Annotated in this window: 31 protein-coding genes and 6 pseudogenes (1 of these 37 cut by a window edge); 13 read left to right on the top strand and 24 right to left on the bottom strand. The window is 41.1% G+C overall.

What is annotated here, in order from left to right; translation table 11 throughout:
* The first annotated feature begins 182 nt into the window (after positions 1-182).
* The 4 genes and pseudogenes from F7Y48_RS20485 to F7Y48_RS20470 all read left to right on the top strand — a co-directional run bounded on the left by F7Y48_RS20485 (position 183) and on the right by F7Y48_RS20470 (position 3,972).
* Positions 183-1,688, top strand: a complete 1,506-nt coding sequence (locus F7Y48_RS20485; RefSeq protein ID WP_316685330.1) for a relaxase/mobilization nuclease domain-containing protein — start codon at positions 183-185, stop codon at positions 1,686-1,688.
* 307 nt (positions 1,689-1,995) lie between these two features.
* Positions 1,996-2,232, top strand: coding sequence for a hypothetical protein (locus F7Y48_RS20480; protein ID WP_023584773.1), 237 nt, complete (start codon positions 1,996-1,998; stop codon positions 2,230-2,232).
* Between the two features lie 261 nt (positions 2,233-2,493).
* On the top strand, positions 2,494-2,751 hold the full coding sequence (locus F7Y48_RS20475; RefSeq protein WP_065302320.1) for a helix-turn-helix domain-containing protein: 258 nt from the start codon (positions 2,494-2,496) through the stop codon (positions 2,749-2,751).
* A gap of 173 nt (positions 2,752-2,924) precedes the next feature.
* Positions 2,925-3,972, top strand: a pseudogene (locus F7Y48_RS20470) (IS481 family transposase).
* 166 nt (positions 3,973-4,138) lie between these two features.
* On the opposite strand, the gene F7Y48_RS20465 reads toward F7Y48_RS20470, so the two are convergent.
* The 6 genes and pseudogenes from F7Y48_RS20465 to F7Y48_RS20440 form a co-directional block, all read right to left on the bottom strand.
* Positions 4,139-4,513, bottom strand: coding sequence for a hypothetical protein (locus tag F7Y48_RS20465; protein WP_023584768.1), 375 nt, complete (start codon positions 4,511-4,513; stop codon positions 4,139-4,141).
* 61 nt (positions 4,514-4,574) lie between these two features.
* A complete protein-coding gene (locus F7Y48_RS20460) occupies positions 4,575-5,015 on the bottom strand; it encodes a hypothetical protein (protein ID WP_301660855.1) in 441 nt (146 codons plus the stop codon).
* 414 nt (positions 5,016-5,429) lie between these two features.
* Positions 5,430-5,663 (bottom strand): hypothetical protein, encoded by a 234-nt coding sequence (locus F7Y48_RS20455; protein ID WP_023584766.1) that lies wholly within the window; start codon positions 5,661-5,663, stop codon positions 5,430-5,432.
* 28 nt (positions 5,664-5,691) lie between these two features.
* Complete coding sequence (locus F7Y48_RS20450; protein ID WP_316685329.1) at positions 5,692-8,310, bottom strand: hypothetical protein; 2,619 nt, start codon at positions 8,308-8,310, stop codon at positions 5,692-5,694.
* Positions 8,311-8,613: 303 nt separating this feature from the next.
* Positions 8,614-9,439 (bottom strand): annotated as a pseudogene (locus F7Y48_RS20445) (IS5 family transposase).
* 511 nt (positions 9,440-9,950) lie between these two features.
* Positions 9,951-10,235: pseudogene (locus F7Y48_RS20440) on the bottom strand (ISNCY family transposase); the annotation flags it as partial.
* A 176-nt stretch (positions 10,236-10,411) separates the two neighbouring features.
* Here F7Y48_RS20440 and F7Y48_RS23640 point away from each other — a divergent pair.
* The 3 genes and pseudogenes from F7Y48_RS23640 to F7Y48_RS20435 all read left to right on the top strand — a co-directional run.
* Positions 10,412-10,600: pseudogene (locus tag F7Y48_RS23640) on the top strand (IS66 family insertion sequence element accessory protein TnpB); the annotation flags it as partial.
* Positions 10,601-10,794: 194 nt separating this feature from the next.
* Positions 10,795-10,917, top strand: a pseudogene (locus F7Y48_RS23635) (hypothetical protein); the annotation flags it as partial.
* 133 nt (positions 10,918-11,050) lie between these two features.
* Positions 11,051-11,365 carry a hypothetical protein gene (locus F7Y48_RS20435; protein WP_301660852.1) on the top strand — a complete coding sequence of 105 codons (315 nt, stop codon included), beginning with the start codon at positions 11,051-11,053 and terminating at the stop codon, positions 11,363-11,365.
* Between the two features lie 323 nt (positions 11,366-11,688).
* Here F7Y48_RS20435 and F7Y48_RS20430 read toward each other — a convergent pair whose 3' ends face one another.
* The 3 genes from F7Y48_RS20430 to F7Y48_RS20420 all read right to left on the bottom strand — a co-directional run bounded on the left by F7Y48_RS20430 (position 11,689) and on the right by F7Y48_RS20420 (position 15,051).
* Entirely contained in the window at positions 11,689-12,849 is a 1,161-nt protein-coding gene (locus F7Y48_RS20430) for a glycoside hydrolase family 5 protein (RefSeq protein ID WP_258515268.1), read from the bottom strand.
* A 193-nt stretch (positions 12,850-13,042) separates the two neighbouring features.
* A complete protein-coding gene (locus F7Y48_RS20425) occupies positions 13,043-14,254 on the bottom strand; it encodes a putative glycoside hydrolase (protein WP_316685328.1) in 1,212 nt (403 codons plus the stop codon).
* A 98-nt stretch (positions 14,255-14,352) separates the two neighbouring features.
* The gene (locus F7Y48_RS20420; protein ID WP_080101933.1) at positions 14,353-15,051 is read right to left on the bottom strand and encodes a family 16 glycosylhydrolase; all 699 of its coding nucleotides are present in this window, start codon (positions 15,049-15,051) and stop codon (positions 14,353-14,355) included.
* 455 nt (positions 15,052-15,506) lie between these two features.
* On the opposite strand from F7Y48_RS20420, the gene F7Y48_RS20415 reads away from it, so the two are divergent.
* Complete coding sequence (locus F7Y48_RS20415; RefSeq protein ID WP_301660850.1) at positions 15,507-17,831, top strand: glycoside hydrolase family 9 protein; 2,325 nt, start codon at positions 15,507-15,509, stop codon at positions 17,829-17,831.
* Positions 17,832-17,888: 57 nt separating this feature from the next.
* Here F7Y48_RS20415 and F7Y48_RS20410 read toward each other — a convergent pair whose 3' ends face one another.
* Complete coding sequence (locus F7Y48_RS20410; RefSeq protein ID WP_301660849.1) at positions 17,889-18,908, bottom strand: LacI family DNA-binding transcriptional regulator; 1,020 nt, start codon at positions 18,906-18,908, stop codon at positions 17,889-17,891.
* A 231-nt stretch (positions 18,909-19,139) separates the two neighbouring features.
* A complete protein-coding gene (locus F7Y48_RS20405; RefSeq protein WP_301660848.1) occupies positions 19,140-20,135 on the bottom strand; it encodes a Gfo/Idh/MocA family protein in 996 nt (331 codons plus the stop codon).
* Positions 20,136-20,362: 227 nt separating this feature from the next.
* Here F7Y48_RS20405 and F7Y48_RS20400 point away from each other — a divergent pair, with 227 nt between their 5' ends.
* Entirely contained in the window at positions 20,363-21,169 is an 807-nt protein-coding gene (locus F7Y48_RS20400) for a family 16 glycosylhydrolase (RefSeq protein ID WP_316685327.1), read from the top strand.
* Positions 21,170-21,346: 177 nt separating this feature from the next.
* Here F7Y48_RS20400 and F7Y48_RS20395 read toward each other — a convergent pair whose 3' ends face one another.
* From F7Y48_RS20395 to F7Y48_RS20385, 3 genes are all read right to left on the bottom strand, one after another.
* Positions 21,347-23,632 carry a glycoside hydrolase family 9 protein gene (locus F7Y48_RS20395; RefSeq protein ID WP_301661100.1) on the bottom strand — a complete coding sequence of 762 codons (2,286 nt, stop codon included), beginning with the start codon at positions 23,630-23,632 and terminating at the stop codon, positions 21,347-21,349.
* Positions 23,633-23,797: 165 nt separating this feature from the next.
* Complete coding sequence (locus tag F7Y48_RS20390) at positions 23,798-24,814, bottom strand: LacI family DNA-binding transcriptional regulator (protein ID WP_258514884.1); 1,017 nt, start codon at positions 24,812-24,814, stop codon at positions 23,798-23,800.
* A gap of 112 nt (positions 24,815-24,926) precedes the next feature.
* On the bottom strand, positions 24,927-28,004 hold the full coding sequence (locus F7Y48_RS20385; protein WP_316685326.1) for a GH116 family glycosyl hydrolase: 3,078 nt from the start codon (positions 28,002-28,004) through the stop codon (positions 24,927-24,929).
* Positions 28,005-28,069: 65 nt separating this feature from the next.
* Here F7Y48_RS20385 and F7Y48_RS20380 point away from each other — a divergent pair, with 65 nt between their 5' ends.
* Complete coding sequence (locus tag F7Y48_RS20380; protein ID WP_301660388.1) at positions 28,070-29,011, top strand: aldose 1-epimerase; 942 nt, start codon at positions 28,070-28,072, stop codon at positions 29,009-29,011.
* A gap of 35 nt (positions 29,012-29,046) precedes the next feature.
* Here F7Y48_RS20380 and F7Y48_RS20375 read toward each other — a convergent pair whose 3' ends face one another.
* The 9 genes from F7Y48_RS20375 to F7Y48_RS20335 form a co-directional block, all read right to left on the bottom strand.
* Complete coding sequence (locus F7Y48_RS20375; protein ID WP_301660389.1) at positions 29,047-31,458, bottom strand: GH36-type glycosyl hydrolase domain-containing protein; 2,412 nt, start codon at positions 31,456-31,458, stop codon at positions 29,047-29,049.
* A 70-nt stretch (positions 31,459-31,528) separates the two neighbouring features.
* Complete coding sequence (locus F7Y48_RS20370) at positions 31,529-32,620, bottom strand: ABC transporter ATP-binding protein (protein ID WP_301660390.1); 1,092 nt, start codon at positions 32,618-32,620, stop codon at positions 31,529-31,531.
* Positions 32,620-33,969, bottom strand: a complete 1,350-nt coding sequence (locus tag F7Y48_RS20365; protein WP_301660412.1) for a GH1 family beta-glucosidase — start codon at positions 33,967-33,969, stop codon at positions 32,620-32,622. The genes F7Y48_RS20370 and F7Y48_RS20365 overlap by 1 nt, the downstream gene beginning before the upstream one ends.
* A gap of 16 nt (positions 33,970-33,985) precedes the next feature.
* Positions 33,986-34,882 carry a carbohydrate ABC transporter permease gene (locus F7Y48_RS20360; RefSeq protein ID WP_023584745.1) on the bottom strand — a complete coding sequence of 299 codons (897 nt, stop codon included), beginning with the start codon at positions 34,880-34,882 and terminating at the stop codon, positions 33,986-33,988.
* Position 34,883: 1 nt separating this feature from the next.
* The gene (locus F7Y48_RS20355) at positions 34,884-35,849 is read right to left on the bottom strand and encodes a carbohydrate ABC transporter permease (RefSeq protein ID WP_373924884.1); all 966 of its coding nucleotides are present in this window, start codon (positions 35,847-35,849) and stop codon (positions 34,884-34,886) included.
* 87 nt (positions 35,850-35,936) lie between these two features.
* On the bottom strand, positions 35,937-37,181 hold the full coding sequence (locus F7Y48_RS20350) for an ABC transporter substrate-binding protein (RefSeq protein WP_023584743.1): 1,245 nt from the start codon (positions 37,179-37,181) through the stop codon (positions 35,937-35,939).
* 18 nt (positions 37,182-37,199) lie between these two features.
* On the bottom strand, positions 37,200-38,207 hold the full coding sequence (locus tag F7Y48_RS20345) for a LacI family DNA-binding transcriptional regulator (protein WP_301660391.1): 1,008 nt from the start codon (positions 38,205-38,207) through the stop codon (positions 37,200-37,202).
* Positions 38,208-38,390: 183 nt separating this feature from the next.
* Positions 38,391-40,460: a methyl-accepting chemotaxis protein gene (locus tag F7Y48_RS20340; RefSeq protein ID WP_023584741.1), complete on the bottom strand. Its 2,070-nt coding sequence runs from the start codon at positions 40,458-40,460 to the stop codon at positions 38,391-38,393.
* Positions 40,461-40,602: 142 nt separating this feature from the next.
* The gene (locus F7Y48_RS20335) at positions 40,603-41,874 is read right to left on the bottom strand and encodes a carbohydrate porin (protein ID WP_301660392.1); all 1,272 of its coding nucleotides are present in this window, start codon (positions 41,872-41,874) and stop codon (positions 40,603-40,605) included.
* 528 nt (positions 41,875-42,402) lie between these two features.
* Here F7Y48_RS20335 and F7Y48_RS20330 point away from each other — a divergent pair.
* Positions 42,403-43,323 (top strand): IS5 family transposase, encoded by a 921-nt coding sequence (locus F7Y48_RS20330; RefSeq protein WP_301660393.1) that lies wholly within the window; start codon positions 42,403-42,405, stop codon positions 43,321-43,323.
* Between the two features lie 306 nt (positions 43,324-43,629).
* Here F7Y48_RS20330 and F7Y48_RS20325 read toward each other — a convergent pair whose 3' ends face one another.
* Positions 43,630-45,192, bottom strand: coding sequence for a sensor domain-containing diguanylate cyclase (locus F7Y48_RS20325; RefSeq protein WP_301660413.1), 1,563 nt, complete (start codon positions 45,190-45,192; stop codon positions 43,630-43,632).
* Between the two features lie 368 nt (positions 45,193-45,560).
* Between F7Y48_RS20325 and F7Y48_RS20320 the strand changes: the two genes are divergently transcribed.
* The gene (locus F7Y48_RS20320; RefSeq protein WP_301660414.1) at positions 45,561-47,096 is read left to right on the top strand and encodes a putative bifunctional diguanylate cyclase/phosphodiesterase; all 1,536 of its coding nucleotides are present in this window, start codon (positions 45,561-45,563) and stop codon (positions 47,094-47,096) included.
* A 424-nt stretch (positions 47,097-47,520) separates the two neighbouring features.
* Positions 47,521-47,793 (top strand): annotated as a pseudogene (locus F7Y48_RS20315) (IS5 family transposase) (its annotated part continues 369 nt past the right edge of the window); the annotation flags it as partial.

Here is a 47,793-nt window from a genome sequence, read left to right as displayed (position 1 = left end):
AGGCGATCTTCTATCTATAACGTACATCGCTTTTCAGTCTATATTTAGAGTTGATCGTCTCATTGTGTAGGATGGGCTTTTTTCGTTTTATCTTGAAAAAATCGGAGAATTATCTCGGCGCGCTACATTATCTACATTACTTATTACTTTCTCACTCACAATAATAATAAAGAGATAATAAAATGATATTTACAGAATTAGAATGCACAAGAAGCCAACAAACCGCAAAGGACGCTCAGAACCTCGTCGAATATGGCGCTAAACAAAAAGACGCAGATAACCTGGTGAAGTACGGCGCTGGTAAAACAAAACATGCTCCAGCCTCTGAAGGACACTCATTCTTCATCTGTGCTAACGAAATCGAATCTATACCTGTTGAAATGGGTGAGCCAGCTACTTGCGCTGACTGGCACGATGCTATAACAGAGCTTCAAAGCTCATACAGGCATAATCCGCACGTTAAGCACCCTTTCCGTCACTTCGTTATATCCATCGATAAAGGAGAGCGACTTACCGACAAGCAGTGGCGTAAAACAGTTAGAAAGACAATGAACCGCTTAGGTTACAAAAACGCACGCTACATCGCTTTCAGACATGCAGATACTGATTCTCAGCACGTACACATAACAGCATCAACACAAGACTTGGAAACAAACAAAGTAATAAGCAATTGGATGTCTGTTGAAACCGCCCAAGGGGTAATGCGCGAACAAGAAAAAGAGTTTGGATTAAGACAACTAGAAAACTCATCAGAGATACTAGCAAGGGGCGAAGCGGTCGTTTCTGACAAGTACTCTCACTCAGTCAAGCTGATGGTAAGACGCTTAGTTGAATCAAGCATCAAAGAGCTACCATCGCTAGTGCAAGCTAGGGCAAACATGCTAAAGAAACTAGGTGTAAACGATGAGCACACCACTCAAGCGAGCTTAGCTCTTTATCAAATAGCACTGCTAAGAAACGGCGTTGAGATAATACTTAAAGAAGACAGAAGCAACGAAAAATTCGTTGGTCTTGTTTACAAATACAATGACTTCATCATACCAGCTTCTAAGCTCAGGAGCGGTAACAAGTTCACCCTCGGCGGCTTGATAAAATCTGGTGTCCTGAAAAGTGATGCAAACATTATAAGTAGCTATGACGAGTCACAAGTCGAAAATTATGATCTTAGAGAAATGTTTGAATCGCAAAAAGATTTTGCAGAGCAAAGATTTGAAACAGTAAGAAAAGACGCTGAAGCACATGCTGATAAAGTAAAGAAGCAAGCTGAAGAGTGGGATAAGCACATGCTTAACTGCTTCATTATCTCATGCAAAAAGCAACATCAAAAAGCAATAGAAGATGCGATAGATTTTTGGATGTATCATGGTAAACGCATCAACAAACGCGACAAAGCTTTCGTTCACGCAATTTACGAACAAGAGAGAGGCATATACTCAGCATCTAAGACGCTAAGTAAATTCTTCTATCATCAGCTTCTAATCTTGTTTGAACTAAGCAAGCAGAACCACTGGGGATTGAAAGCAACCCCTGTTGCGACACATGAAGATCAAGAGCTAGTAATTAACCAAGCCATTGAACAAATAGAAAAAGCTTATGAAAACGAAGGTATTTTTGCTGACAACAAAAAGCGGAATAGAAGACGTAACATCAAGAAGAAATCAAAATATATCGCTGAAAATACATATTAATTAATTGATAACGTTACAGTTCCTACAAAGCAGAAAAAATCCCCTCTACCGCGATTTCAAAAAAACAAAAGTGACAAGATGCTTTACATTATTGTCCGAGACCCTGAGTTAATAAATGGTAGCGGCAACGCGACACATGTAACATTAATAAAGCTACCGAGCACTGCCCTCTCCTCTCCGCGATCTATAAAACACCTTATTGCGAAATCTGGAAATTACGAAATTACTGAGCACAACCTTGACGGGATCATGTCTCACTTTAGACCAGCTAACGAGTTATATAAGAAGTACCGCAAAGAGGAACGACATGAAAGACAATGTGTTGTTATCAATGAAAAAACATTATCTTTGCGCAATTTCTGTGAAACTGCATGAAGCTCTAGAGATGTTTGACGAACTAGAAAGTGAAGATGAAATTAATGCTGAAGAAGCTCAAGAGCTACATCAAGTACTATACAGAATAAAAACTAAACTGGATGCGGCGAAGTTCCCAGCCGTTCTATTTAATGACTACGTGTTCAGCTCAGGCAACAGCAACAATTAACAAGCTACAAGAGCGAAAAGAAAAAGCATTACATCAATCTCTGATGCATCAAGCTTAAAAAGATTTACACCTTACGCAAGCACTTTAACGCCTTTCGATTACACGCCTAAATCGAAGAAAGCTGGCGAAGATGCTCAAAATCTAATCGCATACTTAACGAAAATAGAAGCAAACAGCCCCAAGGCTGCCTTTCCTTCTTACCCTTGACTGAGGGTAAAACCATAACTACCCTCTATAGAGGGTAAAAAATGAGGAATTGTTATGTTGATAACATCGCCCAGACAATTAGCAATACATCTACGTGATGAAAGAAAACACAAGAATCTCTCGCAAGCTAAGGCTGCCGACCCTGTAGGTCTAAAACAAGACACTATTTCCAAGTTTGAGATTAATCCAGAAACGACTAGGATTCAGACATTGTTTCGCATCTTATCATCGCTAAATCTGGAAGTGCATATAGTGCCAAAAGGAGAAAGTATCGAGCTGAAAGCCGACAGTGGGAGCGAAGAGAAATGGTGAGTCAAGTCATTCCCACGCGTGGGAATGAGTACAAATAAAATAAAAATATAGAATCAACTGTATTAGCTCCGACTAGATCTGACACTTCAATTTGAAATGAAGAGAGTTACCCGCTTTGATTCTTTGATTAAAGGTGCTTAATCCGAAACCAAGGAAACTAAGGGGTAACTCTCATGCTTCATACTAGCAATCCAATCATCAAACACAAAGCTGGTCTTCTCAATCTTGCAGAAGAACTTGGCAATGTATCAAGAGCTTGTAAGGTTATGGGCGTATCAAGAGACACTTTCTACCGCTATCAAGAGTTGGTTGAAACAGGTGGTGTTGACGCATTGATTAACCAAAATCGAAAAGCACCAAACCTTAAAAATCGCGTCGACAATGAAACTGAACAAACGGTTTACAGTACGCGATTGATTTCCCCGCACATGGTCAAGTGAGAACAAGCAGTGAGCTGCGAAAGCTTGGCGTGTTTATCTTTCCAAGTGGTGTCCGCTCAATCTGGCTTAGAAACGATCTTGAGAACTTCAAAAAGCGACTTATTGCTTTAGAGAAACAGGTCAATGAGAACGGCATCATTTTAACGGATGAGCAAGTTGCAGCTCTAGAGAGTAAAAAACATGACGATGAAGCCTGCGGTGAGATAGAAACGGCTCATCCAGGCTACTTGGGCTCTCAGGATACCTTCTATGTAGGCAACTTGAAGGGAGTTGGACGCATCTACCAACAAACCTTTGTCGATACCTACAGTAAAGTCGCTTTTGCTAAGCTCTATAACACGAAAACGCCTATTACCGCAGCAGATATGCTAAATGACAAAGTGTTGCCGTTCTTCGAAGCGCACGAGCTACCAATGCTGAATGCTGCGAATACTTATTGACAGAGGTACCGAATACTGTGGCCTAGTTGAGCAACATGACTATCAGCTTTACCTCGCTATAAACGATATCGATCATACGAAAACCAAAGCAATGACAGCCGCAAACGAACGGCATTTGCGAACGCTTCCACTAGACGATATTAAATGAGTTTTACCAAGTCACCTTCAGAAAGAAACTATATAGCTCAATGGAAGAGTTACATAAAGATCTGGAGGAATGGATGGACTACTACTACAATCATCGTACTCATCAAGGAAAAATGTGCTGTGGCAGAACGCCAATAGATACATTAGAAGATGGGAAACCAATCTGGGCTGAAAAGAATCTAGCCCAGATATAATCTGACAGGCACCGAATCAAAAATGGGTAACTGTCAGATCAGGTCTGAATTAGTACAATTAAATGCTATTTTAATTACAATAAATTTATATTATTTAAAGAAATCAAGACATCAAATTTGAATAGAAATAAAAAAAGCTCCATCGTGGCTTTTGGTTCTACTTTGTCTAATCGCTTATGTGATCCCACAAATCATAACGATCTATATATCTATTGAGATCATCTTCATATACACTATTAAGCTCATGAAATAATCTAGATGTGAAGTCAAGATCGCCGTAATGCAGCCCTTCCTTGCATTCTTCAATAAACTCATCGTATTCAGCTTCATTTTCAAAAAGCTTGTAAGCCATCAGTTTTTCATCATTAGACCACGCCTCTGCTAACTCGTAACTTTCAGCTAAAATCACAATCTCTTCACTGTCGATAACTTTGTATGCATTTAGATCAGTAGCTCTGTAGTAGAACGTACCTGTGATGCCGCTATCATACGTTTCTTCTTCAAGCTTTCTGTCTATTAAAAATTCAATTAGTTTTTCCACGTTTTTAATTCTCTTTTTATTATAGCTTTAAGTTTGAGTGTTTTCTCACTTCTTATTTTTATTAGTGCATGACTTTTTCATTGTGCTTCTTTTCCAAGTACTCATCAGTTTTGTTGAGCAGGTACTTTTTAAAAGCTATGTTCATATTTTTCTCTTTCATGTACTCATTAAAATCATGCATGATTTTTGGTGCGTGCCTGCTTAACCCACCCATTAAGAGCCTGTCCGTATTTGCCGGGCAACTAAACGGTTCTCTGTAGTTATCTCTCACTGTATTCACAGAAGCAACAGCTAATGTTTCACCCGTCTTTAATGATCTTACTTTTATATCTATATTTCTGTTCGAACTGCCCCACGCATGAATCTTTCCGACTTCAATCTCTACTTTAAACTTGTCGTCAAAAGTACTAGTTAATGCCTCAACTCTATCTAGCTGAGCTTGCTGTTGCGTTTGTAATTCAGCTTGTTGTTTGTAAAGTAAATCTATTGCTTCGTAAACCATAATTCAAACCTTTTTTATTATTTTATTTCTTCATTATAAGAGTTTATTTTGTAATTGAAAATATAAATTTCCAAATAAAACATATTAATTTAATTTATAATTTTTTAAACTACACATAAAATAAATATTTCTTCAGATTTCCTGCTTTGATGATTTTCTTGTTTTCCTTAAAACAATACACAAAGAAGATAAAAAGACAAAATGGCTATTTGATGTCAATTATCTTATTTAAACTCATGCAACTAAAACAGATAATTTATTTAAGATAAAAATGCCCCGACCAGTAGTGAGAAGGTCAGGGCAGAAAAAAACCAGTGTTACTGGGGTTGATAAGATAACTATAAACAAGAAAGCTTAATTGCTTGTCTATGATTATAATATTAAAACCAAGACATTGTAAGTTTATTTTTAGAACTATTTATCCGAACATGCTATTTCCATTTGCAGATAGAATAAAGCTTGAGTTCCGCTGTCTTTAAAACCATATTTAATTATTTTCTGCGCGTTGCGCGGAGTACAATAGAGCAACTTGCTGAGCATTGTTGTAGATGCTCTGTCACGATAAACCATGCCCTCATCGATCATTAGTTTTGATACGTCCTCCCCCGTCAACAGGGAAGTTTTCATTAGTTCTTTTACTTTTCTCATTTTATTGATTCCTATTTTTATTATTATTTTATTTATATAGATCTACTAGTACTTCTTCGTATTGCTCAAGACTTTTGAACTCGCTTGACGGTTCTTTCTCAAGCACACCCAGCGCTTTCAGGGAAGGTACTGCAAGTGGATGTAAACAGTGCTTGTAACGTTTATTGTTAGTACTTCCGAAACGAGGACTGTCTATACCGAGCGCTTTAAGCAAAGCTCTCAAGCGCTTCTCAGCAATGGCTTTATCATTAGCTTTTACTTTTGATTCAGTGATTCGTATCTTGTCTTTCTGAGAAAATGCTTTATTGAACTTAGCTTTGTTGGCATGAAGATAGCTGTACACTTCAACTGCATCAGCGATTACAAACTCTGTCGTTAAATCTAGTTCGATTTCATTACCTCCAACATCAGTGATATTGCCCTTCAATGAATCTATAAAGATTTGCATTGCTTCTGCGATATTCTTTTGCTTTATAGTTTGTTTAACATCATACATCGCTTTGACAGTAACCTTGTCAGCAATGATTTCGGCAACTTTAACTGCATGGTCTTTCTTGAATTTCTCAGCGAACTTAACTGCTTTGATATCTACATCTTTGACATCAATAGCTAGCTTGTCAGCAACCTTTTTCTTTTCTACTGACATAGTAGTTTCTTCAGATTTACAGGTGCTTTGCTTTAATCTCTTAGCTGCTTCACTATCAATACATTCAGCACTAGCAATTGCTTCTTGCATGAACTTCTTGTTAGCTTTTTTAACAGAGTTCTGCTCTTTCTTAATCAGTGCTTTTTCATCTTCGCTGTAACGAGTTGGAGCTTGATGATTAAAGCCGAGGTTTTCTAGAGTTAGCGTAAGAGATAAAGCTAAATCACTTAGCAATACATCTCTTCGTTTAGCGAACTCAGCTTCCAGTCTTTCTTCAAGTGATGCTGCATATTCTAAGTAATTTGAAAATCCAAACGATGGTTTTTTGTCTGTATCAAGAGCAAAAATGATGTTGGTTGCTGTGCGTAGTCTTCTGCTAATTTGTACTAGGGGCATCGGAAGCAAGATGCCATGACATAGAACGATAACAGTGTTGCAGTAGTTAGCAGTTATGTTGAACCCTTCGCGCACACACGGGGTTACGATCACTGTTTTGTATTTCACAATTTCAGTATTTGGATTTTTAAGGAATGCTTTCTGCTCATTTTGTCCTTTATTGTCCGCATGAACCAAAAGAATTCTCGCTTTTAGCGCCGCCTTTTCATCAACGAAACCAGATTTCTTTACGTACTCAGAGTCTTTCAACATGTTGATGGCTTCCCTTTTATTATCTGAAGCAATAAACATGTTTTCGTTATCATCAATTAGCTTTTTCTCAATTAGACGTGCCTCCATCATGTCGATGTCATCGATTTGTGTTGTGATTGATGAATATGGATTTTGCTGACAAGTGCCTGATGATTTAATGAACGGTCTTGCCAGTTCTAAAAGCTGTAATGCAGATTCAGTACCTTTGCTTGTTTTTGCATGCGAAGGAGGAGTCGGCTCACTGTAGTTTAAATCATAAGCGCTGACCTTTTTACCAAATGATCTGAGAAAACTAAGCGAAATGGCATCGCTAGCATCTGCGTCCATCGCAACGACTCTAGCTTGCTTCTTTTCGAAAAGTTCAGTTAAGCGCGTACGAATAGTTTCTTTTTGCTTCTGGTTCAAAAACTCAACTTCAGCACTATTACTTTCTTCAAATAGCGCTTGAATGTTTTTCTCACACTCGTCAAAGATGAAGTAGCCGCAATTTTTAACGAATTCGAAAACATGGTCTTTTAGAAGAGAGTGCATAGTGCAGCTAAAGTGATCAGCTTGTTCGAATGCAGAGATGCTCTCTTCGCTGTGAGCGACAACTGTCTTAGCTTTTTTAGGTGCGTACTGTTCAGCAACACTTCTTAGTGTTGTTATAGAACAGCTCTTCACTTGTTTGCTGTACGCGAGGCGACACAGCTTTTGTGCGTAAGTGGTTTTGTTAGCACCAGTCTGGGCTTTGATTAACTCGATAGTATCAACGTTTTCATTCGCACGATTGAACACCTTCACGTACATCTCTTCTTTTGAAGAAAGCTTGGTTGAGTAATTAAGATTTGTTGTTGAGTTAACCACGTTACGAATCGTAGAAATTGATGCATTAAGTTTTTTTTCTGCGATTTGTAATGGAATATCAGCAATGGAAGAAAGCATAGATATTGCTTCATTAACTGAAGCATGGACAGGAACTAGAGAACGAACAGCATTAGCAAGAATGCTAAGGTTTTTGTCAGTTGAGAATTCATCGTAGAAATCTGCAAGAAGATGAACATCAGATAAAATACCATATTCTTTTCTTTTAATAATCCTGTTGCTGTTTACATCTTTGATCTCAACTTTATTATACATACATGTTTCAACAACACTATGCACATTCATCATTGAAAAATCAAAAGCAACTAAAGCAACCTTTAACTTGGCTGATTTCATCGTAGCTACTGTTGGTGATAAGCACTCTGAGCTTGTACTGACCAGCTTGTGATTTGTGTTTTTTATAATGCTGTCTATAGCATCTTGATTTGCATTATCTGTCACTATAATAGTAACGATAGTATCATCATTATTTTTTAATGGAGTGTACATATTAAGCCTTTGTATATTTATAATTATCTTTATTTTTATAATTTAGCACGAACAAAGTTCGCATTACAACAAGGTTATAATATTGTTTGATTTTTATATTTAGTGAAAACCATGTGGGTAATATTATTTCCCTCAAAGCTTTTAATATATTTATATCTAGCATCTTTTTTATATTCAGTGCAAAATGCTTTGCATGTTTGCTTGCCCTATCTGTGTTTTCTCTTTTGTTTTTATTCACGTAAACACATGAGCTATGTTGCGTAATTCACTTTTGAAGCTGAATCGTCCTATTTCAGGTGAGCATCAACCAACACACAAAGTTTTAGGCATACCAAGCCCAGTAAGCTTATTCAACACTTTGACCATTGAGTAGGTTTCACCAACTTGTGCGTTGTAATGCCGTAGGCTTAATCGTCCTCCAAGTAACTGCTTCACACGATACATCGCTGTTTCAGATAGCGAGTGTTTGTGATAGCCATATCGCTCTTTCCAATACTTGTTCGAATCGTATAACTTTTGACAGTCAACCGCTAAGTTTCTTGGATGGCCTCGTTCCCAGAATGCTGCTTCCTCTCTTGGAGGGATAAGAGCAACGACTCGCCTAATACGGATTGCCGCGTGGCAATACTTCTGCATCAGTGACCGTTGATAAACTCAGTTCGGCGGCAATAATTTCGTGACTACTTGTATCCACTACGATATGTAACTTGCGCCACACTCTGCGTTTGCCATCGGTGCCATGTTTTTTGACCTCCTACTCGCCCTCACCATAAATCTTGAGACCTTTAGCATCGGATAGCGAGGTGCTGCGGTCCTTTGCTTTTCGTTTTAAAACTCACATCAACCTCTTTGACTCGGCGGCTGATACAGCTGTAGCATGGGGAACGCAGTGGAACCAGAGCAAGTCGAAAGACGGAATCAATAAATCCTTGTGAAGCACGAAGTGGCATTGAAAAAATATGCTTTACCATCAAAGCGGTTGCGATGGCTGAATCACTGACTTGTGCTGTTTCTCTTGCTTCCACGAACTCATCGCTTCTTCGTCAATCCAAAACGTCAGAGGACCACGGTTGATTAGAGATTGGTTGTTTTGTTTCCAGTTGCTTATTTTGTAACGTGGTTTTGGCATGAAACAACAGACTTGAATGAATGTAGCCGATCAGGTCGTAAGCTGTTGGTTTCGTTCCATCGATTTACGCAACAAAACCCCTCAGCCCTTACATTACATGGCTTAAAGGCAAATTAGAACTTAAAAATGGATAAAAGCCATTTCCCAAATTCATTAAAAATAAATATAAACCATTTGTGAATAGTTACTTAAAATAAAGAAAACAAACAGAATAGGAAAAGTTAACTGCTTTACAGTTAACACTTCTATTCACTCCTCTTTTGGGTGCGACAACTTTTTCTCTTTTTCTTATATGAAATAATATTTTTCCTGTCGCACCTAAAGCCTTATAGCACAAGGGCTGAGAGCACTTCCACACTTACACTTTTTAGAACAGCTTAAAAACACAAAAAACACCAGAAGGAATCAGCACAACTAGAATTGAAATATGATGTTGGATAAAAACTATAACGACAGCAAATCGAGCTAGCCCCCCTGTGTCAGCGGGTAAACACTTGAACGCAGAGCGTTAATTCTTAGGCTGAACGATGACATTTTTCACCCAGTAATTGGGAATGAACTCTTCCTGTAAGTAGCGGTTAGCGCTGTCCATATCCGCAATGTTATTCAGCCGTAATTCCGGTATCAGGCGGTCATGGAAGGTATCGAAGGAGCGTTCAATACGCCCTTTGCCTTGAGGGGAGTTAGCGAAGATAATCTCAATTCCCAGCTCTTCACAGGCTCGCTGCATTTGTGAGAAGTTGCTGCGTTTAGGACCAGCGAAAACACCCGCCCTATCCACATACAGGGCCTTAAATTCCTAGCAAGAATGGAAAACCTGTTCAAGCAATACTAATCCATTCAACTATCCCAACGGTAAGAGCTTAATTCTCTGCGTCATTACCTATGGAGGCTTTTATGTCATCTCTACAACAAACTTGGCAGCATCATGTCGAGTCTTGGCAAACCACTAACCTCTAGCAAGCTGAATACTGCCGAACCACTACAGACCAATCTCAATTCAATTATTGGAAGCGTATATTCAACCGCACAAACTCAGTGACTAAGTCAGTCACCTCCAAGTTCGCTCTCGCACAAGTTGAAACCGTCACCGAGCATATCAGTTCATCGCTCACTGTCACACGACCAAGCGGTGCTCAAGCTGAGGACATTGATGAATGAAACGCTCATGTTGCTGTGGAACTCATAGGGTGTATGAGATAATGCATCAGCCTACGTTAAGACCCGCATTCTCGCTACCGAAAGTCTACCTCTACCATAACCCGATTGATTTTCGCAAGTAGCACCGAGGGTTAAACACTCGTTGAGCTAGAGCTAGACCACAATCCGTTTGGCGGTGAGCTAATAAACAGCGCAATAAAATTAAGTACCTCTCCTGGGAGGACAGCGGCTTTGTGCTTTATTACAAATCGCTGCCGAAGATAAATTCAAATGGCCAAAGCACACTGATGAGTTGGTCTCCCTCATTGGCAAGCTGACAAATGGGCTTACGGTATCTCCTTGATGCAAAAGCTTAAAAAGTTGGGATATGAGCAATTGTTTTAGCGAGTTAATCGACTCTTTTTGGTACAATAAACCATGTTCCCATAAGGCATTTAAAGTGATTTTACTGTGACTTTTTCAACCAACCATTTAGCTGAAATTGAGCGACTGAAAGCTCTGCTAATCAACAAAGAAACACGCCTGCAATCTCAGTCTGCTCGTATCGATGTGTTAGAAGAGGTGGTATGCCACCTTAAAATTAAACGCTTCATGCCGAGCAGTGAGAAAAGCAATGTTGACCAGCTCCTGTTGTTCGATGAAGCGGAGCTCTGTACTGACCCGAAAGTTGAGCAGCATGAAAAGGACAATCAAGATCAGAACAAGAACAAGAACAACACTTCTATACCTCGTAGCTACTATCTAGAGATTTACCTCGTAAACTGATGAGCTGCGTATCAGTAACATCATGACTGAAAATGCTTTGCGACTCTTCGTGGCGAGTCGAAAAGCATGGTTGTTCGCAGATACTTTATAAGGTGCGAAAGCGAGCGCAGTCTGCTAAGTTGAACGGACTTGAACCCTTGAGCAAATAGAGGCGCGACTACCTTGGAACTTAGTTAAAGACTAGATCGTTGTGGTTGGACTATTAGTTATGCAGAGTAATGAGCGCTTACACTTTAGTTGTATTAGTTCCCTCGTTTAAAACATCAAGGTGCCGATACAAGCAAGTTTTTAAAGATGTAGGTACATTAACTTGGTTGCCTCATTTAATCGCTATCTGCGTTTTTAGGTATAAGTCCTTCAACTAGCGCTTTTCGCCATTGTTCAGTATATGGATCGTAAGCACCAAAACCAGAGCTGTACTCCCAGTAGTTCCAGCTATACCCTTTCTTTTCAGCTTCTCTGGTAATGAATGCTGTCCAAGCGCGTTGATCTTCTCTCGCAGAGTATTGACTGTAGACACCAAACTCACCAATGTTAATTTCAAATCCATGGCCAGGTTCAGCATTCCATGTATCCACAATATTTAAGTAATCGAGCAGTACTTTCTGCTGCGACTCTGTCGCCAACCAACGTGTCCCAATCCATGCATCGGCCCCATCTACCCAAGAAGCCCCCTGATGAGTGAATTGAAACGGTTCGTAGAAATGCACCGTAATGATTGTATTATCGGGATTAGATGATTTAGGCAGTTCCAAATAAGGTAGCTTAGATACCCCACCCCAATCTGCAGGCCCAATCATGACTTTGCGTTGGCCAAGTGCATTGTTTTGAGTAACAGCATTTGCATTCCAAACGATATCGGTGAGATCTGAAATTAAACTATTCCATTCCTTAACGGTGACATTTTCATGGGGTTCATTAAGAAACTCAAAAATCAGTTGGTCTTGATTATATTGGCTTATAGGAAAACGCTTAGATAGTTGGTTCCAAAACTTCAATAGTCGTGAACGTTGATAGTCAAAATCTTTATCATCGTAAAATAGTTCGTCAAAATGGTGAGTATTGATGATTACTTTTAAGTCTTCCTGAATAGCTTGATCAACCACTTCTTGCACACGTGACAAGAAAGCGTCATCGATAGTATTAGGATCATTAATCAACGTATGTGCACTCCAGCGAACAGGGATCCGTACACTTGAAAAGCCAGTTTGGCTGATGTTTCTAAAGTCACTGGCCTGAATCGTCAGGTTATTATTCCACTCCCCTTCATAAGTGGGCGACTCAAGATAATTCCCCATATTGATACCACGGCCAAGCGCAGTAACGTTAAGCCCTTTGCTGTCATTCCAATGATACATATCTGTGTAATAACGACTATCTAGAACAACCGATTGTTCACCTTTATCGCTGCTACCCGAGCCACAGCCCATCAACGTGATGAGACTTAACATTGCCACGCTTGTTACTTTTATCTCACGAAACATAAAACACTATTCCTTTAAAACTCAATAGCTATGAAATGTCATTCCAATTGGCAACCATTAAATAAACTTTTTATATCTACAAGCAGCTCTAAACTGCTATTTATGAATTTGTGTACATTACAAAGCCACCTCACTCATAGGAATGAGATGGCAATATTGGTTTACCCTGATTCGATGCAGAACGGCTTAATCGCTATAATTTTCTGCAAGGAGACGAAGGATCATAGCTGTCACCTTTACCTTCGATTGAAACATTTGCAAAGGAGAACTCCAGATTGTTCATGCTGTCCCACGGTCCAGAAATATAGATTGCTTTTTTTACTTGAGTTAAATTGCTTTGAGGAATGATTGATGCAACAGGAATCTGGCAGCGGTACCACTCATCATCGCTTGGCACTATTACGTTATCCACGGTAAAGAACAGGCCGAAATCTTCAGTCACTCCATCCATGCGAATCTGAAGGCCATTCGTTTCTCCGTAGCTTTTTACTTTCAAATCGAGACTAACAAGATCGTCTTGGTAAGCAGAGAAATCCATATCAGAATCGTCATTTCCGAGGAATACACCGCCATTCTCTGAAGATGAGACATTCACAACTTGGTTTTCCTCTGTCACGACAAAACCGAAACTATTTAATGGGTAAGCAGACGAATAATCTTGAGCCTGGCTAATATCACCTGAGTAATATAGTGCAGCGTCTCCACTATTAAGAGCCGGAGCATTGTTCACACCAAGCTCCACATCATTATTACTGTCACCATCGCTATCACTGTTACTATCAGAAGTCGAAGCACAGCTATCAGCGTCCACGACGGTTTCTTGATCTGTAGTTAATCGATAAGTGACATCGGTAACTTCGAAGTCAAATGACTCTTTTACATCCAGATGGAAAGGGGTACCCACTTGTGTAAAATCGACCGCAGTAGCGCCATCGAAAGGTTTCAAACATGTCACTGGAACGCTAAGCGTTTCCCATTCTCCGCTTCCTATTAGCGGATTACTCAACTCGAGGCTGCTTCTGTTTGGCCACTCATTATCAATCGAAACCACCATTGATTCAGGTGAATCACTTTTCGCGCGAACTTTAAACTCTAGATAACCAGTCTGATAACCGCTTAGATCCGTTGCTGCTTCGGACTTAAGCATGAATAAGTGACTTCCAGTACCTGTAACTTGGATATCTGCGGTATCACTTTCACCATTATTATTGATCAGCACAGCATTGATATCTGCCAAGCTAGCTTGGGTCTCGCTGACTTCAACGACCTTCCATCCATCGTTCTCAGACTGAATCCACGGAGATATGCCAGCCATTGCATCTACGCCAAATAGTTTGAGATCATCACCGCCCGAAACATCTGCTTGATTATCGTCATTATCAGAATGACATCCAGAAATAGCCATAGCCATCGGTATTAATGGTAAAAGGATAAATTTTTTACTTATTTTTTTCATGATAACTCTACACTCTCGTTAATTGGTCCATATAAACCTTTAATAAATTACTCATAAGGAGAAAATCTAACTGTTCGATATTTTGCATAAACGGGATAGCCGTTATAATAACTAGGTGGAAACTGTGGATTAGCACTTATCCAATTATTAATAAATATTTGCATATAACCTGAGACTGTTTTATTGGCTCTTCGTACTTGAACCCACTGATTATGATATCGACTGAAAACTTCCCATGTCACACCATATTCGTCGATTGTGAATGCATATTTCTCCATGCTCCAAATAGACATCCCATATTGACCTAAGTCGATATCCACAGGAGATTGACGACCTTCTATCCATACATTCGTGTGTAATAAATTCGTTCCTCCCATCAGTTCAATATCAACTTCATAATGGCTGTCAGTTCCGGATTCTCCCGCATAAGTAAAAAATGAACTGATAGTTCCGGGTACAGCCCCCGCTTGCATTTCTACTTCATAACGCCCACGACGAACGTATTGGTAAGTCCTAATTTCAGAGCAACTTTTACCATAAGACTCTGTTTTTGCATGCATAATCAATAAATCAGCTTCACGCCAAACATTTTGTGATTGCCATGTACAATCGAACTCGCTTCCACCATTTCTCCAACCATCTGAGACAAGCCAGTTCATTCCGCTCCAATCCAAAGCAAAACTGTAAGAAACACATAAAGTATTGAGTAGCAATGCATAACTACAGCGTCGTAGAATTGTGTTCATTTTTAACCTCTTAACTAGGGTTATATATACCTGACGTATACATTCTTAGATTTCGAGAACAAAGTATGAACAGCAAAATCTCTTTGTTTCCCCCACTTATTTTACGATTAGACTCTAGATGTATTTGTTAACATTTGTCCATATCCATCTTTAAAAATAAAGTTTTTATTAATTAGTAAAAATTAAAAAAAAGGAATCAATCACACTTCCATAGCCTTCATGAAATCATTTCTTGAAATTGAGAATGGATTTTAAAAGAAAAATGGGATAAAAATATTAAATATTAACCGCCTTCACAATTTAAAAAATACCACTTGCATTATTAAGTAACATATCGTTTTATCAAAGTTCCCCCATTTATAAAAATACATATTCAAACCTCCACTTTCGGTGGAGTTAATTACGATTATAAAAGAGACCTATCAATATCATCTTTTAAAGTTCACGAGGTTAAAATGAATAAGAAACAGCTAAGTATCGTAGCTATTTTTAGTTGTGGCTTTATTGGAATTAGTGGCTGTGCTGTAGAGCCATCGACGTCCAATAATACCAGCAAATATAAAGAAGAACTCATTACCAATGGCAGTTTTTCACAAAGCACTGATGGATGGTGGGCTGCAGGCGCAGAACTACAATCTACCGACGAGATGGGTTGTATTACCTTTACTCAGAGGGGTAAGAATCCATGGGATGTTATTCTTGGACAATCGGGACTGGCCTTAAAACAAGGCCAAGACTACCATCTACAATTTAGTGCGCTAGCAAAACAGTCAATAAACGTAAAAGCACTCGTCCAGCATAATGGAGCGCCATACACCAACCATTTTGTTCAGGATATTGCTCTCAATCAGGATCTTAAACCATTTCAATTTTCGTTTAAGCCAGCTGGTGATGACGATAACGTTCAATTCCAGTTTCAAATGGGAACCGAATCACCAACAACCGTCTGTGTTAAAGATGTTTCTTTAACCGGGCCAAAATATGTTAAGGAGAGCAACCTAGCTCGCGTAAGAGTTAACCAAGTTGGCTACTTTATCCATGGGCCTAAACATGCCACGGTCGTCACTAAAGAGACATCACCTGTGAGTTGGAAGTTATTAGGTTCTGACCAACGAGTTATCGCCGAAGGTGAAACGATTCCATTCGGCTTGAATAAAGCTTCTGGTGAACATGTCCAGTTGATCGATTTTAGCAGTGTGCAAAAGCCGGCAAAGCAAGCCACGTTAGAAGTGGACGGACATCAAAGCCATCCATTTGTTATTGATAATGCCATTTATAGAAAAATGAAGTACGACGCTCTTTCTTTCTTCTATCAACAACGCAGTGGCATTGATATTGTGCCTGAATACGTGCAACGAGCCGATCTCGCTCGACCTGCAGGACATTTGCCTGAAGTTGTTACGTGTTTTAATAAAACCGATGCAAAAGGAAACCAATGGCCAGGTTGTGATCTTAACTTAGATGTCACTGGCGGCTGGTATGACGCGGGAGATCATGGCAAGTACGTGGTTAATGGCGGCATTTCGGCATGGACTCTCGCCAACTACTACGAAAGAGAAAAGCAGGCAAATCGTACCAACGCCTTTGCAGATGGAAAAGTAAAGATCCCAGAAAATAACAACAACTTCAACGATCTTCTTGATGAAAGTCGTTGGATGATGGACTTTATGATGGCAATGCAAGTGCCTGAAAATAGCAAAATCTGGGTTCCCGTGGGTGATCAATCCGAGAAATTAGATCAATTGAAACTCACGCAGATTGATGCCGATGGCATGGCTTTTCATAAAGTCGCTGATGACGCTTGGACGGGAATGCCTTTACCTCCTCACAAAGATCCACGTGAGCGATTCTTAAGCTACCCGACCACCGCCGCTACACTTAACTTAGCCGCTACAGCCGCTCAATGTGCAAGGATTTGGCAAGACCTCGATCCAAGCTATGCGAAGCGTTGCCTAACTTCTGCAGAAAAAGCCTGGAAGGCAGCCAATCAACACAAAAATGTGTATGCATACGACAACTTTGTCGGCTCCGGCCCATATGATGATACTCAACTAGATGATGAGTTTTACTGGGCCGCTGCGGAACTGTTTGTCACGACAGGGAAAGAAGAATACAAAAAAGCGGTTCAATCTTCACCTTACTATTTAGCAACTCCTAAAGGAGACCTTAATGCGACTGGCGATCTGTACTGGCAAGGAGTGAGCGCAGCAGGAACCTTGTCTCTTGCTATCGTTCCTAATAAATTACCAGCTAGCGAAATAGAGAAAGCACGTGCGAATATTATCAAAACTGCGGACGCTTATTACCAGTCGAGAGAAAAAGAAGGTTATCTCATTCCTTACAACACCGAAGAGTACCCATGGGGTTCAAATTCCAACTTAATGAACCGCAGTATCTTCCTAGGTATTGCTTATGATTTCACAAATAATCGTAAGTATGTAGAAGCTATTATTGATGCGATGGACTATGTCCTTGGCCGTAACGCGTTAGATCAGTCTTATGTTTCGGGCTATGGAAGTCGCCCGCTTCTGAATCCTCATCACCGTTTTTGGGCTCATGCCGCCGACAGTGAATCTCCAGTAGTCGCTCCTGGTGTCATGTCTGGAGGTCCTAACTCTATTAACTTCAGTGATCCTGTCGCAGCGTCAATGAAAGGCAAGTGTATTGGACAAACTTGTTGGAAAGATGATATCGGGGCGTGGACACTCAATGAAATAACCATCAACTGGAATGCCCCATTTTTCTGGGCGACGAGTTTCTTAGATGAAACCGTTCAATAACTGAGTAGCATAACGTAACAAAGCCGAAAAAGTATTTTCGGCTTTTTACTCGCGCTCTTATCGATATAGAGACTTAGTTGAATCTCTCGCTTTTAAACAAATAGGTGGAAGCCTAACCGTTTCGACTTCTCCACACAGCAGCTTTAATACACATCGAGCACTGATCGCACCGATTTCATCAAGTGGTTGACGTAATGTTGAAAGAGAAGGCGTGAAATAAGGCGACATCGGTAGGTCATCAAAACCAATAACGGACACATCTTCCGGAACTTTGAACCCATGCTTATGTAATGCTTTGATTGCACCAAAGGCGGTAAGATCATTAGCGGCAAATATGGCGGAAAAATACACACCAGACTGAACAAGCTCTACCGTTTTATCGTAGCCAGTTTTGATACCAAAATCGCCCTCCAACACCAACTTTTCCTTATAAGCAACGCCTGCCTCCGAGAGTGCTTTTTTATAACCAAGAAAACGGGAAGTCGCATCTTGATGATTTGCCAAGCCTTTTATATGTGCGATATTAACGTGCCCAAGCTGTATTAAGTGCAAGGTGGCAAGATACCCACCGAGCGTGTTATCAAGTGCGATCGACTGAATATTATCTCCCTCAATATCATAGCCAACCGCAACCACGGGTATTTTCTCAGCACACTTAACAATAAGCGACTTATCAACATTGCCAGAAATGATGATGATCGCATCCACATCGCTTTTGAGAAGATAGTCAAGAGAATGAGAAACCAACCTCTGCTGCCAACTATTCACTGACATCAATATTGAATACCCATGTTCATCAAGCACCTTTTCTATATCTATCAGAATAGAACTGGTGTAAGGACTGTCCGGATTCTGAACCAGTACGCCAATCGTCAGCGAACGGGTTTTGACCAGTTTATAAACATCGACTTGAGGCCTATACCCCAATAAACGGATGGCATCTTCTATTTTCTCCGCTTTATCATTAGAGACATAGGACGATCTATTAAAGTATCGAGAAACCGTACTGGGAGATACGTTAGCAAGCTTCGCAACTTCGTAAGCGGTAGGCGCCTTGGTTTTATTTGTTTTATCCATATGAAGACTTAATGCTTTAGATCCAATCTAGAGTAACCGTTCTAACACATGTTTTCAGATTAGTGAAGGTAAAGGTTTGTTAAAAATCAACCTCTTATATTTTTGCAAATAACAATAGAGATAACAAAATAATACTTCTTGGTAGGCTATATCCACACGTGTAACCAATAGCAACTAGAGAGGATGACACTGCCTAGTTGCTAGCGCAAATCTGCACGCGCACGATCTGTTTTAAGTGTGATGTAAGAATGGGTATTCCAGCCCGATCTGCCGACGAATTTCATCCATGGTTTTCATCGTATTTATAGTGTCTTGCCAGCTCATGACATCACTCTGAAGTTTACCTTGAGCAATGCAACTCATTACCTCTTCAATTTGATATTCAAAACCTGTTGCTCTAAACGGTCGCTCCACCACTTCCTCTTTTTCGCCGGCAACACATAATACCGCCTTCGAACCTGCCCAAAACATGGATTCGATTTTTATGTAGCCATTGCTACCGTAAATCGTGAAACTATTGTCCAACGTGGTGTTCAAGCTAACCGTGAACTGGCTACCAATACCATCATAATCAAGAATTACACTGGTACGTTCATCGACATTTGTCTCACCAATCATGCCATTCGCCACTATCACACTTGGCTCACGTTGCAGCACAAACTGTGACATGGTGAGGTTATAAATTCCCATATCGAGCAGTGCTCCACCTGCTAAGTCATTGTTTAATAGTCGATCATTCTCATCACGTGGTACGTTAAAACCGAAAGATGAACTCAATAGGCGTAAGTCACCAATATGTTTTTCACCCAGCCAGTTTGACACCTGCTGCCAAATTGGCAAAAAGCGTGTCCAAACAGCTTCCATCAAGAAGACCTGACGTTTTTCAGCGAGTTCTACTAACTCCCGTGCTTGAGCTTCATCTACACAAAGTGGCTTTTCACACAAAACCGGCTTCCCCGCCAAAAGACATGCTTTTACCCATTCAAAATGAAAGCGATGAGGGTTAGCAATGTAAATCGCATCTACAAGTGCATCATCGATTAAGGCATGGTAGTCATTGTAAACATGCTGACATTCGTATTCTTGCGCAAAAGAGTTGGCTCGCTCTAGGTTTGAGCTTGCTACGGCATACAAGTTTGCATTAGGGACTACATCTAACGCTTTAGCAAAAGTGTGAGCTATTCTGCCTGGGGCGATAATACCCCAATTGAATTTTTTTTCAGTCATAAACATTCCTTATTATTTCAATTAGAAAATAGCAAATAATCAAACGTTTTCCTAGCTCTAACTCCTCACAATTGTCAACTTCAATAAATTAAATTTAGATAATAAAAACCACTTACAACTTATAGTTAAAATATTCACCCAAACCTCTCATATTTAATTAAGAAATTTGAAATAGACAGTTTAGAAACATAAAATAATTTTCAGTATTTAAATTAATAAGGATGGTTATGAAAAAAATCATATCAATCGCAACTATCGCACTTATAGGGAGTGCACTAAGTGGTTGCCAATCACATACAGATATTAATCAAGATACATTAATAAAAACAGGAAAACTCAATAAAACCAAAACACCTCTTTATGGCGCGGAAATTTACAGTCATAATAAAATTAAGTTCGGCAAGTTTGTTATGCGTATGAAGATGGTATCAAGCCCTGGTGTTATCTCTTCGTTTTTCACTTACGATAACGAGTCATGGCAGGGCGGTATCCCCTGGAGAGAAATTGATATCGAAGTGGTTGGGAAACAACCAGATCAACTACAAACTAACCTAATTACGGGAAATAGTACAAAACGCATACATTCAGAGACTATTCACAACATACAAAATTTGGACCAGTTCCACGAGTTCACGTTAATCTGGACACCAGATGAAATAACGTGGAAAGTCGATGGAAAGGTGATCCATACTGAAACTGCGGCAACATCAAAACAAGTTATTGATATGCGAGATTCACCTCAAAGTTACCGTATGAATTTATGGATATCTGAAGCTATTGAATGGGCTGGTTTATTCAATACTAAAAACTTACCATTATATCAATATGTCGACTGGATTGAGTATCATAGCTTTAATAATGGCGACTTTAACTTAGAGTGGCGAGATGATTTTAATAGCTTCAATGAAAAGCGTTGGGGAAAAGGCGATTGGAGTTTTGATGGAAACCTAGTAACATTTTCACAAGACAACATAGCAATTAGGAATGGCATGTTAGTGCTTGGATTAACGAACAACCAAACAGGTATAAATTAATAAATATAACACTTTTAAAAACAACATATACCCAAGTTCCGTTATGTTACTTGGGTATTTTTATATCGAATAAATTAGTTATTTAATCATTATTACTTGTTGTAATAAAAGGCCACCTCACTTTTTCGTTCAAGAGAAAAAATGTAAAGTGACCTATTAACGTCGTAACCGGGCTTGTTAATTCAATTGACCTTCATCTAAGGCAGTTGCTACCCAAACCAATGGAGCATTCCAGTTAATTGTAATTTCATTAAACGACCAAGCATTGATGTTATCACGATAGCACGTTTGTCCAACGCATACGCCCTTCAACGTAGCGGCAACTGGATCACTGTAACTTACAGAGTTTGGACCGCCAACCAATGCCCCAGGCGCAGGTTCAGGTGAATTCTCATCCGCAGCATGCGCCCAAAAACGATGATGTGGATTCTTAGCAGCATTTGGACCATAACCTGTAACATAGGATAGGTTCATTGGGTTTGCACCTAGTAGATAATCCATCGCGTTGGCCGCGGCTTTGACATACATAAGATCACCAGTGAAATCGTACGCGTAAATTAGCAGCATAGATCGGTTTACAAAACTTGAGTTTGATCCCCACGGATATTCTTCTACCGTGTAAGGAATATGGTAACCCTCGTTCTTAATCTGATTTACAAAGTTGTCCGCCGTTTCTATCAAGTTGTTTCTTGCAATCTTAACTTGCTCCTCACCTAGGCCGTTCGGGACTATCGCTAAGCTTACGGTTCCTAAAGGTGCCGTATAACCCCAAAACATTTCGCCAGTTGCCTCAATATCCCCTTTTGGTGTTTCAAGGTAATGAGAAGAACTTTTCAGAGCATCAGCGTACTTGCTATCTCCTGTCGTAATATAAAGCTCACTAGCTGCCCAGTAAAACTCATCAGAAAGTTCAGAATCATCATAAGGACCAGAACCCGTAAAGTTATCGTATGCGAAAATGTTAGGGCTTCTGCTCGCTGACTTCCAAGCCTCTTCCGCTGCATTCAGACAGGTTTTCGAGAACTCTGGATCAATATCTTTCCAAATTCGCGCACATTGAGCACCTATCGCTGACAAGTTTAACGTAGCAGCGGTAGTAGGATAGCCCACATATCGCTTCTGTGTATCTAGGTGAGGAGGTAATGGCATCCCAGTCCAAGCTTCGTCAGCAACTTTATGGAAAGCCATGCCTTTAGGGTTAATCTTTGTCAATTTCAGTGTCTTACCTTTCGACTGATCACCGATTGGCACCGCGACTGGGCTGTTTGTGTTGATCTGCATAGCCAACATGAACTCGATATTCCAACGAGCTTCTGATAGCAAAGGATTAACACCGTTTCCCGCTTCAGGAATTTTCACTTTCCCATCAGCAAAAGGGATTGGCACATTTTCTAGCCATTTACCTCTTTCATACAAATTGAGCAGCGTCCAAGTCGAAATACCGCTGTTAACTGTATATTTGCCATGATCACCCGCATCATACCAACCACCGGTGACATCAACAGAAAAGTCACAACCTGGCCATTGATTACCCCAACTGTCCACTTTATCAAAACAAGTGACCACATCACTCATATGACCGCCTGGGCGAGCTAAATCGTCACGCTGTACTAAGGTTTTTTCGATATCGATACCACTGCGGTTTTGATAGAAGTATGACAACGCATCATATTTCAACTGGCTGTAAATATCTTTGCTGATTTTAAATGGAAAACTCTCGTCTTCACCGACTTTAACTTTCAAACCACTCATATCTGTTTTGTAGTTCGATAGATCAATTTGGTGGATAAATTCACCAGAAGCTTTATTCTCACCAAATACTTGGGTTCTGCCCATATCAATGTTGATATTGCTGCTGTTTGTTAACACCCACTTCACTGGCTCTTTAGATTCATTAGCAACAAATACTAACTTATCGGCTTGAGGGAGGTAACCAACTTGGTTAGCACGAACAGAACTCGTCTTTAGCTCTTCTATATATCGCTCACCAAGAATCGATACGTTGCTGACGCATATAGTTCCAGTTTTTTGTGCCCCCATTTGGAACTGGAATTCTGTTTTTGCATCACTTTCTGTATCGTGAGTGAAATTAAACTTATAAGTTTTCTTCTTTGTCGAAACGTGTGTCTCGTCAATGAAGTGGTGAGTGTAAGGAGGCCCCTCGTGTTGAATAAGGGATTTCATTTGAGTATCAGTAGTTGCGTACGCATCAAATGAAACCTGATAATCGGCGTCGTTAGCTAGACCGATGCCGCCTTGTCCCAAAATCACATTCCACGAGTTTTCACCCGGATTTCTAATCTCAACACACGCTTCACCATTTTCAACTTTGACATCAGCGCCAGCATTCCACCAGCCATCCATACTGCCTTCAAACGAACCATTAATTAACTGTTCGTTTGCTAAAACCGAACCAGATGAAAGCGTTAGTATGATTGCCAGTGTTAGTTTCTTTTTGTACATACTTATTCCTAAACATTGAAATAACAACACAGCGAAAATAAGCCAATTTCACGCGCATTAATTTGATGTAAATGCACAAAATGTAGGTATAAAATATACAGAATTATCCCTTCGTGACACCGCTAACATTCAACGATAGCTCAATGAATCTGTTTCAAGAGAATCTTACCTATAAATAGACTTCGTTGACTGACGAACAATGAGGTCAATCGGTGGTAATCTGGCTTCGAACCGCTCTCCTGACAATAAGTTCAGCATCGACTTAGCGCATAAAGTACCGATTTCTTCAATTGGCTGACGCAGAGTCGTTAAAGCTGGAGTGAAATATTGGGAAACAGGCAAATCATCGAATCCGATAACTGATACATCTTCTGGCACACGGAGTCCCCTGTCTGTCAACGCCTTAATTGCACCATAAGCCGTCTGATCATTAGCAGAAAATATCGCAGAAAAGTGCGTTTTAGATTCGATTAGTTCAATCGTTTTTTTGTATCCAGTCTCGGCACTGAAATCACCTTGCATAACGAGCTTTGGATTAGGTTTAATATTTGATTCTGCTAGAGCCTTTTTATACCCTTTAAAGCGAGCTTTGGAGTCAGGATGAAAATCCAGACCTTTAATATGCGCAATATTCATATGGCCGAGTTGCAACAAATGTAAAGTGGCTATGTAGCCACCAAGACAATTATCCAAACTCAATGAGCGAATGTTTTCTCCTTCGATATTATATCCAACTGCAATAACAGGGATCGATTCCGCGGTTTGTCTGATCAACTGTTCACTTAGGTCTCCGGTCACTACGATCAAACCATCAACAGAACACCTCATCAAGTATTCAAGCGCATTCATCTCTAGCTTATTCTGCCAATGTCCGGTCGCTAATACTAATGAGTAGCCCTGAGCCATCAATACTTTTTCCATATCATTAAGAATACTGCTGGTATAAGGACTGTCTGGATGCTGCACCAAAACGCCAATTGTCATTGAACGACGGCTCTTAGCTTGCTGTATTTGAAAGTGGGGTTTGTAACCAAGAGTAGTAATTGCTTGTTCTATCTTATGACTTTTATCTTCCGAGACTTGAGAAGTCCGGTTTAAGAAACGTGAAACCGTACTCGGTGACACTCCGGCTAAGTCTGCTACATCATATAAAGTTGGAGTTTTGCTTTTTTTCCTAACCATAGGTTGATTCTATCTTTAATTTTTTGTGTACAAAGAAGTGAAATATAACGTGGGATTGATTTGGTTTTCACTACTAATCCCACATTTTTAACCTTCGGGGAAGCCAACTACTTTATTGGTAAAGGTAGGAATAGATCATTCCTGGTCGGAAGTAGCGTCCAGCCGTATATTTTAACCCAGTACTCAGTAACCAAGTATGGAACTCATCATGAGCTACGGTTGATGGCATTTCAGGCAAACTCTGCTTAAACTCTTCGGAGTTTAGAGTAAGGTCGGGATTAACTCGACCATCACCAAGTAAATGGCCAAGACTCTTGAGTTGGTTCAATACATAATATGCCTCATCCGTTGCTAAACCAAAACGTTCAACCAAGTCACTACTACTCACGGACACTGAACAGTTAAAACCTTCAGGTGCGGCAAAAGGGATCTTCGCCATTTCATAGAGGGCTTTATACACCGCATCCATCAAGGTTTCTGCTTGCTTTTGCTTACCGGCAAGGCGTAAAGCCGTTGCAGCACTAAACTGAACGCCAATCCAAACATCTTGAGCCTGAAATGCTTCATGAGGGCTGCCATCCGCCAACGTCATATTCGCAACACCCAACTTAGGGCTGTTAAGCACATAGTTAGTCTGATAAATAAAATCTAAAGTACGCTCAATGCGAGATGAGTCAAACAAACCTGGTAGCTTAACTAATTTTAGATAACTGTCTGCAAGCAATGCATCACCAAAACTGTTATCTGAATCTGCTACTAACTGGGCAAATTCATCACGAAAAGCATTTGGAGCCAACTCCAACAGGATTTGTTTCTTGGCCATGCGTTGTTCGCGCTTACTCTTACCGTTATTTATTTCATACGCATCTAAATATTTATTCACCAAATTAGCGTCATGCACAGTGTCGCCTGTTAACATTAAACCAATTTTTTCAAGTGTTTCGAAGTCATGACCAGATAGGTGCTTTGCTTGCACAGGAGTGATAAAGAAATGGTAATAGCCTTCCTGTTCATCCCATAACCCACGCTCCAATGTCTCAAGAGCCTCTTTTGATCGGCGAGAATAGTCTTCAGCCAGCTCTGTTTCTTCGACGATCAAAGCTAACTCACTCGCCGCACGTAAACCAGCCGCCCACAAACTACCACAGTAAATAGATATACCGTGAGAAGCGAGGTTATCAAATGTATCATCTGTACCACGAGTCAATGGTAGAGTGTCGCCTGGCTCAATAAGATTAGTAAGGTATTGAATACTTTCTTTTACCGCAAACCAACAACTCTCAACGACAGATTTGTCCCCCGTTTTTTGCCAGTGTCGGTACACCATCAAAATGAATTTAGGCGCCAGATCTTTCCACTCTTTGACATTATGCCAACTGTAAGCATCGGGCTGAATGTCATAAGGGCTACCTAGATCATGGATTACAGCACCACGTTCGGCTCTTGTACCTTGATATTTTTCATCCACTAGTTCAGCATAAGGCTTATCTTCATATTCCCAGTAGCGCCGTAGGGTTACATTACTAGCCAATATAGCTTTGGCAAAATGTTTCATTACGCAGCCGTCTAGTTCGGGTAGTAAATACAACAGCGAGAAAGAACCATAAAAATACACATCTAATGAGTTAAAGAATGGATAATCAACACATTCTTTAACCAGAAGTGTGTTTTCTCTATCCCAAACCGTAGATTCCGCTAAGAACGACAAACTATTCATCGCCATCGTTGCATAGCGTAGTGCACTATCACTATCATCAAAATTCCTACTCGCCATATCGAGAAACTCGCATTGCTGCGCAATAATCTCTTGCTCGATCTGTCCAAGTCTAGGTAATGTCATGTTAAGCATAGTTTGTGCTCGAGACTCTACCGGGAAGTAACGGGTGTACGCTTTTTCACTCTCCCAATCATCTAACATGATCTTGCTGTGGTCCATCACTTGTGCAAACCTAAGCGCGATTGTCTCTCCCGGCTTTAGCGTCACCTGAACACAAACTAGGGCGCTCAACGCTTCTCTGCCGCTATAAATGCCATGATCAAAGTGTTGATTTGTTCGGCCTGTCTTTAATGCTCGCTCAACTTGTCTATCGGCTTTGCTGCTATATACCTGAGGCTTAACGGAGACTGTGACTTGATCCGCGGCCACACCATTGACCTGAGTATGTACACCGTACAAAACTTCACCAGAGATATCTCCTTCGTACGGTGAATTCGATGTCATACTCACGCCTTGGAATTCATAGTCCTCCCCTGAGATAGATACAGGTTGATGCTGTTGTTTGATCGCATTCTGAACCAAATAACTGCAAGAATCTTGAACGCCATCTCGCGCTTTTTTATAGGTTGAGCCAATCAAATTACGCAATGGTTGAACTAAAGTCACAAGTTGAACTCGGTCACTCTTGTTGCTCACTTCAAAGTGGTTCCAGTGCATCGGCAAACTACAAAGTGTTTGGTCATTTTTAACGATTGGAGATACAACCTGACGAGTTAAAGTAATAGAATCAAGACCTTGATATTCATACTCTGCAATCGGATATAATGCACGATAAACAATGTTGTTAGCATCGATCGATGCCACATTCGACTTTTGGTTAGCCGTAAGCGACAACGCGCGCACAGAACGGTTTACCAATAAACCGTCGAAGAAGTCGATAGCCACCAACAATTGCGTTTCGATTGCACTTTCATTGTTCGCAATTGCTTGTTGAGTTTTACCTGAAAACTCAATATTCCAGCGCTCAAAGTTAGACTTATTATTTGAATAAAATTGGCCTGTTAGCAAGCAATCCTTTATGCCAGAAAGAATCGTTTCCTTATTATCACACGTTGATAATTCAAATAAAAAATCAGCCGGATAATATTTCAGGAAATTCATCATTTCTTCAACGTTAGGAATGTCAATATTATCTATTGAATACTCATCCATAACAGAAAAATAGAAGTCGTTAAAATGAACACTCTCATGTTCACAGTCAACAAACATCCCTGAAATAAAAGCAAAATTTGGCGTATTCCCTTGCGGAGTCAAAGTAAATGTAGAACCTATACCACCGACAGCCATCCCAGTATTTGCAGGTGTTGTTGATATCGGCGTATACCAAGGTTGAATAAACTCAACGGCGTTTCCTTTATTACATAGGTCTCCCGCTAGGCCTGAATACGATGTATATGGAATTTTATTTATCATAATTTCAAATCCAACATTGAATATTTAAACTAATCCTTTAATATCTAATAAAAAGGAGAATATTTATGTTTAAGTTAATTAAAAGTAATTTTGGGCAGTTCAAATCCACAACTATATTAAATGACAATCTAGGAATCCAAGTCGAAATTATCCAAGACTTTGGCGCAATTATTAACCAATATAAAGTACACCACAGTCCATTTTCGTTTATCGTAGGATACCAAGACAGTGATGACCTCACTAAATCTCATCCTTTCTTTTCGCGCGGTGCTAAGTTGTTTCCCTTTCCAAATCGTCTAAATTCAGGACGTTACAGTTATAGACAACGTACGTACACACTAGAAGCTAACTTTCCTTGGTCAGATCATGCAGTCCACGGTTTACTCTATAACCAACCATTTGAACTCGTAGACTATGAAACAAACAACCACTATGCCGAAGCCATTTTTCGTTTTGAAACAACCAGATTAGCCGATGGTTTCCCTTTCGCGTTTCGCCTAGATATACGCTACCGTGTTGATTCCAATGGTGAGTTAAGCTGCAATACGACTGTAACCAACTTAGGAACTGAACATTTTCCATTTGGAGATGCTTGCCACCCCTACTTTTCTCTCGGTTGTGAATTAGAACAATGCCAACTCACAATGTCTCCCCACACGGAGCTGCAACATCAGAACGATTTACCAACTGGGAGATTTGTTGGTAGCAATGCCTTTTCTACCCCGACATCACTAAAAGAAATGAACCTCAACCATTGCTACCAATTTAGTGATACTTCAAAACAAACGCTGATATTGGAACGTAACGATAAAAGTGCTTCTTTGCGTTTTCAGCAAAATGAAGGTTACTCATTCGTACAGCTATATATGCCTCCATCAGAATCTAGCATTGCTATTGAGCCAATGACGTGCCCAGCAGATGCTTTCAATAATCAGATAGGCTTACTAGAGCTCGCCCCAGAGGAAAGCATGCAGTTTCATTGGCAATGCCAAGCCTATTTTGGCTAACTAAATTGGGGAGCTATAATGCTCCCCATTAAACATTAACCTAATCGAACCTCTACTTGATGTTCGCCTTCAGGCAGTACTGGAACTTTGTTCCCTGCTAAGATTTCTCCATTCACACGTAATTCCGCCACACCTTTACTCACCTTATTAGGGTTCGTTACATGAATATTGTACATAGCACCACGGAATTGACGTTTAACGCGAAACTCTTCCCATTCCGATGGAATACAAGGATCAACAATCAAACCATCAACATCAGGGCGTACGCCTAAAATCCATTGTGTACCAGCAACATATGTCCATGAAGATGTTCCCGATAACCAGGCATTTCGGCCAAGGCCAAATTGAGGATGCTCGTCACCAAGAATATTTTGTGGATAGCAGTACGGTTCAGATTCAAAGATATCAATAGCGTCATTCTTCGATGCTGGATTGATCTGGCGGTAGTACTCGTAAGCACGGTCACCATTACCCATCTTCGCTTCCGCGATCATCACCCAAGGATTAGAGTGTAAGAAAATACCGCCGTTTTCTTTCGCGCCTGGTGGGTAGGTAGAGACCCCACCTAGATTCGGATTAAAGCCATTGTAGCCTGGGGTAGATAACTTAATGCCATTTGCCGTATTCAGTTTAGTGTAGACAGAGTCTAGTGCCTGCGTCGCACGCTCTTTCTCTGCAAACCCTGCAATCACAGGCCAGCTTTGACCGTTGGTATAGATTTGGCCTTGCTCGTTGATGTGTGAGCCAACAGGGTATCCTTGCTCATCAAAGTAACGAATAAACCAGTTACCGTCCCAACCGCATCCGTTCACCACTGCTTTCATTTGCTCGTATTGAGCTTGATAACGCTCTGCCAGGTCATTTTCACCGCGCAAGCGACACAGATCAAGCATGTCAAGCAACGCTTTGCCGTACATGCTAGCAACCATGAGAGATTCTGCACCCGTTGGCAAATTCACCGTGTCATTCCAGTCCGCGAAGCCAAGTAATGGCAATCCGTGTTGGCCTGTGTTGCGTCGAGTGAACTCAATAGAACGGCCTAGGTGTTCCCACACGCTCGCCGACTCGACAGGTTGGCCTTGTGCATCTTTCTGATAAAACGGAATAACCTTATTTAGGAACTCAGCATGACCGGTTTCTTTAACGTATTGCGTAACCGCGTATACAATCCAAAGATGATCATCGCCGTAATAATCGGGACGGTCTTCTTCTTCACGCGAATCACCGGCATTTGCTTCCATCGTTGAAGGGAAGAACTGATGCATCGCTGAACCATCGATGTTTTGCACCGAAAGTAAGCGTTCGATAAACTCGCGTGCTTCTTCTGGCATATGTGTAATGACGCCAAGTGTATCTTGCGAAGAGTCGCGGAAACCAACACCTCGTGCTCCGTAACCAAGTTGGTACAACGACAAGTAACGCGACCAGTTTTTCGTCGTGTGACATTGGCGTGGGTTATGAATGTTTAGCATGGAGTTCATGGCTGGATCGGGTGTTTCTACTTGTACTGCCGCAAGGTAGTTATCCCAGTGATTAGCAAGCGCATCCAACGCTTTGTCCACTTCTTGATGGTCTCGGTACTTCTCAAGCATAGGCTCAGCCTGCTCGAGACTTGGCATTTGCGTTAACTGTACAACTGTACGCTCCATTTGCTTAGGTTCAATCCAGCCTAAACGTAGATTCAACGCACCAATATTGTCTCCACGCAAACATTCACTGTTTCCTAGTTCATCGGTGAACAGTTTTTCAGGAGCGGCCCAACTGCCATAACCCAAGTTGCCAAGGAACTTCTGACGGTCACCATCAAAAGAGGTCGCAGGGCGATCCGCCGTCATTAGATTTACTGCATAGTCACGCTTCATAAAAGCGTATTGCTCTAAAACGGTGTGGCCTGATGCTTGTTGATGCGCCTTAAGCGTCATGGTTTGTGGTACCCAGTCTGCATTAACTAATTGTTTTAACGCATCAAAGTGAGTGAACTCAAAGACAGGAACAACATCAACGTGTAGCGCTTCATCGCTGATGTTTGTGATTTTGATATCTTCAAGTAATACTGGCGCATCTTTAGGCACAAACAAAGTGGCTTCACAACGGACGCCGTACCCTTCAGCAATAATTGTGGTGTAAGAAAGTCCCGTATGGTTTTCAAACTTTTCTAACGGTTTTAGCGTAGGAGTATAAAAAGGTGAAAATACCTCAACGTTACCTTCGCGGTTGGTCACTTTTAGGTAAACCGTCGATCCTTTAAAATCAGAATTAGGCAACTGGGCAATGTACTTCGTGATACGGTTGAGTGCTGGGTCACCTTTACACAACACAACGCCACCGTTACTGTCAACTAAACCACCGAACTCCAGTGTACCAACATAGTTACACCATTTTATTGGCGTGCAAGGCGTGGTGGTGATGTATTCTTTATTATTATCGTCAAAATATCCGAATTTCATAACACTATCCTTAGTCCCCAGTAGACTGGGGACTAATTATTAATTTGTTCTTAGAGGTTGGGTATGGAAATTAGTGAGCCAGTGATTTTTCACTTAATGCGTCAAACAAGTGAACAGAATCTAAATCAATGTAGAGCGTGATCTCTTGGGTATCGACTTCTGCGGCTTGCGTCTCGACCGTTAACAACTGACCACCAATCTCAGTTCTCAATAAAATGCTTGCTCCAAGCAGTTCTTTATCTTTGATTTTAGCGCGAACTGGCAATACACGGTCGTGCTCTACTTGCTCGGCACGCAAGTGAATATCGGTAGGACGAATACCAAAATGCAACGCTAAGTTCTTTGATGCATGGGCTTTAAAGCGTTCAGGTAATGGGATATTCACATCTCCTAGAGCAATAAAAAATTCGTCTTGTTCATTCACCAATTTCGCATCTAACATGTTCATTGATGGGTTACCGATAAACTGAGCAACAAACTTATTGGCTGGACGTTTAAACACTTCTGTTGGCGTACCAACCTGAGCGACATAACCGTCTTTTAGAATCACAATACGGTCCGCGAGTGTCATGGCTTCGATTTGGTCGTGCGTTACGTAGATAGTGGTTGTCTTAAGCTCGCCGTGTAACTGTTTGATTTCTTCACGCATCACACCACGGAGCTTGGCATCAAGGTTAGAAAGCGGTTCGTCAAATAGGAATACTTTGGGAGTACGCACCATCGCACGCCCCATTGCTACGCGCTGACGTTGACCACCGGAAAGCTCCTTAGGCTTGCGATCCAGTAGCGGTTCTAGCTCTAGCATTTTTGCCGCTTTGCGAACTTCCACATCAATATCTGCTTTCTTCATGCCTTTTAACTTGAGCGCAAAAGCGATGTTTTCATAGACCGACATATGCGGATAAAGAGCATAGCTTTGAAACACCATCGCCAAGTCACGGTCTTTAGCATCAATCTTGTTCATTAGCTTTTCATCGACAAAGATTTCACCAGAAGTGATGTCTTCAAGACCCGCTAACATACGCAGTGTTGTCGATTTTCCACAACCAGAAGGGCCAAGAAATACCACAAACTCACCGTCATTTACCGTGAAATCAAAGTGCTTAACAACATCGACGTTTCCAAAGGATTTTTTAATGTTACGGAATTCTACTTTTGCCATTACTTGTTCTCCTCGGCGCGTTCTAGAAGCATGTTGCGGTACGCAATAGCACTCTGTTTCAATGTTCTTTTCTGAGTTTTATAATCAACGTGCACAATCCCGAAACGTTGCTCATAGCCAAATGCCCATTCGAAGTTATCCATCAGACTCCAAGCGAAATAGCCATCGACACGAACGCCAGCACGGATAGCGTTATCAACCGCTTCTAGGTGAGTTTGGAAATAGCGAACACGTTGTTCATCATTAACTTCACCATCAATAATTGAATCGTTACCAGCAGCACCATTCTCCGTAACATATAAAGGCGGTACATTGTCGTAACGCTGATCAATTCTTACAAGAAGATCAGTTAGACCTTGCGGATAGATTTCCCAACCTATATGAGTGAACTCCGCACCTTCTGGTTTAATCGTTTCAATCTCGTTGTGTTCATTAAAACGAGCAACACTGCGGGTGTAATAGTTGATACCAATGTAATCCACAGGAGCAGACATAATTTCTAGATCACCCTCAAGGATCATTGGCATGTTAACCTGTTGTTTTTCAACCACTAAGCTTGGGTATTTTCCCTTTAGAACAGGATCCATGAACCAATGGAAGTTCTCTGCTTCACAATAGTCAGCCGCCGCTTGATCTTGATCACTTACTGGATAGCTCGGTGTAGCATTGAACACGATGCCATGCTTAGACTCAGGAGCATTTTTCCTCAACACAGGAATTGCTAAACCATGCGCTAACATTAAATGGTGAGCAGCTAAATAACCTTCTTTCTCACCCTTAATACCCGGTGCATGCTCTCCCCAGCGGTAGCCTAAAAAAGCCGCAACAAATGGTTCATTGAGCGTGGTATATACATCGATTTTGTTACCGAAATACGCACTAACAACGTCCGCATATTCAGCAAATTTAAAAGCTGTTTCACGGTTTAGCCACCCACCACGGTCACCTATATACTGAGGCAAATCCCAGTGATATAGCGTCACATAAACTTTCAAGCCACGAGCATGGCACTCGTCGATAATCTGCTCATAAAACTCAAGTCCTTCAGGATTAATAACACCGTCTTGAGGCAGAATTCTTGGCCAAGAAATCGACAAGCGGTACGCATCCACACCTAAGCCTGCAATCATGTCGATATCTTGCTTCCACAGATGGTAGTGGTCACAAGCAACATCGCCGTTGTCGCCTTTATCTACTTTTCCTGGAGTCTTACAAAACGTATCCCAAATAGAAGGGGTACGGCCCCCTTCATTAACACCACCTTCAATCTGATAAGATGATGTTGCAACACCGAAAACAAATTCTGAAGTAAGTAGTTGTGAATCCTTCGGTAACTGGTATTTATTTATAGACATAACTTTTCTTTTAACCTTTTACTGCACCAGAAGTTAAACCACTAATCATCTGTTTCGAAGCAAACAGATAAGTAATAACTAATGGTAAAATGGAAATCGTGGTTCCTAGCATTACGGCTCCCCAAGGAGTATTCGGAATACCTTGTACACTTCGCAACGCCTGAGTAATGACATAATTTTCCGGTGAGTTAAGCACAACTAAAGGCTGCATAAACATGTTCCAGAAGAAAACAAACTGAACAATGGCCAACGTAGCGAGGGCTGGTTTCATTAATGGCAGTACTACACTCCAGTAAGTTCTAAACTCACCTGCGCCATCCAGTTTGGCGGCCTCTAGTAGCTCTTTAGGAATTGAAGCCACGACGTGCTGGCGCATCAGGAAAATACCAAATGGCGTAGTCGTAAAGGGTAGCCATACCGAAATATGATTATCCAGCAAGCCTAAGAACTTAACGATCATGAAGTACGGAATCAGGCTTAATACTGGCGGAATCATCATCGAACCAACCAGCATGCCAAATAAGATATTTTTGCCACGGAACTTAAATACCGCAAACGCATATCCGCCCATACTACAGAACAGCAACGAAATAGTTGTTCCCAAGAACGCGACGTAGATCGAGTTAAACATTGCCTGCCAAAAAGGCATGATCTCTTGCAATTTGGCGTAGTTGATAGCCAGGCTGTCACCAATAGCAAAGCTGATTCCTGTACCGAAAATCTCCCCTCGGTCACGTGTCGAAAGTAGAGCAGACCAAATGAATGGGAAAACTGTCACTATGGCTGACACAATCAGGATTACACCCAGAACAAGCATCGTTATCTTAATAAAACTATCAATCACTCTATCGCTAGGCTTAATAGAAGCCCATAACGACGAGTTTGATGTGGCAATTTGAGTCGTCATGTTATTGCTCCCCTAAACCTTTTTTACCGAAGAAGAAAAATTGAACCATGGTACAAGCTGCAATCAGGGCAAACAGCAACCAAGAGATAGCAGAAGCTGTTCCCATTTCTAACCATTCCCAACCCACTTTGTACAAATACATTGAGATCGTAAGACCAGCTTGACCTGTACCACCCCCGCCACGGGTCAACACGAACGGTTCTTCAAATAATTGCAAGTTACCAATGATGGTCATCGTAACTGCGAAGAATACAAATGGGCGAATCATTGGCAGTGAAATGTTCCAAAAACGACGCAGAGCGTTAGCTCCGTCCATACGGGCAGCTTCAAGAATGTCTTTAGGGATAGTCATTAAGCCTGTGGTATACAGAACAATGTTGAAACCTGTGTACTTCCAGAACACCATGATAGCAATAGATGGCTTAATCAACGTTGCATCATCCAACCAGCGAATTGGTTGAAAATCATTCACCCACGCAAATGCCCAACCAAACAGTGAACTGTCTGCCAGCGCGATCAAAGTTTGGTTGATGATGCCGGAGTTTGGTGAATACATGTTGAAGAAGATCAGCGATGCAGCAACCGTAGAAGTGATGTACGGAAGAAAATACGCGGATGTTAACCAATGACGGATTTTATCCCCCATTGATACAAGAATGTATGCGACGGGAATAGCAATTAAATGCTGAGCTAGGCCTGATGTGATCGCTAACCAAAACGTATTTTGCAGAGAACGCCATAGCCAAGGGTCAGTCAGGGCGATTTGATAGTTTTCAACCCCAACATATTTCATCGCCGCTAACCCTTCCACAGGGTTCCATGAATGAAACGATAAGAAAACAGAAAAAAGTAATGGAAAAATCCCAAATACAGAAAAAATAACTAAAAACGGCAACAAAAACGAATACGGTGTAAGCGCTTTCAAATTCAGGCGAGAAAAAAAACTTTCACCGCCCGATGTTTTCATTGAGTTACCTGTAGATTGGTTCATAGTAACAACCCCTTACCTAGGGAGGCGTAATTTACGCCTCCCAAAATTAATACAACTTCTGGCTTACATATTACGCGTACGACGTTTAATCAAACGCTCAGCTTCTTCAAGCGCTGTCTTAATATCTTTACCTTCATCCAGCACTTCCATCAGAGCATTTTCTAAAACGATGGAACGTGCCACGTGATCACCTTTAGCAGGTTCAACTGGCTTGATATTTTTCGCCACTTCAGCAAACAACAAGCGAGCCTTTTGACCACCTAGGAAAGGCATTTCTTCTGAGAACATAGCATCATCGTAAGTAGTTACGTTTGCAGGGAAAGCAGCAATAGTTTCGAAGTGTTTAAGCTGAACATCACGACGAGTTGTCATGTATTCAATTAGTTGCCACGCTTCGTCTTGCTTAGTAGATTGAGTCGGGATAGAAAGGAAAGACCCGCCCCAGCTACCGTAGATACCATCGGGGAGATTAGATACACCCCACTTACCTGCGGTTCCGGGAGCAATCCAGTTGTTCAAGTGACCAAGAAGCCAAGCACCTGATAACTGAGTTGCAAAAGTACCGTTGCGGAAGCCTTCATACCACTCGTTTGACCAAGCTAGAATTTTTCCATCTAGTCCTTTGTCACGAATTTCCTTCGCAACTTCAAACGCATGAACAAAGCGCTCAGAAGTGACCACTGGGTTCCCATCGTTGTCGAAATACAGACCTTCGCCTTCCGGTACAGTAGTAAAAATAATCGCTTGCGCTACGTCAGATGCTGAAGCAATCAACTGAATGTTTTTAGCTTTTAGCTTTTCACCTGCCGCTATGTATGAATCCCAATCTTTGATCGCTTCATTCAAGTCGATTCCAGCGTCTTTAAAGATGTCTGTACGGTAGTACATTACACCTGGACCAAGGTCGACTGGCATACCATACACATCGCCATCCGCGCCTTTACCTTGAGCCCAAGCGTATGGCGCAAAGCGTTCAGCATATTTATCGGCACTATATTTTTCTGACAAGTTAACTAAGCCACCAGACGCAACAAACGGACCGATTTTCTCTACATCCACAACGATCACATCACCAGCACCAGAGCCTGTTGCAAGGTTGGTGGTTAACTTAGTGTGGTGATCTCCGTGGTTGTTCATCAGGTAATCAACCTTGATGCCTGTTTCTTTCTCAAACTCTGGCAGCAACACTTTCAAGCTGCTATCAAAATCTGGAAAACCATCAAAACGGATCTCGCTGTTCGCTGCTGAAGCTGTTGCAGCAAGTCCTAATGTGATTGCACTTGAAAGTGCTAAGGTCTTAAATTTCATGCTGTATCCTTAGTGTAGTTATAGGGTACTCGTTATATCCTTGACAGAATTTCGAATGACTAACGCAGGGCTAAGTTTGAAATTCACATCTTGTTTATTCTTTGTCAGCTTTTGCAAAGTGAGCTGTACAGCCTCAATGCTCATCTGTTCGATAGGAAAGTTAATGGTAGTTAAAGAGGGGGTGAGATAACGAGCAAAGATGTTGTCGTCGAAACCGACAAGTGAAACATCATCAGGAATCGAGTAGCCTTCTTCTCTCAATACCTCAAAGGCTCCAAATGCCATATGATCATTTGACGCAAAAATGGCACTGAATCGACAATCTCTCTTCAGCAATTTTTTTGTCGCACTAACACCAGTTTCTTCAGTGAAACCCGCTTCAGAAACCAATACCTCGTTATACTCTAACCCCGCCTCCTCCAAGGCTTTTCGATAGCCTTGCAAGCGTCCTCGAGCATCAGACTTATCTAAAGGACCTGTAATACAGGCAATTTCAGTATGCCCCATTTTTAAGAGATATTGTGTAGCAAGTTTCCCCCCAAACTCGTTATCAATATCAATACAGCTCCGACTCATCTCAGGGATAAAGCGATTCAATAAAACGACAGGGATTCCTTGCTCTTCTAGACTGATCAAGTAATCATCACTCAGATTCTGAACATGGAGAATCAAGGCATCGACCTTACGTCCTAATAAAAATTCAACCGCTTCACGTTGCTCCTTTGCATTGTTTGAGCCTGCAGTTACAACAGCATAGTAGCCAAAACGACGCAAATGCTCTTCCAGGCAATGGAGAATACCTGAATAGAAAGGACCACCAAGTTCCGGTACGACAATCCCCACGCTGCCAGTGCGACTAGATGCCAAAGCTTGGGCGATAGAGTTCGGCCGATAACCCAACTCTTTTATCGCTTTTTCAACCTTTAACTTCTTGTCGTGACTCACCCGACTAGTACCATTTATTACTCTAGATACTGTGGCCTGAGATACCCCCGCATGCTCAGAGACGTGTTTAATTGTTGCCACCGTTACCTCTACTCCCAAGACACTTGAAAACGCTTACAAACTAATTATTGAGTAATCATGGAGTGGTTTTAGTGATTATTGTCACACTAAACTTTTACGTTAAACTCAGTATTAAGAAACATTGAGAGTTATTACAGTTTTTCCCACTCCCATGAAACTGTTTCATGAATTAATATTCACTCTTCAAACCGCTTCGATGATGACGTCATTGTCACTCTTTTGCTGTTTATCCGTCTCTTCCTGCTGTAAAATGAAACTTTCCGTCAGCTCAAATTGAATTTCCGCTAAACGCTCAAGCTTTTCACCATGCTCAGCAACTTGTGTTGAGCGCTGTGAGTTTTGCTCTGACAGCGTGTGAATTTGAGTGATGTTTTCAACTACGTCACGAGCAACAGCTTGATGTGCACTCGTTGCTGACGATATTTGCTGACTGCGATGAGAGACTTGGTTGAGAAGAACATGTAATTTCACGAAGCGCCCATCGACACGCTTGGCTTGTTGCATGCTTTGGTTCATACCTGAGAGGCAATCGGAAATCTGTGATGCTGCGAGATCCGTTTGTCGCTGCAAACGTTCAATTTTATTTTTAATTTCCTGAGCACTATTCGTGGTTTGGGCAGCGAGGACTCGAACTTCATCAGCGACGACAGAAAAACCGCGTCCATGGTCTCCCGCCCTTGCAGCTTCTATTGCTGCATTTAGTGCAAGCAAGTTCGTTTGCTCTGAAATGCCCGCGATGGTATCTAATATAGACGCAATACTTTTACTCTCTTTTTCCAACGCCAGATTTGTCTCTGTTACTTGATGAAGCTCTTCAGAAAGACGCTCTAACATGGCAACATTTTCAGTCATATCATTCTGAGCTTCATCAGAATGTTCAACGGCTTGCGTCACTAAGCTGAGTGTATCTTCGGTAGACTTGGCAATTTCGCTAACCGAGCACTCAATTTCCTCCATTGCAGACGCTACAGACACCGTTTGTGAGGTTTGCTCGAAGATGGCGCTATTTAGTTCCTTACTGATATTTTGATTGGTCAATGATGCACTATTGAGTTCCGCACTTGATTGACGAATTCGTTCAATAATGAGTGAAAGATGGCGCACAACCAAATTGACCTTTTCTGCCACTTGCCCAAACTCATTACTTGCTGAGTACTCTACCTCTGAAGTTAAATCTTTCGCGGCAATTTTATTCAAGGCATTAAGCAGTAGTTTAGTCGCCCTACGAACCATATTCGTAAAACTCAGAACCAAACACACAGTGACCAAAATCGAGCCCAAAGAGATACTAATAAGCAGCGTGCGGGTTTCGTTAGATGCTTGTGTTGCTTGCTCAAAAAGTTGGTTAGCAATGTGATTTGCACTATGTGATAGGCTGTCAATGTTTGCTAACTGTGTATCGATATTTTCCTCTAAATCTAACCGAAGAGCACTACGGGCTTGTGCTTGCTCTACCACGGCAACATGCATTTTTATTGCACCTGTTGAATCGAATGCCAACTGTTTAAGTGCAGACATCGGCTTTTCAATTGAAGAATAGAGTGAAGAATACTTCTTGATTAGTAACTGCTCACTTTCTTCTAAGTAACGTTGGCGATTTTCTAGCCGACGCTCAACCGCACGAACCTCCGTCATATCTTGTAACTTGAACACCTCGCTAGCCTCATTTTGCAAAAGGCTAATTTGGCTGGATAAGCCGTCTAACGCTTTTAAAGCATCATCGGTTTCGGCTTGACTAAGTGCTCGCTGCAATGCATTACGAAGTTGAGCGTTTACCGATTGAAATTTAGATTGTAAAAAATAGCTCTGGTCGAGCTGATCGAGATAACGAGCATGAACAGCAACAACATCCCTCAACAGGCTCAAGGTCTTCTCACTTTGAGCAGCAATTGGCTCAACAAAATCTTTTAGTTCTGGCCGCTGATTGGTCTGAGAAACAAACCAATTAAGTTGGGCATTATAGATCTCTATACTCTTTTCAATTGACGCAACAAATGGGGGAAGCTCATCCAAATATTGAGTAGACAAATAAGGCGTAAGGTTACGGTTTATATTGAGAAAATCGATGGTTAGCTGAGCTGAGCTTAGCATCAACGGAGTTGCATCTTGAGTAATAGATTCCATCTTTGCGGTAACATCCTGATTACCACTGACAGAAAGCCATGCTGAACTCAGCATGATCACAATTAAACACACACAACCAAAGTAGAGACGAGAAATTAACGTTTGAAAGGGCATAATCCACCAACCCATAGACAACTCCTGTCTTAATCAAAAGGACAAAAAAAGGGCACCTATGATAGTGCCCAAAAATGGAGTCAAGTTTGCTAGTATATCAGCCCCAATAAGCTGCCTTTGGGGCTAAGACATGAATGGACAATTAAGATTGACTGGTTTACCACCAAGCTTCGAACATCGCGCCGAAAGCAAGAGTATCCACATTTGTCGTTGAACCATCCGTTGTTTCAACATCACCTACTGTAGTGTAGAAGCGAAGCATTGGGCGGCTCCAAGGTAGACCACCTAGAGATAAGTTTTGAGAAAGTGTCGCTTTCCAACCGGTCACTTCTTTATCGTTGTCCCAGTCTTCCATTGCATAACCCGCTTCAAACCAAGTTGAGTGAACGTCTGTCCATTGGTATTGCGGACGCACGATAGCAGAGTATTCATTTTTCTCATCAGTATCGTTACCAGCGATATTTTTGTACGAGACAATGTAATCAATGATAAATTGACTCGATACGCCATAGTTACCTTCTAAACTGGTATATAGCACTTGCTTATCGCCTGCCAAATCAAACGCAGAATCGTCAGCACCATCAGCATACTTCACAAGGAGCTTGTTCGAACTGCCTAATCCTAGTACAGCACCTGCTTGCCATGAGTTTTCGTCTTTCTTATCATCGCCAGCTTCGTCAGAAGCAAAACCGTAGTTGAAGTAAAGCTCAAGATTACCAATACCTGCATCAATACTGTGAAGTTTAGAAGTGATTGCGTAGACGCCATTGTCATTGTTCAAGCTACCACCGTTAGAGTCGACTTTACCCACAAACCCCATATCTAACTTAGCGCCACCTAGATTCAGGTTATTGAAGCCTGCCCCCTGACCGTCGTGTGTGAACAAGAAGTAATCGTTCAAACCTTGTTGTACACGACCGTGGAAATCTCGACCGGCCCACATGTAAAGCTCAGGTTGGCTTTCAAATACGTTGGTCACCCCAGCGTAAGCTTTTTTCAGGCTAACACCACCGTCAGAACCCCAATCACGATGAGCCCATTCATCAAACATGACAACGATGTCCCATTTGACACCATTATCTGCTTGGAAAATTTTACCTAACTGGAATTCACCACCGTTAGCTTCGTTACCCAGACGACCTACTGAGCGACCTGTACTACCCACATTAACATAACGGCTGTCACCATCTGAATAATGCGCGCCATAACGAGCATAACCAGAGAAGATCACGCCTTCTGGAACTTTTGTATCCGGAGTCAATACGGCTTGTTGTTGATCATTGACATAGTCAATTTCAACAACCTTAGATTCCAACTCTTGAATACGTTTTTCTAAATCAGAAATAGTAGATTCATCAGCAAATGCAGATACAGAAGAAAGTGAAGCGGCCACTGCTAAAGTTATTGGTAAGAATTTGAAGTTTTTCATCTTATTTCCCTATTATTCTATGTTTGTTTAAGTTTGATATAGGCTAAACAATGAAAGACTTGAAAACACATGTCGACTTCACATCCGAGAACAGAAGAAATCACCATGAAACAAACCAACAAACAGAAGGAGAAAAAAATAAAATAAAAATCAAAAGCTTAAATACACAACAACAACAATTAAAATAATGAAATCGCTTTCTTTTCATGAGAAATGGAGAATTTTGTCACGAAATGAAACCTCTATTATTAACCTTAAATGCATTACTTTATGAGCACTTTCAATATTATGAAATTTTTCAGCAATAATGATCCGCTCTAACTGTTTTGGACACCGAGTTAAGTGAGCACAATCACTAACAAGGTGAACAATAACAACCAACAAAACTAAACCCTCTGAATTTAAGGCAGAAGCTCTGAAGCTATCAGAGAAAGTGGAAGTTGCAGCGGCTTTGTTGCAGAAATCGAATGAACTAAATCAGAATCTTACGATCAGATCAGGGACAATTCATTCACTTACTTTAATTTCATGCCGAAGCCTCGCTACAAAACCACTAACTGGTGCAAGTACAATAACTCCTTGATCAACAGAGGTTCACTCACGTTTTGGATTGACGAAGAGGCCATAACTGAGTGGAAACAATCTAAACAGGATAAACGTGGTAGACCAAGATTGTTTAGTGATCTCGCTATCACGACTGCTCTCATGGTAAAGCGCATTTTTTCCTTACCATTAAGGGCGCTACAAGGCTTTATCGACTCTGTTTTTAGATTGGCGAACGTCCCATTGGTTTGTCCCCACTATACTTGCATCAGTCGCCGAGCTAAGGATGTAGAGGTTAATTTCAAAGCCTCATCACGAGGCGCTATCCAACACCTGGCTATTGATGCAACTGGGCTCAAGGTATACGGTGAGGGCGAATGGAAAGTGAAAAAGCATGGAACCGATGGTAAGCGTCGAGTCTGGCGTAAACTCCATCTTGCTGTTGATACTGACACTCATGAAATTATTGCAGCTGAACTGACACTTTCAGGCGTGACAGATGCGGAAGTACTCCCAAATTTACTCAAACAAACACGCCGATCCATCAAGGAAATTTCGGGAGATGGCGCATACGATACAAGGGAGTGCCACAGGGCGATTAGGGTTAAGAAAGCGATACCTCTAATCCCTCCACGTGAAGGAGCCGCCTTCTGGGAAAAGGGGCATCCACGTAATCTGGCGGTTGGTTGCCAAAAGCTCTATGGTTCGAACAAAAAGTGGAAACGAAAGTATGGTTACCACAGGCGTTCATTGTCGGAGACCGCTATGTATCGCGTAAAACAGCTACTAGGAGCTTCACTCACACTTCGAAATTACAACGCACAAGTTGGTGAAACATACGCCATGATCAAAGCACTCAACAAGCTAACAGGGATAGGTATGCCCGAAATCCAGTATATCGTTTAAAATACAAACGATTTAGCTAGTGTTCGCTCTCAAGTTGAATTCCGCAACAAAGCCCCTCGCCACATGCGAACCATACGAACGGTCGCGATAAAATCAATTGAACAACAGGAGACGATGCTGAGGGCAGATGGTAAAGAAACGAAGCAGAAGTCTCGTGAAATAACTACCTCTAGCCACCTATCAAAACTTATTCGCCCCGACTTCTGTTCTTCAAAATACTTGAAATCAGGCATTGGGAAGGTGATTGCTCCTTCCTAATACTTAAGCACTGCGCATAATGGGGCTATATCATTAATTTCAGGCCTCTCACTTGAAGAGATCGAGTTCGGTGCGATTCCTACCATTATGTTTAGCTTGATAAAGAGCATCATCGGCACGTTTAAGAGTCGCGCTAATCGGCTCATCTTCTGCTGACCAATGAGACACGCCGATAGAAATCGTAACATGCCCTACGGCATCAAACTTGTTTAATGCAATAGATTTACGAATTCTCTCGGCAACGAGTTTAGCCTGATGTATGTCCGTTTTGACTAAGAAAACGATAAACTCTTCGCCACCAGAGCGGCAAACAATATCAACTTCTCGTGCCTGAGCCTTGATCATACTTGCCACACTGACTAATAAACCATCGCCGACATCATGACCAAAGCTATCATTCACTTTTTTAAAGTAATCAAGATCCAAAGCTAGCACAGAAAATGGAGTTTTTTGTGCTAGCAAGGTATCAATCGCCTTACCTAGACCTCTGCGGTTCAGTAGCCCAGTCATGGGATCAGTTAAAGTATCTAAGTGCAGCTGATCAATAGTGCTGGATACAATATTGAACGTGCTGAGAAATGAACGTTTCAAGTATGACGCTTCAAAATACCAAGGCTTCACTTCATTTAAGTCTTGCTTGGTAGAGTTATGGCTTTCAAAACTTTTGACTACACTGGCTAATTGCCATAAAGGTTTCGATATAAAAATCGAAGAAACCCAAATAGTCAAAAATATAAGAACACTAATTGGGAGTGACTCTATAAACATATGCCACATTTGATCGTCAAGCATAGACAAAACGAGCTCTTCTGGCTTCTCAGCAATAATCCCCCAGCCAGCATGTTTTACGGGCGCGTATCCAGAGAGCATGTCAACGCTTTGGGAGTTAACGATAGCTTGTCCCCCTTCCTCACCACGACTTACCGCTCTTATTGCTTCGTTATTAGTAATAACTTCTCCAATTCGTTGCGGATCAGGGTGATAAATCAACGTCTGATGCTTATCGACAACATACAAATATGACCCATCTTTGTAACTATGCTGTCCAAGAATTGTCCTTAATATATTTTTTTGATCGAGGTAGATGGTTCCCGCAACATAGCCTAAGTAATCGCCGTTTTCAGAAAAGATAGGATACGACATGCTTGTCAAATAGTTACCAGCAGGGGATACAAATGGATTCGTGATAAGTGGAGTTTTCGCATTTAGAGACTGTAACGCGCTTTCTTCAGTTAATTGAACACCTTTCACTTCAATAGTTTCTGGTGAAACCGATATGATGACCCCGTCCGCATTCACAATTACGACAGAGTTGAAAGAGTCGGTTTGAGTTCGCAATCGATTTACCTCTTGCTGCAATACAAGCGGCTCAAGCATTCTACGGCTGATTATCGATGCGCTGTACTCTAGTTGGGATAAAGCAGAATCAATAAAAGTATCCGTCATCTCCGCCATTTTAACGGCATATACACGGTTGGACTCTATGGTATTGTTAACTACCAGCTCATGCTGAACTCTATATATGGAGTGAAAAGTATTAAGAAGAGTAACTAGTACACTGAACACACTTAGGCACAGAATTAACTTTCTCAGATTTAACTTATCCCTCATCTGTTTCATTTCCTCCATATACTCCATAAGTTAAATCATCCATTTTTTCATTAGATATAAAAGACATTGCCACTCACAGCTCTATACTAACTCAAAGACTTAATCAGACCTTTGAATACTCTGCATGAAACATCACTCCTTACTTAGAGTTATCTTGAGCTAAACCCCATAGAGAGTAACTCCAAGACGTGACTAGCCAACATACGTTAAAACGCCAGAATAGCCTTAACAGTCTGTGATTAATGCTCGATGTAACATTTTAAACACTTTAGTGATGTGTCACTAGATTGATATGCAATGTAATGATAATTTACTTATATAAGTATGACCTTACTCATGGGCAGTACACGGATAATACTGTGGTCAATATGAAAAGAAATATAAAATCCTCCACTAAGTTCGTTTTTACTTACTTTGTGTTTGCGTCGCTATGGGTTTGGTTCTCAGATAAAGCAGTAGAACTCCTATCGAGCAATCCACAAGTCTATACCTTGGTTCAATCACTAAAGGGAATGTTATTTATAGTGGTCACATCTTTATTGCTGTGGGGACTGGTAAAAAAGAACAATCGAGAACTTGAACAAGCGAATGACATTGACTCTGTAACAGGTTTACACAGCCCTTTGGTATTTTTTCGCTACCTAGAACAAAAAATCCAAAGTGCCAAAGAAGATGAACACTATGTTCTTTTTCTTCTTGATATTGATAACTTTAAACCCATAGCCGATCGCCTCGGTTTTATGAAAAGTAGTCAGTTTCTAAAGGATATAGCACAATCTATTGACTCTCATACGGTCTTTCCTCTTCTCTCATCACGAATACACTCTGATGGGTTTGCTTGTTTGGTACGAATGCATGATGAAAACCAAATAGCTCTGCACTTAGCTCGCGTTCAAAAGCAGTTTAATCAACATGCAAAAAATCATGAAATTGATGTGACATGCTCTATTGGTGTGGCCTTCTACCCGTATGATGGAGAGAGTGTCAAGCAACTCATGTCGTCGGCAAAATATGCTCTAGCTCAGGCAAAAAAAACAAAAAATACTATCCGATACCACGACAAAAAACTCGCTGAAGAAGATTTCCAAAAACAACGCATGATTATAGAGTTGCGTCATGCGATTCAAGAAGAGCAAATACAGATAGTCTTTCAACCAAAATATCGCCTAAAAGACAAGAGAATGACGGGAGTTGAAGTGCTATCTCGCTGGACCCACTCTCAATACGGAGATATACCTCCATCAGTATTTGTCACGCTAGCAGAAGAAAATAATCTTAGTAGCGCTTTAACGAAGCTAGTAATCAAGCAAGCATCAAAGCAACTTAAAGAAGCTCAGCTCCTAGGCCGTGTCATCCAAAGCGTATCTGTAAATATTTCAGCGACTGAGCTAAATAGCACTGAGGGTATTCATCAAATTGAGTATCAGCTAAATCAAGACACTGAACTTTCAAAATACCTATGCCTTGAAATCACAGAGACAGCCACACTTAAGAATATAGAAAAATGTGCAAGCCTAGTAAAAAAAATGAAAAGGTCTGGTATAGCGTTCTCTATCGATGACTTTGGGGTCGGTTATACCTCATTTGGAATTTTCAATAGACTCGACGTCGATGAAATCAAGATAGATCGTAGTTTCATCAAAGATATTGCGGTTGATTATCGTTCAAGAGCGATCACTTCAGGCATTATCGACATTGCAAAAGGATTCGGAATTCAAGTCGTTGCGGAAGGAGTAGAAACCGATCACCAGTTACGAATTCTTGAAGAGTTAGGCTGTGAACAAGCCCAAGGTTTCTATCTAAGCCACCCAATACCTGTTGAAGAATTAAAAGAGAAATTAAATATAACTTCGCAAGACAATAAAGTTGATTTCATTGCAGTGTCTAGCAGGCCTAAAAACTGAAGTAGCGTTTTTTAAACACACAGCAAGAATAACGAGCGTAGATTTTAAATGAATGCCTCTTAGTATCTGATTGCTTTAAATGAGCAGATATATGATGAAACCAAATATCAATTAAAAATCATTTACTTAGCGCATTCTAAGACTTTAAGTTAGTCTATGCTGATGATAATTATGCTCATACCTCCCTTTCGGTGAAATACTGAGCTTAGCTGGGTGTATTCGTAAGCAATGTGAAGAGCATAAATATACTTGCGCGCAAAACCATATTCAATGCACAGTCAGTATTGGAGCACTTCATTGTAGTATTCGATAGTATTTAACCGAGAAAAAACAATAGAAGAGAAGGGCTTTGTTGCGTAATTCGAGGAAACTAAATCAGAAGGTTACGATCTGATCGGCTAAGTAAGTTAATTCCCCTAGTCTCATGCCGAAATCTCGCTACAAAACAACGAACTGGAAACAGTACAACAAAGCTTTAATCAACCGTGGTTCACTCACTTTCTGGATTGATGAAGAAGCCATTCGCCAGTGGAAGCAGAGTAAACAAGATAAACGTGGTAGACCTCGTCAGTTCAGCGACTTAGCCATTACCACTGCACTTATGGTAAAACGAGTTTTCTCAATGCCGTTGAGAGCATTGCAAGGGTTTATCGATTCTGTTTTTTCATTGGCTAACGTCCCTATAGTCTGTCCACAT

The organism is Vibrio sp. 2-1-2a, assembly GCF_032648565.1.
In the GTDB taxonomy this organism is placed as follows: domain Bacteria; phylum Pseudomonadota; class Gammaproteobacteria; order Enterobacterales; family Vibrionaceae; genus Vibrio; species Vibrio diabolicus.
This window is presented reverse-complemented; position numbering and strand designations above follow the sequence as displayed.

Excerpts from the sequence above, each read along its gene's own strand:
- F7Y48_RS20485 (WP_316685330.1), top strand. The coding sequence starts at position 183 with ATGATATTTACAGAATTAGAATGCACAAGAAGCCAACAAACCGCAAAG.
- F7Y48_RS20480 (WP_023584773.1), top strand. The coding sequence starts at position 1,996 with ATGAAAGACAATGTGTTGTTATCAATGAAAAAACATTATCTTTGCGCA.
- F7Y48_RS20475 (WP_065302320.1), top strand. The coding sequence starts at position 2,494 with ATGTTGATAACATCGCCCAGACAATTAGCAATACATCTACGTGATGAA.
- F7Y48_RS20460 (WP_301660855.1), bottom strand. The coding sequence starts at position 5,015 with ATGGTTTACGAAGCAATAGATTTACTTTACAAACAACAAGCTGAATTA.
- F7Y48_RS20455 (WP_023584766.1), bottom strand. The coding sequence starts at position 5,663 with ATGAGAAAAGTAAAAGAACTAATGAAAACTTCCCTGTTGACGGGGGAG.
- F7Y48_RS20450 (WP_316685329.1), bottom strand. The coding sequence starts at position 8,310 with ATGTACACTCCATTAAAAAATAATGATGATACTATCGTTACTATTATA.
- F7Y48_RS20430 (WP_258515268.1), bottom strand. The coding sequence starts at position 12,849 with ATGTTTCGTGAGATAAAAGTAACAAGCGTGGCAATGTTAAGTCTCATC.
- F7Y48_RS20425 (WP_316685328.1), bottom strand. The coding sequence starts at position 14,254 with ATGGCTATTTCTGGATGTCATTCTGATAATGACGATAATCAAGCAGAT.
- F7Y48_RS20420 (WP_080101933.1), bottom strand. The coding sequence starts at position 15,051 with ATGAACACAATTCTACGACGCTGTAGTTATGCATTGCTACTCAATACT.
- F7Y48_RS20415 (WP_301660850.1), top strand. The coding sequence starts at position 15,507 with ATGAATAAGAAACAGCTAAGTATCGTAGCTATTTTTAGTTGTGGCTTT.
- F7Y48_RS20410 (WP_301660849.1), bottom strand. The coding sequence starts at position 18,908 with ATGGATAAAACAAATAAAACCAAGGCGCCTACCGCTTACGAAGTTGCG.
- F7Y48_RS20405 (WP_301660848.1), bottom strand. The coding sequence starts at position 20,135 with ATGACTGAAAAAAAATTCAATTGGGGTATTATCGCCCCAGGCAGAATA.
- F7Y48_RS20400 (WP_316685327.1), top strand. The coding sequence starts at position 20,363 with ATGAAAAAAATCATATCAATCGCAACTATCGCACTTATAGGGAGTGCA.
- F7Y48_RS20395 (WP_301661100.1), bottom strand. The coding sequence starts at position 23,632 with ATGTACAAAAAGAAACTAACACTGGCAATCATACTAACGCTTTCATCT.
- F7Y48_RS20390 (WP_258514884.1), bottom strand. The coding sequence starts at position 24,814 with ATGGTTAGGAAAAAAAGCAAAACTCCAACTTTATATGATGTAGCAGAC.
- F7Y48_RS20385 (WP_316685326.1), bottom strand. The coding sequence starts at position 28,004 with ATGATAAATAAAATTCCATATACATCGTATTCAGGCCTAGCGGGAGAC.
- F7Y48_RS20380 (WP_301660388.1), top strand. The coding sequence starts at position 28,070 with ATGTTTAAGTTAATTAAAAGTAATTTTGGGCAGTTCAAATCCACAACT.
- F7Y48_RS20375 (WP_301660389.1), bottom strand. The coding sequence starts at position 31,458 with ATGAAATTCGGATATTTTGACGATAATAATAAAGAATACATCACCACC.
- F7Y48_RS20370 (WP_301660390.1), bottom strand. The coding sequence starts at position 32,620 with ATGGCAAAAGTAGAATTCCGTAACATTAAAAAATCCTTTGGAAACGTC.
- F7Y48_RS20360 (WP_023584745.1), bottom strand. The coding sequence starts at position 34,882 with ATGACGACTCAAATTGCCACATCAAACTCGTCGTTATGGGCTTCTATT.
- F7Y48_RS20355 (WP_373924884.1), bottom strand. The coding sequence starts at position 35,849 with ATGAAAACATCGGGCGGTGAAAGTTTTTTTTCTCGCCTGAATTTGAAA.
- F7Y48_RS20350 (WP_023584743.1), bottom strand. The coding sequence starts at position 37,181 with ATGAAATTTAAGACCTTAGCACTTTCAAGTGCAATCACATTAGGACTT.
- F7Y48_RS20340 (WP_023584741.1), bottom strand. The coding sequence starts at position 40,460 with ATGGGTTGGTGGATTATGCCCTTTCAAACGTTAATTTCTCGTCTCTAC.
- F7Y48_RS20335 (WP_301660392.1), bottom strand. The coding sequence starts at position 41,874 with ATGAAAAACTTCAAATTCTTACCAATAACTTTAGCAGTGGCCGCTTCA.
- F7Y48_RS20330 (WP_301660393.1), top strand. The coding sequence starts at position 42,403 with ATGCCGAAGCCTCGCTACAAAACCACTAACTGGTGCAAGTACAATAAC.
- F7Y48_RS20325 (WP_301660413.1), bottom strand. The coding sequence starts at position 45,192 with ATGAGGGATAAGTTAAATCTGAGAAAGTTAATTCTGTGCCTAAGTGTG.
- F7Y48_RS20320 (WP_301660414.1), top strand. The coding sequence starts at position 45,561 with ATGAAAAGAAATATAAAATCCTCCACTAAGTTCGTTTTTACTTACTTT.